33 protein-coding genes (2 of these 33 cut by a window edge) are annotated in these 57,671 nt (G+C 44.2%); 19 read left to right on the top strand and 14 right to left on the bottom strand.

The window, feature by feature from the left end; genetic code table 11:
• Nucleotides 1-983, bottom strand: partial view of a SusC/RagA family TonB-linked outer membrane protein gene (locus HMPREF1212_RS14155; protein WP_046149795.1) — the 5' end (the start) only. It extends 2,380 nt beyond the left edge of the window; the window shows 983 of its 3,363 coding nt (coding positions 1-983); it begins with the start codon at nucleotides 981-983; the stop codon falls past the left edge of the window.
• 695 nt (nucleotides 984-1,678) lie between these two features.
• Here HMPREF1212_RS14155 and HMPREF1212_RS14150 point away from each other — a divergent pair.
• Entirely contained in the window at nucleotides 1,679-5,119 is a 3,441-nt protein-coding gene (locus HMPREF1212_RS14150) for a SusC/RagA family TonB-linked outer membrane protein (RefSeq protein WP_046149794.1), read from the top strand.
• A gap of 30 nt (nucleotides 5,120-5,149) precedes the next feature.
• A complete protein-coding gene (locus tag HMPREF1212_RS14145; RefSeq protein WP_046149793.1) occupies nucleotides 5,150-7,018 on the top strand; it encodes a SusD/RagB family nutrient-binding outer membrane lipoprotein in 1,869 nt (622 codons plus the stop codon).
• Between the two features lie 238 nt (nucleotides 7,019-7,256).
• On the opposite strand, the gene HMPREF1212_RS14140 is transcribed toward HMPREF1212_RS14145, so the two are convergent.
• Nucleotides 7,257-7,904, bottom strand: a complete 648-nt coding sequence (locus HMPREF1212_RS14140) for an HU family DNA-binding protein (protein WP_046149792.1) — start codon at nucleotides 7,902-7,904, stop codon at nucleotides 7,257-7,259.
• 320 nt (nucleotides 7,905-8,224) lie between these two features.
• Here HMPREF1212_RS14140 and HMPREF1212_RS14135 point away from each other — a divergent pair, with 320 nt between their 5' ends.
• The 12 genes from HMPREF1212_RS14135 (at nucleotide 8,225) to HMPREF1212_RS14080 (ending at nucleotide 32,821) form a co-directional block, all read left to right on the top strand.
• Entirely contained in the window at nucleotides 8,225-10,297 is a 2,073-nt protein-coding gene (locus HMPREF1212_RS14135) for a VapE domain-containing protein (RefSeq protein ID WP_046149791.1), read from the top strand.
• A gap of 445 nt (nucleotides 10,298-10,742) precedes the next feature.
• Nucleotides 10,743-14,168, top strand: coding sequence for a SusC/RagA family TonB-linked outer membrane protein (locus tag HMPREF1212_RS14130; RefSeq protein WP_046149790.1), 3,426 nt, complete (start codon nucleotides 10,743-10,745; stop codon nucleotides 14,166-14,168).
• Between the two features lie 32 nt (nucleotides 14,169-14,200).
• Complete coding sequence (locus HMPREF1212_RS14125) at nucleotides 14,201-16,102, top strand: SusD/RagB family nutrient-binding outer membrane lipoprotein (protein ID WP_046149789.1); 1,902 nt, start codon at nucleotides 14,201-14,203, stop codon at nucleotides 16,100-16,102.
• Nucleotides 16,103-16,171: 69 nt separating this feature from the next.
• Entirely contained in the window at nucleotides 16,172-16,810 is a 639-nt protein-coding gene (locus HMPREF1212_RS14120) for a hypothetical protein (RefSeq protein ID WP_028726849.1), read from the top strand.
• 533 nt (nucleotides 16,811-17,343) lie between these two features.
• A complete protein-coding gene (locus tag HMPREF1212_RS14115) occupies nucleotides 17,344-20,772 on the top strand; it encodes a SusC/RagA family TonB-linked outer membrane protein (protein ID WP_046149788.1) in 3,429 nt (1,142 codons plus the stop codon).
• Nucleotides 20,773-20,812: 40 nt separating this feature from the next.
• Nucleotides 20,813-22,684 (top strand): SusD/RagB family nutrient-binding outer membrane lipoprotein, encoded by a 1,872-nt coding sequence (locus tag HMPREF1212_RS14110; RefSeq protein WP_028726847.1) that lies wholly within the window; start codon nucleotides 20,813-20,815, stop codon nucleotides 22,682-22,684.
• Nucleotides 22,685-22,781: 97 nt separating this feature from the next.
• Nucleotides 22,782-23,168, top strand: a complete 387-nt coding sequence (locus tag HMPREF1212_RS14105; protein ID WP_028726846.1) for a hypothetical protein — start codon at nucleotides 22,782-22,784, stop codon at nucleotides 23,166-23,168.
• A 482-nt stretch (nucleotides 23,169-23,650) separates the two neighbouring features.
• Nucleotides 23,651-26,818, top strand: a complete 3,168-nt coding sequence (locus tag HMPREF1212_RS14100; RefSeq protein ID WP_046149787.1) for a SusC/RagA family TonB-linked outer membrane protein — start codon at nucleotides 23,651-23,653, stop codon at nucleotides 26,816-26,818.
• 26 nt (nucleotides 26,819-26,844) lie between these two features.
• Nucleotides 26,845-28,764 (top strand): SusD/RagB family nutrient-binding outer membrane lipoprotein, encoded by a 1,920-nt coding sequence (locus HMPREF1212_RS14095; protein WP_046149786.1) that lies wholly within the window; start codon nucleotides 26,845-26,847, stop codon nucleotides 28,762-28,764.
• 121 nt (nucleotides 28,765-28,885) lie between these two features.
• Nucleotides 28,886-30,463 (top strand): carboxylase, encoded by a 1,578-nt coding sequence (locus tag HMPREF1212_RS14090; protein ID WP_046149785.1) that lies wholly within the window; start codon nucleotides 28,886-28,888, stop codon nucleotides 30,461-30,463.
• Between the two features lie 622 nt (nucleotides 30,464-31,085).
• Complete coding sequence (locus HMPREF1212_RS14085) at nucleotides 31,086-31,841, top strand: DUF4469 domain-containing protein (protein WP_028726842.1); 756 nt, start codon at nucleotides 31,086-31,088, stop codon at nucleotides 31,839-31,841.
• A gap of 236 nt (nucleotides 31,842-32,077) precedes the next feature.
• Nucleotides 32,078-32,821, top strand: a complete 744-nt coding sequence (locus HMPREF1212_RS14080; RefSeq protein ID WP_046149784.1) for a sulfotransferase family 2 domain-containing protein — start codon at nucleotides 32,078-32,080, stop codon at nucleotides 32,819-32,821.
• 110 nt (nucleotides 32,822-32,931) lie between these two features.
• On the opposite strand, the gene HMPREF1212_RS14075 is transcribed toward HMPREF1212_RS14080, so the two are convergent.
• The 10 genes from HMPREF1212_RS14075 to HMPREF1212_RS14030 all read right to left on the bottom strand — a co-directional run bounded on the left by HMPREF1212_RS14075 (nucleotide 32,932) and on the right by HMPREF1212_RS14030 (nucleotide 45,743).
• A complete protein-coding gene (locus HMPREF1212_RS14075) occupies nucleotides 32,932-34,611 on the bottom strand; it encodes a sodium:solute symporter (protein ID WP_046149783.1) in 1,680 nt (559 codons plus the stop codon).
• Nucleotides 34,612-34,642: 31 nt separating this feature from the next.
• The gene (rpiB, locus tag HMPREF1212_RS14070; protein WP_028726839.1) at nucleotides 34,643-35,074 is read right to left on the bottom strand and encodes a ribose 5-phosphate isomerase B; all 432 of its coding nucleotides are present in this window, start codon (nucleotides 35,072-35,074) and stop codon (nucleotides 34,643-34,645) included.
• Between the two features lie 101 nt (nucleotides 35,075-35,175).
• Nucleotides 35,176-37,203: a transketolase family protein gene (locus HMPREF1212_RS14065; RefSeq protein WP_046149782.1), complete on the bottom strand. Its 2,028-nt coding sequence runs from the start codon at nucleotides 37,201-37,203 to the stop codon at nucleotides 35,176-35,178.
• 61 nt (nucleotides 37,204-37,264) lie between these two features.
• Nucleotides 37,265-38,941, bottom strand: a complete 1,677-nt coding sequence (locus tag HMPREF1212_RS14060; protein WP_046149781.1) for a ribulokinase — start codon at nucleotides 38,939-38,941, stop codon at nucleotides 37,265-37,267.
• A gap of 3 nt (nucleotides 38,942-38,944) precedes the next feature.
• Nucleotides 38,945-40,453, bottom strand: coding sequence for an L-arabinose isomerase (gene araA / locus HMPREF1212_RS14055; RefSeq protein WP_046149780.1), 1,509 nt, complete (start codon nucleotides 40,451-40,453; stop codon nucleotides 38,945-38,947).
• A gap of 35 nt (nucleotides 40,454-40,488) precedes the next feature.
• Nucleotides 40,489-41,172 carry an L-ribulose-5-phosphate 4-epimerase gene (gene araD / locus HMPREF1212_RS14050; protein WP_046149779.1) on the bottom strand — a complete coding sequence of 228 codons (684 nt, stop codon included), beginning with the start codon at nucleotides 41,170-41,172 and terminating at the stop codon, nucleotides 40,489-40,491.
• Between the two features lie 208 nt (nucleotides 41,173-41,380).
• Nucleotides 41,381-42,073 (bottom strand): NUDIX hydrolase, encoded by a 693-nt coding sequence (locus HMPREF1212_RS14045; protein ID WP_028726834.1) that lies wholly within the window; start codon nucleotides 42,071-42,073, stop codon nucleotides 41,381-41,383.
• A gap of 26 nt (nucleotides 42,074-42,099) precedes the next feature.
• Nucleotides 42,100-43,245, bottom strand: coding sequence for a galactokinase (galK, locus tag HMPREF1212_RS14040; protein ID WP_046150402.1), 1,146 nt, complete (start codon nucleotides 43,243-43,245; stop codon nucleotides 42,100-42,102).
• 99 nt (nucleotides 43,246-43,344) lie between these two features.
• Entirely contained in the window at nucleotides 43,345-44,628 is a 1,284-nt protein-coding gene (locus tag HMPREF1212_RS14035) for an MFS transporter (RefSeq protein WP_046149778.1), read from the bottom strand.
• A gap of 38 nt (nucleotides 44,629-44,666) precedes the next feature.
• A complete protein-coding gene (locus tag HMPREF1212_RS14030; RefSeq protein WP_028726831.1) occupies nucleotides 44,667-45,743 on the bottom strand; it encodes an aldose epimerase family protein in 1,077 nt (358 codons plus the stop codon).
• A gap of 190 nt (nucleotides 45,744-45,933) precedes the next feature.
• On the opposite strand from HMPREF1212_RS14030, the gene HMPREF1212_RS14025 reads away from it, so the two are divergent.
• The gene (locus tag HMPREF1212_RS14025) at nucleotides 45,934-47,886 is read left to right on the top strand and encodes an alpha-L-arabinofuranosidase C-terminal domain-containing protein (RefSeq protein WP_046149777.1); all 1,953 of its coding nucleotides are present in this window, start codon (nucleotides 45,934-45,936) and stop codon (nucleotides 47,884-47,886) included.
• Between the two features lie 236 nt (nucleotides 47,887-48,122).
• Here HMPREF1212_RS14025 and HMPREF1212_RS14020 read toward each other — a convergent pair whose 3' ends face one another.
• Both HMPREF1212_RS14020 and HMPREF1212_RS14015 read right to left on the bottom strand, forming a co-directional pair.
• The gene (locus HMPREF1212_RS14020; RefSeq protein ID WP_046149776.1) at nucleotides 48,123-49,889 is read right to left on the bottom strand and encodes an ABC transporter ATP-binding protein; all 1,767 of its coding nucleotides are present in this window, start codon (nucleotides 49,887-49,889) and stop codon (nucleotides 48,123-48,125) included.
• A gap of 3 nt (nucleotides 49,890-49,892) precedes the next feature.
• A complete protein-coding gene (locus HMPREF1212_RS14015) occupies nucleotides 49,893-51,617 on the bottom strand; it encodes an ABC transporter ATP-binding protein (RefSeq protein WP_046149775.1) in 1,725 nt (574 codons plus the stop codon).
• A 164-nt stretch (nucleotides 51,618-51,781) separates the two neighbouring features.
• Between HMPREF1212_RS14015 and dinD the strand changes: the two genes are divergently transcribed.
• The 4 genes from dinD to HMPREF1212_RS13995 form a co-directional block, all read left to right on the top strand.
• A complete protein-coding gene (dinD, locus tag HMPREF1212_RS14010; protein ID WP_046149774.1) occupies nucleotides 51,782-52,645 on the top strand; it encodes a DNA damage-inducible protein D in 864 nt (287 codons plus the stop codon).
• A gap of 105 nt (nucleotides 52,646-52,750) precedes the next feature.
• A complete protein-coding gene (locus HMPREF1212_RS14005; protein WP_082099886.1) occupies nucleotides 52,751-54,304 on the top strand; it encodes an alpha-N-arabinofuranosidase in 1,554 nt (517 codons plus the stop codon).
• A gap of 18 nt (nucleotides 54,305-54,322) precedes the next feature.
• Entirely contained in the window at nucleotides 54,323-55,819 is a 1,497-nt protein-coding gene (locus tag HMPREF1212_RS14000; protein WP_082099885.1) for an arabinan endo-1,5-alpha-L-arabinosidase, read from the top strand.
• A gap of 123 nt (nucleotides 55,820-55,942) precedes the next feature.
• A protein-coding gene (locus HMPREF1212_RS13995; RefSeq protein ID WP_046149773.1) for a SusC/RagA family TonB-linked outer membrane protein crosses the window boundary here: on the top strand, nucleotides 55,943-57,671 show its 5' portion. Its footprint extends 1,439 nt past the window's final position; the window shows 1,729 of its 3,168 coding nt (coding positions 1-1,729); the start codon lies at nucleotides 55,943-55,945; its stop codon lies beyond the right edge, outside the window.

Raw genomic sequence — 57,671 nt, 5'->3', positions numbered from 1 at the left:
GACTCAACTGGCTGTCCTGTATTCGGGTCAGTCATAGTATAGAAACCGTCTTTAGAGATTTCTTTCAAAGCAGCAGTACCAGCACTCGAACCAGTACCGAATTCATTCTGCAACTCAGGTAAGTATGCAGCTACATTCCAGGAATGGTTGATCCCGAAATCAATGCCTAAGCCTTTTTTACCACCGGTTTTAGTTGTAATCAACATAACACCGTTAGCACCTTCCGAACCGTATAGTACGGCAGCTTTAGCACCTTTTAGAATTTCGATGGAAGCAATATCTTCCGGATTGATGTCATTTAGACCTGTACCATGGTCACCACCGGTACGGCTATTACCAGACTGTCCGGTATTTTCATCATGAATAGGAATTCCATCCACAACAATCAACGGACGGGTAGAAGAGTCTTCGGTCAAAGAAATAGCATTACGAACCTTAATGTTCATACCACCGGAAGGACCTGAAGCAGTAGATTGCAACTGTAAACCAGATGTTTTACCATACAGAGCCTGCATAGCATTCATCGGCGTACCGGCTTCTGTTAGCTCTTCACCTTTTACACTACTTACAGAATAACCTAACGCTTTCTTTTCGCGTTTAATACCCAAAGCTGTTACAACGACCTCATCCAATTTTTGAGCGTCTTCAGCCATTTTTACTTTTAAATTCGGTTGACCTGTATATTTGATTTCTTGGGTGGAATACCCGATAAAAGAAATTTGAATAACGTCACCGCTTTTTACTCCTTCCAATGTGAAATTACCGTCCATGTCGGTAATCGATCCATTAGTTGTTCCTTTCACTACAACAGATGCTCCGGCTACAGGACCGAATTCATCTTCTACTGTTCCCGTCACTTTCCCGTTTTGCTGGGAAATGCTAGTACTTGGCATTGCAATAGCCGTATCCGCAAACACATACCCAGGGAATCCCAAAGTACCGGCTAATAGCAATAAGCCTACAGGCTTAAAGTTTTTCAACATAATTGATGGTTTTTATTGAACATAAAATAGACATTGCTTTGGCGAAACAATGGTCTTTCCTAATTCTCTTTGGATATAATTTTCAGCAATTATTTAGTACTAGGCATTTTTTTAGTTGGCGTTTAGCCATAGTTCTAAAAGAACTCTGTACATTTTATATCCGCGACAAATATATGAAATAATTATTACTCAGTGTTATTTTTTGTCAAAAAAATATCAGGCGATTTCGTTTTTAACACATTGGCTAACAATAATCAATCGATATTAAGTTAAATCAACGTTTGAATCTTAAAGGATATGTTAAATTGCCTTACATTATTTATTGTGTTTATTTTACTTCTACTTTTTTATTAACATCTCTAAAGCTTCTACTTTTAACTAGAATAACGCCCAAAAAGTACTTATCTCAATTCACTCGCTTTATTTGTTAAATACTATTTCATCAGCCGTTTAGATTTGGCATAAACGGCTAGTAATAAGTAGCATATGTATTTTTACACGATGGCGAATTAGCGTTTATAAACATAATATTTACTTAGAAAAATCCACCTTAGTTCTTTTAGAACTAAAAGCTATTAAAAACGCCATTTCACGTAGGCTTTAATCCTAAAGGGCTCTAAATTTAGTATCAAAATGAATTTAGAAGTGCTTATAACGCCAAAAATAACACTTCTTCAATTTTAAAACCATCAATTATGTTGAAAAACTTTAAACCAGTTAGCTTTATTTTGCTTGTTGGCGCATTGTGTTTACCGAAAGGCATGTATGCAGAATTAGTACCAGCCAAGCAAAGTACAAGTGTTTCCCAGCAAAACGGGAAGGTCACAGGTACAGTTGAAGATGATTTCGGCCCTGTTGCCGGAGCATCTGTCGTAGTGAAAGGAACAACCAATGGTAATATTACCGACATGGACGGTAATTTCACATTGGAAGGTGTAAAGAGCGGAGATATCATACAGATATCTTTTATCGGTTACACTACTCAAGAGATTAAGTACACAGGACAGCCTGCTATTCAGGTTAAACTAACAGAAGACACACAAAAGCTGGATGAAGTAGTTGTAACAGCTTTAGGTATGAAGCGTGAATCGAAAGCTTTAGGTTATGCTGTGACAGAATTAAAGGGGGATGACATTAAAGTAGCTAATACTATTAGTCCGGTAGCCTCTCTGCAAGGAAAAGTAGCCGGTGTTGAAATTTCCAATTCAGATGGTGGTATGTTTGGTTCTACTAAAATCCAAATTCGTGGTGCCTCTACATTGAGCGGAAACAACCAGCCAATCTATGTTGTTGACGGAATTATTCTTGATAACAATGTCAGTAACGGAGAAGAAGCCGGTAATAGTGGGGACGAAGGGATTATTAAAGACTATGGAAATGAATTGAAAAACTTGAACCCGGATGATTTTGAATCTATCTCCGTGTTGAAGGGTGCAGCTGCAACAGCCTTATATGGTTCTCGAGGATTGAATGGTGCGGTGGTTATCACAACTAAAAGTGGTAAAGCCGGTAAAGGGCTGGGTATTAATTTTTCTCAGACTCTCGGCATAGACTACGTTTATAAACAACCGGATTTACAGAATATATATGGTGACGGTGCGCCTGCCGGCTATGTAACTTATGGTGATAAAGATGCAAACGGTAACTATTATCAGTTTGATACCATGAATCAATTTTACAGGAATGCGAATGGGGGACATGCTTTCTTGCAACCTGGAAACTGGGCTGGTAATGCCTGGGGACCTCGTTTCGACGGTAGCCCTATTGAAGGCTATGATCATGAAATGACAACATACAGTCCTGTTAAAAATAATTATAAAGATGCATATAACTTAGGCTTCAATACCAATACCAATGTATCTATATCAGGAGGAAATGAAAAGACAACATTCTATACTTCTTTATCTTATAAATATGCAGATGGTACATTGCCGAATAACTCATTCCAGCGTCTGTCTGCTTTAGCAAAAGCCAGTCATAAGATCACGGATAAAATAACAGTTGAAGCATCTATGAGTTTCGCTAACTCAATGCCGAAGAACTCCCCTTATGCGATCGGCCAATATTTCACCTCTAATATTTATTCATTCGATGATGGCTTCGGACGTTCATACGATTCAGACTATTATCGTCATAAATATAAAGGAGATCATGGTGGTTCGGCCAGCAATTCTTATGGAGACAAATATGGTTCAACACCGGCTCATAATTTATGGTTTAAGCTTTATGAAAACAATTATACTCAGAAAGAGACAAGTGTGCGTCCGACATTGAACGTTAGTGTGGATTTGTTGGACTGGTTGAAGTTTAAAGCTGAAGGTAATATGAACTATTACTATAAACGGGCAGAAAACAAAGAACTGGGTACCGGCTACGCTAATGAGGGCGGTAAATATGCTATGGACCAGTACACTAAAGAGCAGACAAACCTGAATGCCACATTTACTGGTGATAAGACTTTCGGTGATTTCAATGTACATGGATTCTTGCGTGGTGAATATTATAACACAATGGAGCAAAGTATGTCTGAAAATACGGAGGGCGGACTGACCGTTCCCGGACAGTTCTTTATCGGAAATAGTAAGAACCTGGCCAATTTCAGTGGAGAGCTAAAAGGTACCAAAAGAATGATGTCTGTCGCATTTCAAATAGGCGGTAGCTGGAAAAACCAACTCTTCCTGGACATAACCGGACGTAACGACTGGTCTTCGGCTTTGGTTTACACGAACAAAACAGGTAATTACTCTTATTTCTATCCGTCAATTTCAGGTTCATGGCTACTTAATGAAACATTCCGTGATAAGTTACCGGAGTGGATCACATTTGCCAAGATCCGCGGATCTTGGGCACAGGTAGGTAATGATACAAGTCCTTATTACATCAACCAGGGCTATACATTAAATAAGTGGCAGTTCTCTAATAGTTATATTTATGGTTTGGGTATCCCAAATAAAGCGTTGGAGTTGAACTTAAAACCGGAACGCAAAAATGCATGGGAAATTGGTATCGATTGGCGCTTTCTGGATAGCCGTATCGGAATTGATGCAACCTATTATAAAGAAAATACTAAAAACCAGATCATGGAGATTGCCGTACCGTCTGTATCCGGTATCAATAGTGAGCTGATCAATGCCGGTAATATTGAAAATAAGGGTGTTGAAGTAGCGTTGAATACTATTCCTTTCAAAAACAAGGACTGGGAATGGAGTTTGAATTTTACCTATACTAAAAACAGTAATAAAATCCTAGAATTACATCCGGATGTCGCTGATTATATTACATTGACTAATGGTGGCGGTGACTATGCTAATATCAAATCGGTAGCTAAAGTAGGAAAAGAATATGGAACATTGGTTTCAAGTCAACTCCCTAAGATTGATGAAGCTACCGGCAAAGAAGTGTTGGCTTACGACAAAACAAGACGTTATGCTTATGCTTTACGTGACGGAGAAGAAAAGGAAATAGGTTCTATCGTTCCTAACTTCCTCGGATCGGTATCAACCGGTGTTACCTGGAAAAATCTTTCGATAAATATATCGATGGATATGCGTTTCGGTGGATATATTGCTTCTTACGGTAGCCGTTATGGTGATGCTGTGGGTACAACTAAAAATTCCTTGAATTATCGTGATGCTGAACATGGCGGTATTACATGGACAAGCAAATTCGACGGATTAACTTATACGGATGGTTATGTTCCGGATGGTATATTCCCTTCAGGAACAGCGATCGAACAGGCAGATGGTTCTGTTTATACAGTAGGAGGTAGTGGAGAAACTTACCAATCATTATATGAAAAAGGACTTATCGAGCCGACTCATGCTTCAACATGGACATTACAAAGAAATGGCTGGGGAAAAGGTGTAGTAAATGACAGCTGGGTTAAAAAACTGAACTATATCGCATTGCGTGAAGTAAGCATCTTCTACCGTATGCCTTCTAATATAGCAAGTAAGATCGGAGCAAAATCTCTTAGCCTCGGACTTACCGGACGTAACCTGGGATATTTGTTGAACACAATGCCTAACCATGAAAATCCGGAATCTGTACGTGGTACAAAGACTACAGAATTCCGTTGCCCGTCTTTCTCGGCATTCACAGCTAATTATATGTTCAATATAAATGCAAGTTTCTAATGCTGTCACATTAATTTAATAACAAGAAATATGAAATATACATCATTACTAACTGCAACATTGATCGGTGCAACATTGTTTACAACAAGTTGCATAGACGACTTTGCAGATATAAACACCAATCCAAGTACAGTGAGTAAAGGGGAACTTTCCTATTTGTTTGCTCAGGGAGTACACGATTTTGAACCGGCCGATTATACATTCTGGTTTTATAACGGTAAATACTATGCACAATTTATACAGGCATTCGTTCCCACAGGTGGTAATACGGAATTGTACAACCGTATGGATCAGACAGGAGGACAAGGAAGTCAGAATTATAGCGTGTTGAAGATTGCTCGCGAAATGGACAAGGTAATGAACGACTTAGGCCCGGAGGAAGCTGCAAAATATCAATACGTACGTACATTGCTGGATCCGTTGATCGTTTATCTGGGGATGTTCGATACGGATGGCTATGGAGATATGCCGTTCTCGGAAGCTTGTATGGCCCCCTACACAAGTCCGATGTTGTTAACACCGAAGTACGATACAGTACAAGAGATGTATACGAATTGGTTGGAGATGTTGAACAATACAATCAATATTTTGACAACAACTCCTACTGTGGCACAAACATTCCCCGGCAGTCAGGATATGGTGTATGCCGGAGATATCGCCAAGTGGGCTAAACTGGCTAACTCTTTGAAACTGAAAATTGCAGTTCGCCTGCTTTCACAGGATAAAGCCAAGGCGATAGCTATTGCTGAAGAGGTTGCCAAAAGTCCGGCTGGTGTATTAAGCGGAACAGATGATGACTTTATTTTTAACAAAGGAATCACAGACTATCATTTCAATTCGGGTAATACAGTGAGTTTTGGAGCTCCTAAAAAAGAGGTAGCAGACTTCCTTATTAAGAACGAAGACCCTCGCGTACGTTTCTTCTATACCAAGAATCACTTCAACTCAAAAGTAGTACAAGCTTTCTATGATGCAGGAAAAGATGTTCCGGCTTACATCGAAGCAAATGTAAACTCTGAAATGGAGAATGGAAAGAAAGTGTTTAAAAGCTGGAAAGGCGCAGGTGAACCTTGGGTACGTTATTATGGTATACCTGCCGACATAGGTGCTGCTAACCAGACTGCTAAGTATGGTGACTATTTCGATGAGAACCGCTATAAACTGGTTGGTGCTTCTGCAGAAAAAACATTTACCCCTTATTCCATCTTCCAACAGGAAAACTGCCATGGAAACGTAACATATACTGTTCCTGTTGTTCCTGACGGTCCGGTTATCCAGGATAAGGAAAATCATGCATGGTATGGTTTCTATATGACTTCCGGTGAGGTTTATCTGTATTTGGCTGAGTTCAAATTGTTGGGTGCAAACCTGCCGTCCTCGGCGCAAGACTATTTCTCTAAAGGTGTTGAATATTCTGTAAAATCTTACGACCGTTGGGCCGGATTAAATCAGATCCCATATTATGGTACGACTTATGGATATGATCCTAATGAAGTCTCTATCGAGTTGAAAGATGGTGAAATAGAAACGATGCTGGCCAATCCGGACTATCAATTAACAGGCTCTAGGGAAGAACAGTTGGAGAAGGTTTATATACAGGAGTATATACATTTCATGTATCAGCCATCTGACCAGTTTGTTGCTGTACGCCGTTCGGGTATTCCTAAAGTCAGCAGTACATTAATCCCCTGGCAACTGCTGGGACCGAACACCGAAGTGCCCCGTCGATTGGAAATAGGTATACCAAGTAAAACAGATAAAATGTATGAGATCAAGATTGCGTCTCTGAAGTCTCAGAACTTTACAGGTGGAACCAGTCTTGAACCTTCTATCCTGAATCGTGAAAGAGTATGGCAGGATGCCGGTGCCCCTAATTATGGTGAAGGACCGAATTATTAATTGTAATCTGATTAAAAATCATTATAGCTTAAAAAAGCCATCTGGACATTGTTTCAGGTGGCTTTTGTGTAGATAGCGGCCAACTGTAGCGAATGGCAACAATGTCTATTGCGAGTTAAAACTACTCTATCTCGCGTCACCCCATCATCAAAGCATGGCAATCCGTTAACAATCAATGCACAACCCGATGACGCTACCGGGCTGAAACAGCGTCACCCACCCCGGTTTACCATATACTTTACATATCTCCAACATTCGAATCAACCACAAAATTATCCGGCAATTCTATCGGCTCCGGCCGCTTCGTATAGATACATAATCTCTTCGTTCCATCTTCTATTAAAATACCTTCCGCCACAAACTGTTTCAACTCCTTACGGGCCATATACTGCGTACAACCATTCAGCCCCTGATACCCCATCGTGGTAATATAAGCATGACGTTCTAGATACCATAACAGACGCCTTTCTTTTTCTTCCTGTGAAAAATCAGTCTTTTTAGGCTCTTTGTAACGCTCCAGAGGAATATTTTTCAGGGCCTTCTTCAGCTTGGCACAACAACGGAAGTTGACATTTTTGAAATGAACCGACTCACTACGCAACTCTTTTTTGTCTTCCACCGGACGCGAACGTAGTGAGACACTGAAATAACCGATCCCGTCCAAATAAACATTATAACCATCCTCCAGTTTTTCCGTCAGCATATCCGCAATCAGACGGACAGCACCCTTCAGATCGCCTCTGCTGTAAGTGGAGCATTTGGAGCCCTCTTCTATCAACGCTTCGGTGTTCAGCGTACCCCAGGGAATAATACGGGGATGCAATACTATTTTTTTACCCGAACCCTTTTTCGGCGGATTCTTCTCCATTTTGTAAACTGCTGTCATACTAGTGTGCTTTTATTGTTCTCCCTATATGCTTTTAATGCAAAAGAAAGGACTCATTAAATAGTTGACCAATGTCAACTATATATTCTACCTTGGTAAAACTTTAATTAGACCTTGGTCAACTATATATTTTACCATGATAGAAATATTTAGAATATAGGACCAAAGGTACAAAAATCCGGTAGAAATACAATAGCTCCCGCTTATCTTTTTAATAGAAGAATTAACCATTATCATCCTGATAAAGATCGACTTCCAAGTGTACCAAACCAGTATTTCGGTAGCTATCTTTGAGCAAAATAATTAAAAAGAAAAGTGATATGAAAGCAACATTATTCAGTGCAAATTTAAAAACACCCAGAGCGATCAGCCTGGAAAGTCTGGCTGAATTAATAAAAGACAGTAGCAAAGCAAAACATATTATTGCTTTGCAGGACGAATTGTGCTATACAATGCCCGGAATAACCGTCAAACAGGCTAAGCGGATACCTGTTATCCATTTTTGCTCCCTCTTAAAAAAGCAAGATGGAAATTTGAAAAGAAACCAATACAACGGACTGGTCCTGCTTAAGGTAAATAATCTGATCAACCTGGATGAAGCAAAGCGTATACGCAATCAGGCCAGCAGTTCGCTTCAGACCCTTATGACGTTTATCGGATCGTGCGGAAAAAGCGTGAAGATCGTTGTCCCTTTTACTTTACCCGACGGAAGTGTGCCGCAGAATGAAGCTCTGGTCCGCTTTTTTCATGCCGAAGCACAAAATCGGGCAAAGGCTTATTACAGCGAACAGCTGCAATGCCCGATCGTATCCGAAGCAAACGACCTCGAAGCTGCCTGCCGCCTTTCCTACGATCCCGATCTTTATTACAATCCGGAAGCTTTACCAATCCGCATCGAACAACCCTGGAAAATGCCGGACAAACAACTTCCCGTTAGACAGGAAACAACTACAGCCGATGCCCTGCAACGCCTGGTTCCCGGCTATGAACGAAGCCGTATTGTTTCACTACTTTTTGAAAATGCTTTGCATAGCACATTGAACACCAGTGGTTTCAGTAATAACGACAAAGATATCAAACCTTTTCTGACCAGTCTGGCAGAAAGCTGTTTCCGCAGTGGTATACCCGAAGAAGATGTAATCAAGTGGCTACCCGTACATTTTCATTTCCGACCTTTTGAAGCGGAGATAAGGACTACTGTACGTAACGTCTACCGGCTTTCATCCGGTTTCGGCATGAAACCTTGTATCCGGCCGGAGCAGTCACTGATTTTCCAGGTAGATGAGTTTATGAAACGGCGATATGAGTTCCGGTATAATGTCCTGAAAGAAGATGTGGAATTCCGGGAAAGAAGATCTTATCATTACAACTTTTTCCCGATCAGCGAACAGGCGCTCAACAGTATCAGTCTGAATGCACAGGAAGAAGGCATTCCGATATGGGATCGGGATGTGAAACGATATGTTTATTCAGACCGCATCCTGCGTTATTCCCCGATCGAACAATATATGCAGCAACTACCGGTTTGGGACGGGACGGATCATATTCGTTCTCTGGCTGATACCTTGCCATGTAACAACCCGGAATGGCGCAATCAATTCTATATATGGTTCCTGAGTATGGTGGCTCATTGGACCGGGTTGGATGAAATGCACGCAAACAGTGCTTCCCCGCTACTGGTCGGTAAACAGGGATGTGGCAAATCCACCTGGTGCCGCAATCTGCTTCCTGCCGAGCTACGGGAATATTATACCGACAGTATTGATTTCAGCAATAAACGTGAAGCGGAACTGTTGCTGAATCGTTTTGCCCTGATCAACATCGACGAGTTCGATTCGGTCAGCCCGTCGCATCAGGCGTTTCTGAAACATATCCTGCAAAAGCCCGTCATCAATGCCCGGCAACCATACAAACGCAGCATTCATCCGCTGAAACGATACGCCTCGTTTATCGCAACTTCCAACAATTCGGACCTTTTAAGCGATCCGACCGGAAGCCGCCGTTTTATCTGTATTGAAATAACCGGCAATATAAACCATAATATATCAGTCAATCACCAGCAATTATATGCACAGGCGGCGATGGCATTACGTAACAACGAACGGTATTGGTTTACCTCCGAAGAAGAAACCGGAATAATCCGGAATAATCATCAATTCCAGCAAACGCCGGTGGAAGAACAACTCTTTTTTCAATATTTCCGTTTACCGGAACCCGGAGAGGAAGGTGAACTACTTCCTGCTGCTGAAATATTGAGACGCATCGAGCAACGGAGTAAAATAAAATCCGGTATTCGCAACATGGCTATGTTCGGTAGAATTTTACTCAAAAATAATGTAGTAAAGAAACATACTAAAACCGGAAATTACTACCACGTAATCGAACTTCCGTAAAACAAAGGGTGACGCTATTTTAACACTCCGGCGTCACCCTATACATCCCTATCCATCAATCAATTAAACAACCAATCACGACTGATGACTCGGCTTTTACTAAAATTTACATAATTAAGGCAAAATCGCTCCAGCTACAAATCTCTCCCAATCAGTTAATAAATATTTACTAACAAAATAGCCTCAAAAATCGTAATAAAGTACATGTATGACTGTTTTCATGACTGTTAATATATGTATCCAATAAAACATAATGCATTGATATTCAGTGTTGTTTATCCTTAAAATCACCTTAGTTCTTTTAGAACTAGGGAGACAAAAAAAGAGTAATAAACACAATTTCACACAGACGTTAAATTACAAGACTTATACATTATATATCATTTTAAACAAAGAAGTGCTTATTCGCCAAAATAACACTTCGGTAATCTAAAAACTATCAATTATGTTGAAAAACTTAAAGCCTGTTAGCTTAGTTCTGATCGCAGGAGCACTCAGTTTCTCCGGAAATGTGTACGCCGATCTGACGCCAAGTAAGCAAAGTACCGGGATTTCCCAGCAAAGCGGGAGACTCACCGGGGTAGTAGAGGATGACTTCGGTCCCGTTGCCGGAGCCTCTATCGTAGTGAAAGGAACCACAAATGGTACAATTACCGACATGGAAGGTAATTTTACTTTGGAAGGTGTACAAAACGGAACAACCATCCAAATTTCATTTATTGGGTATGCCACACAGGAGATCAGGTATACCGGTCAGTCTTCTCTTCGTATAAAGTTGAAAGAAGATTCACAAGCTCTCGACGAAGTGGTTGTTACCGCTTTAGGTATGAAACGCGAAACGAAAGCATTGGGATATGCCGTTACCGAATTAAAAGGTGAAGAACTGCTGAACAACGCGATCAACCCGGTTTCTGCTTTACAAGGTAAAGTGGCAGGGGTTGAAATTGCAGGTTCCGACGGTGGTATGTTCGGTGCCACCAAGATCCAGATTCGTGGTGCTTCTACTCTAGGTAAGAACAACCAGCCTATCTATGTAGTGGATGGCGTTATCTTGGACAATGCCATCAGAGATGGTGATGCAGACTGGACAGCCCACAACTACGACTACGGTAACGAGTTGAAGAACCTGAACCCGGATGATTTTGAAACGGTATCTGTACTGAAAGGTGCGGCCGCTACTGCTCTTTACGGTTCACGTGGTTTGAATGGTGCAGTCGTTATCACTACTAAATCTGGTAAAGGCAAACAAGGTATCGGTGTCAATGTTTCGCAGACTTTCGGTATCGACCACATGTTCAAACAACCTAAATTGCAAAACAAGTATGGTCGCGGACAGTACACCGGTAATGTCGGTTATGGAGAAACCGATGCAAACGGGAATTACTATCTGTATGACAACATCGGACAGTTCAATCTGAACTCTGCAGGAGATCCAACGCTTCGTGATGGAACAGGTCGTCACTGGGGGCCGGCATTCGACGGACGCAATATCGAAAATTATGATTATTCGACTATTGCATACAGCCCGGTTGAGAACAACTTTAAGGATGCGTACAACTTAGGTTTCAACAGCAATACGAATGTTTCAGTAAGTGGTAGTAGCGAGAAAACATCTTTCTACACCTCTCTGTCTTATAAGTATGCCAGCGGTACATTGCCTAACAACAGTTTCGACCGTACGTCATTCCTGGCTAAAGCATCTCATAAGATAACCGACAAAGTAGAAGTAGAAGCATCTATTTCTTTCGCTAACTCGAACCCTAAAAATGCCCAGCCTAATATTGGTGAGTTATTTGTAGACGGAACGTGGGGACGTACTTATGATACGAATTACTTCCGCAAACGTTATAAAGGGTCTCACGGAGGATTGGCCAGTTCTAACTACAGTGACGAGTATGGTAGTAACCCGGGAAGGGATACTTGGTGGAACATCTATGAAAATGATTATTCACAGAAAGAGACATCCGTTCGTCCGACATTAGTGTTGAACGTGGAACTAACCGACTGGATGAAATTTCGCGCCGAAGGTAACTATAACTATTACTACAGACGTTACGAAAGTAAACAACCCGGTACCGGTTATGCGAACACTAATAGCGGATATTATGGAATGGGATTATATTCTAAGGAACAAACCAACCTGAATGCCGCATTCACTTTCAACAAAAGTGTAGGCGATTTTACATTCGGCGGTTTTATCCGTGGTGAATATTTCAATAATATTCAACAGACAATGGCTGAAAATACGAATGGCGGTCTGGTTGTACCTAACCAGTATTTTATAGCTAACTCCATCAATACACCTTCTTACAGTGGTGCAATTGAAGGAGAAAAGAGAATGTTATCATTATCCTTCCAGGCTAGTGCCAGCTGGAAAGATCAGTTATTCCTGGATGTAACCGGACGTAACGACTGGTCTTCTGCTCTGGTTTATTCTGATGCTCATGGTAACTACTCCTATTTCTATCCGTCTGTTTCCGCATCCTGGCTGGCTCACGAAACGTTCCGTGATCAACTTCCTGAATGGATATCTTTTGCCAAACTACGTGGTTCATGGGCACAGGTTGGTAATGATACGGATGCCTATACAATCAACTCGGCTTATTCATTGTTGACTGCCCAATTGCAAGGTGGAACTAATGTGTATGCATTAAGTATTCCGACTACGGCCTATTCAACAAACCTGAAACCGGAACGTAAGAACGCTTGGGAAATCGGTTTGGACTGGCGATTCCTTTCAAACAGAATCGGCATCGATGCTACTTATTATAAGGAAAATACAAAAAACCAGATTATGTCTATCAGTGTTCCAAGTATTTCAGGTATCAGCAGCCAGTATATCAATGCCGGTAATATCGAGAACAAGGGTCTTGAAATAGCATTGAATACAATTCCGTTCAAAAACAAAGATTGGGAATGGGGGTTGAACTTTACCTACACCAAAAACAACAACAAGATCATAGAGTTGCATCCTAACGTAGCCGATTATATCACTTTGAGTGGTGAGGTTGCTTATGGTAACTACCGCGTTGGTTCGGTTGCCAAAGTTGGAGAATCTTATGGTGTATTGATGAGTGACTCTAAACCCAGAATCGATGAAAAAACAGGTCTGCCTGTATTGAATGCGACATCTTATTACGGTGGTGATAGAGGTATGCATGCCATGTATTACCAGCGTAGCGGTGAAGCGGAAGTGATCGGCTCGATGGTTCCTGACTTCCTGGGTTCTGTAAGTACTTCGCTTACTTATAAGAACTGGAGCCTGCGTGCTTTGTTAGATATGCGCTTCGGAGGTTATGTAGCTTCTTACGCAAACCGTTACGGTTTGGCATACGGTTTCACTGAAAGTTCTTTGAAATGGCGTGATTCTGAAAATGGTGGTATGACTTATACCTCTATCTGGGATGGTCAGACTTACCATGATGGTTTAATCCCTGTCGGATTAATCGAAGGCGGAACGTCTATTCCTCTACCGAACGGAACTTCTTATATCGTAGCCGATGGCGGCGAAACGTATCAGGCTTTACATGATAAAGGACTTGTTGACCCGCAACACGCTTCCGCATGGCATTACTGGAATAATGCATGGAGTACGGGTACTGTAAATGACGACTGGGTGAAAAAGTTGAATTATATCGCTTTACGTGAAATCACCGTATCATACAGAATGCCGAACAAGATTGCACACAAACTGGGAGCCCAGCACTTGAATTTATCAGTATCCGGACGTAACCTGGGTTATCTGCTGAATACAATGCCGAATAAGATCAACCCGGAGTCTGTCCGCGGTACATCTGCTTCCGAGTTCCGTATCCGTTCTTTCAACGGTCTGACTGCTAATTACACATTTACTATTAATGTTGGATTCTAAACCTGAAAAAGAAACTTTTAATTAATTAAGACATGAACAATTATCATAATATATTAATGGGATTCGGATTGGGTGTAGCCTTGCTTTGCACCACCGGATGCCGTGACGATTTCGCGGATATCAACTCCAGCCCTTCGCAGGTAACGAAGGCCGAGCCATCCTATTTGTTTGCAAAAGCTGTTATGGATTTCGATCCTTTCGATTATACATTTTGGTTCTACGATGCCCCTATGTTAACGGCATGGAGCCAGATGGCTGTACCTACCGGTAGTTTTGTTGAAAGTACCGCACTGACAACTGTTACAGGTGGTGTAAACTATGTGAATACATTAAAACTGGCACACGAAATTACCTATCTGCGCTCGAACATGAGTGAAGAAGAATCAGCTAAACATGCTGCAACTGCTGCTTGTGTGGATGTTCTCACAGCTTATCTTGCTATTTCAAGCAGCGATATCAATGGTGATATCCAGTTTACGGAAGCCGGTAATGCTCTGCATGGTGGTACGTTGACTCCGGCTTACGACAGAATTGCCGATTTGTATGACCTGTGGTTAAGTCAGTTGAATGCAGCTATCACGACATTTACAACGGCTACGGATCAGATTTTCACAAGCAATCAGGATATCGTTTACAGAGGCGATCTGGCAAAGTGGGCTAAAATGGCTAACTCTTTGAAACTAAGAATTGCCGCCCGCCTGATACATCAAGATAAAGCGAAAGCGCTGACAATCGCTTCGGAAGTAGCAAATGCCTCCTGTGGCTATATCGATTCACTGGAAGATGCCATGTTGTTTAATAAAAGTGTTGTAAACTCAAGCAGTGATGATTATATCTATCACTGGAGCAATGGCTTTATGGATGGAAGAGCATCCAGCCAGCGTGTAGTAGACTTCATGCTTAAAAACAAGGACCCGCGCGTTCGTTTCTGTTACCGGAAAAACGATTGGAACTCGACAATCATTCAGGAATTCTACAATCAGGGGAAAGCTATCCCTTCTTATATTGAAGAAAACGTTGAATACACTACAGATGCCAGCGGAAAGAAAACATTTGTAAGATGGAAAGGATTAGGCGAACCTTGGGTACGTTATGAAGGTCTTCCGGTTGAATATAATGCTGCCAATAATTCGGCTGTCTACGGTGAATGGTTTGATTATAGTAACCGTTATCAAATTACCGATGCAAACGGTCAAAGTGCAAAATCATATCGTCCATACTCTTTGTATCAACATATGATGGTGATCGGACGTTATTACACCTTTACCCTGCCGACAGTTCCGGGAGGTCCGGTAATCACCAGAACAGAAAACCGTCCCTGGTACGGAATGTATCTGGGTGGTAGTGAAGTAAACCTGTATCTGGCAGAGTTCAAGTTGTTAGGAGCTAATTTACCTGGTACAGCAGAAGATTATTTCAAAAAAGGTATCAGACTGTCTGTTCAGGAATATGACAAAACAGCCGGACTAAATCAGATACCTTATTACGGAACAACTTACGATTATGATCCGAACGAAGTTTCTATCGAACTGAAAGACGGTGAAATCGACGCCATGTTGGCTTCTCCCGATTACAACCTGACCGGTTCTACCAGCGACCAATTGGAAAAAGTCTATTTACAGCAAATGATACATTTCATCATGTATCCTTACGATCAGTTTGTAACTGCCCGTCGTTCCGGTTTACCTAAATTCAACTCACAATTGATCAGCCGTGAGAATTACAGTGCTATTCCTGTTACCAACTTCCCGCGTCGTTTCCAGACAGGTGTACCTAATGAAACGAGCCAGTTGTATCAGATTCAAAGGGATGCTTATGCAGCACAAGGTTATACCATTACCGGTGCCGGAGATGCAAATACATCTATTTTGAACACTGAACGCACATGGCAGGATCAGGGAGCTCCACAATGGGGAGAAGGTCCGAAAAATTAATTTGATTTATTAATAACCACAAAGAGTAGTTGCTTAAGAAGCAACTACTCTTTCACACATTCTACCACAATGAGAACATACCTGCTAATCACCATCCTGTGCTGTATAGCAACTGTAGGCAGTGCTAATGCACAAAAGAAACGTCAGATGCTTTTCGAAGACTATTCGAAAGGTGTGGTGTTAATGAAGAACAACTCCAAGACTCCTGCAGAGCTCAATTATGATGCCGGCAATCAGAAGATGATGTTCAAAAACGGTTCGGAAGAAATGCTCCTGACCAACATTGCCCAGATTGATACGGTTTATATTGGAAATTCCAAATTCATTCCGACCGGATCGAGTTATTATGAGATTATACAGATCCCGAATGGTCTTATCGGTGTAAACTGGTTGTTGAAGAATGCTTCCCAGGGATATAAAAATGCTTTCGGCGTAACTCAGCAGGCTAAAGTGGAAAGTTTAAACACTAACCAGTTGAATTACGGGGTTTACGAAAATCAATATACAGAAGTAAACAAACTCGCCAATCAAAATGAATATTGTATATTTCGTGATGGTACCCCTCTCAAATTTAAGAATAAAAAATCGTTACTAAAGCTCTTTCCCGGCAAAGAGAACCTCATCGAAACTTATATCAAAGAAAAGAAGACAGACATGAAGAATCCGAAAGATGTCATCACATTAGTCAATTATTGCCTGGGATTATAAATGAGAAGGTGGTGTGTCAAAAATAAGTCTACAATATTTTGCGTATTCTGCATCATCGGCATTCAGTAATAAGATTTGGCACACCACTTTTTCTCTAAATATTTCTTCTTTACCAACCTAACTCTATATATAAGTAAATCAAGTCGGCAACATTCCTTCCCTTTTAAGTCGGCTAATCAATAGTAGTATGTGTTTACTTAAATTCACATAAATGGAATTAAATCACTCAATTCTTCAATAAAATCGAAGCCATTAATTAATATTTCCTAATAATTTGACTGATTGAATCGTCATATAATGCCTTTTCTTGCCTGATAAAATAGTTAATTATCGTATTGCAAAAACTGTAATAATCAATATATCAGCATATTGCATTTGTTAAATGTACAGAGTTCTTTTAGAACTAAGTAATAACGCCAACTGAAAATACGCCAAGTTCTAAATAATTCTTATGAATTATATCCAAAGCTAGTATTAAAGACTCTTGTTTCGCCAAAACAGTGTCTATTTATGTTCTAATAAAACCATCAATTATGTTGAAAAACTTTAAGCCTGTAAGCTTAGTTCTGATCGCTGGTGCATTAAGTTTCCCTATGGGTGTTTATGCAGACCTGCTACCAGCTAGGCCTGGTACCGCTATTTCCCAACAAGACGGGAAAGTCACAGGTACAGTTGAAGATGATTTCGGCCCTGTAGCTGGAGCATCAGTAGTTGTTAAAGGAACAACCAATGGTAATATTACCGATATGGACGGTAATTTTACATTGGAAGGTGTAAAGAACGGAGATGTTATTCAAATTTCTTTTATTGGTTACACTACTCAGGAAATTAAGTACACCGGTCAAGCTTCTCTCTCTGTTAAATTATCGGAAGATACTCAAAAGCTGGACGAGGTAGTTGTAACGGCTTTGGGTATGAAACGTTCGGAAAAGTCCCTGGGGTATGCGATGAAAGAGATGAAAGGGGATGAATTGAATGCCAATCTGATTAATCCTGTAGCTGCTTTGCAGGGTAAGGTTGCTGGTGTTGAAATCTCTGGGTCAGACGGTGGAATGTTTGGTTCTACAAAGATTTTGATTCGTGGTGTGTCTACATTAGGTAAGAACAATCAGCCTATCTATGTTGTAGACGGTGTTATTATGGATAACTCTATTAAAGAAGGTAATCCGGACTGGGATGGAAATAGTAATGACTATGGTAATGAACTGAAGAATTTGAATCCTGATGATTTCGAATCTGTTTCTGTGTTGAAAGGTGCAGCAGCAACAGCTTTGTATGGTTCTCGGGGGTTAAATGGTGCCGTTGTTATAACTACGAAATCCGGGAAATCCGGGAAAGGTTTGGGAATAGAAGTCTCTCAGACATTTGGTGTTGATGCGGTAACTTCTACTCCTAATCTTCAGAATGAATTCGGTAACGGTACAATTTCCGGTTTTGTGGGTTATGGAGATAAAGATGCTAACGGCAACTATTATATTTATGATAACCATAATCAGTTCCCAACAAATAACGGAATCCATAGTTTGATTCCTGATGAGGGGATGAGTTTCGGGCCGGCTTTTGATGGAAGTGATATTGAATATTACGATGGATCTATCCGTCCTTACAGTCCGGTAAAGAATAATTTTAAAAAGGCTTATAAGAAAGGTTTCAATTCAAATACGAATGTGGCTATTAGCGGTGGAAACGATAAAACGACATTCTATACATCTCTTTCTTATAAATATGCAGACGGTACTGTACCTAATAATAGTTTCCAACGTATATCCTTTTTGGGAAAAGCATCTCATAAAATTACTGAGAAAATAAAGTTAGATGCCAGCATGGCGTTTGCTAATTCCACTCCGAAGAATAGCCCGATCAATATCGGTGAAAATTTCGTGAACGGAACATGGGGAAGAATGTATGATCCTACAACTGCAAAAGATAAATATAAAGGATCTCATGGTGGACAAGCTGATTCTAAATATGGTGATCCTTACGGTGTTTATCCTGGTTTAGGAACTTGGTGGAATATTTACGAAAATGATTATACTAAGAAAGAAACATCAGTTCGTCCGACTATCAAATTGAATATCGATATTCTTGACTGGTTAAAGTTTAATACGGAAGCAAATTATAATTATTACTACACTCGTTTTGAAAATAAACAACCAGGTGCCGGGTATGCAAATGAAGGTGGTAAGTATGAAATGGGCTTATACACAAAAGAACAGACAAATCTTAATGCCAATTTTTTAGTTAACAAAACAGTAGGCGATTGGTCTTTCAATGGTTTTTTACGTGGTGAGTATTACCATAATTTTGTTCAGGAACAAACAATGAATACAGAGGGTGGTTTGATTGTTCCTAACCAATTCTTTATTGCAAATTCAAAACAAACTCCGAATTATACAGCAAAAATATCAGGGACAAAGACCATGTTATCAGTTGCTTTTCAAGCTGGTGTTAGTTGGAGAGATCAGGTCTTTTTGGATGTAACCGGGCGTAATGACTGGTCTTCTGCTCTGGTTTACAGCGATACTCACGGGACATATTCTTATTTTTACCCTTCTGTAAATGGTTCATGGTTGATCAGTTCGACTTATAGAGATCAGTTACCAGATTGGGTTTCATTTGCAAAAATCCGTGGTTCATGGGCGCAAGTAGGTAACGATACGAGTCCTTATACTATTAATACTGCTTATTCATTGAATACTTCAACTACTGCAAATGGTAATTATTATGGATTATCTGTTCCTTCTTCTACTTATGATCAGAATTTGAAACCTGAACGTAAGAATGCTTGGGAAATCGGTATTGATTGGCGTTTTATAGATAATCGGATTGGAATCGATGCTACTTATTATAAAGAAAATACAAAGAACCAGATCATGAGTATTGCTGTACCTTCTGTATCAGGTATCAGTAATCAATTGATCAATGCAGGTAACATTCAGAACCAAGGTATTGAATTAGCATTAAATACAGTACCTTTTAGAAACAAAGACTGGGAGTGGACTTTGGATTTCACTTGGACAAAGAATATGAACAAGATCATTTCTTTACATGAAAATGTTGCAGACTATATTTCATTAAATGGAGATATAGGCTATGGTAATTATCGTGTAGGTTCTGTGGCAAAAGTAGGTTCTGCTTATGGTTTGTTGCTTACTGATAGTGGATTAAAGTATGATGAAGAATCTGGTTTACCGGTATTGGCTTGGAGAGATTCAAATAGAGGTTCTCACTACTTACGTAATGAGGCTGAAATACAAGAAGTAGGGTCTATGTTGCCGGACTTTTTAGGTTCTGTATCAACAGGTTTGAAATATAAGAATTGGGCCTTGAGTGTGTCTTTGGATATGCGTTTCGGTGGTTATGTAGCTTCTTATAATTCACGCTATGGTACTGCATATGGTTTTACTGAAAATTCTTTGAAAAATGCTCCGGGGCATGGTGGTGTTACATGGACTTCTAAATTTGATGGTAAAACGTATCATGATGGTATAATTCCCGAAGGTATTCTTCCTTCAGGAACAGCAATTACACAACCTGATGGTAGCGTTTATACTGTTGGAGGCAGTGGCCTTTCTTCTGCAGGTGAATCTTATCAGGACCTGGTTAATAAAGGAGTTATCGAACCAACTCACGCTTCAGCCTGGTTATATAGAAATAATGCCTGGACAATGGCTGGACGTAACTATGGCGTAGTTAACGACGACTGGATAAAGAAATTGAATTATATTGCATTACGTGATATCTCTTTAAGCTATCGTATGCCCTCAAATATCTGTGATAAACTTAAAGCTAAACATGTGAATTTGATTCTAAGTGGCCATAACTTGGGGTATTTACTGAACACAATGCCTAGTGGTGAGAATCCGGAATCTATATCTGGTACAGCAGCAGCAGAGTTTCGCGTACGTTCATATACAGGTGTAACCTCCAGCTTTACATTTACTGTAAATGTAGGTTTCTAAGTATAAATATAAGTAATAACTATTTTTAATTGATTACAACATGAAAAAATATAAAGCATTATTAGCTGCAACATTAGCGGGTATCTCTTTGCTATGTACAAGTTGTAGGGATGATTTTGCAGATGTAAATCAAGATCCCTCTTCCATTACAGAAGGTAATCCTGGCTATTTGTTTGCACAAGGAGTTCTGGATTTTGAACCCTCGGATTATACTTATTGGTTCTACAATGCCTCTGAAATTTATCAGTGGATACAAACTGCTGTTTCTACAGGTGGGGTTACATCTAGTATTGCAGATGGAGCCTCTTTCCAGGGTTTCAAAAGTATTAAGGTTTTGAAATATGTAAATGAGGTGAAATATGTTCGTTCAACAATGAGTCCTGAAGAAAGTGCTCAGTATGAACAATACGCTGCAGCATTGGATGTGTTATGTATCTATATGGGCATTTACGACTCAGACTTTATTGGAAATATACCTTATACGGAAGCCGCACAAGCTGCACACGGTGGTACATTGACTCCTAAATATGACTCCATTCAGGAACTGTATGATCTTTGGTTGACAACATTAGACAATGCTATAAAAAGTTTTACAACTTCATCTGATCAAATTTTTGTCTCATCACAAGATGTGGTTTACAATGGAAAGATGGATAAATGGGCGAAGCTCGCAAACTCAGTGAAGTTAAAAATAGCAGCTCGACTGATCTCTAAAGATAAGACGAGAGCATTAAAAATAGCAGAAGAGGTGGTAAATGCTTCTTGTGGCGTTCTTGATGGAGCTGAAGATGATTTCTTATTCAATAAGGCTACTCATAACAGTTCCAGCAATGATTATGCGTATCACTGGAGTAATGGTGTATTGCAGTCGGTGGGTGCTTCTCAATCTGTTATTGATTTCATGATTGATAATCGTGATCCTCGTGTTCGTTTTGTTTTCACGAAGAACTCATGGAATTCAAAAGTCGTTCAGTTGTTCTTTGATGCTAAACGAGAAAAAGATGTTCCTAAATATATTATGGATAATGTTGATTATGAAGTAGGAACAGATGGCATTTACAAATTTAAAGCATGGAAAGGTGCCGGTGAACCTTGGGTACGTTATTATGGTTTGCCGTTGGCATTTAATGCAGGGCAGCAAGCCGGAACTTATGGAGATTGGTTCAATTATGATATTAATTGTAAATATGATGAAACTCATACTTACAGACCATATTCAATGTATAATCAGGAAATGATCTATGGCCGTGTTGATTTTACATATCCTACTTGTCCGAATGATCCGGTTATTCAGGATGTCGAAGACCAGCCTTGGTATGGTATGTATATGACAACAGCTGAAGTTAATTTATATTTGGCAGAATTTAAACTGTTAGGTGCTGCGCTACCTCAGGAAGCTAATCATTATTTCTCTAAGGCTGTTCGTGCTTCTGTTGAAGAATATGATTATTTAGCAAGTAAGAATAAAATTCCTTATTATGGAACAACTTATGGTTATGACTCAAATGAAAAAACTATCGATTTGAAAGATGGTGAAATTGACACAATGATGTCAAAAGATGCATGTAAGTTGACTGGAGATAAAGCAACGGATTTGGAGAAAGTTTATATTCAGCAGATTCTGCACTTCTTTATGTCACCGATCGATCAGTATACAACCGCCCGTCGTTCTGGTGTTCCTAAAATTGGGTCTAATATATTCAATCGTGTAGATTATAGTCAGGTTCCTGTATCCTCCATTCCTCGTCGTATGGCTTTGAGTGCTCCATCACCCACAGATTTGATGTATGATGTTCTGATACAGTCATATAAAGACCAGGGATATACTGTAGGTTCTGGTACTATTTTGAATTCTGAACGTGTATGGCAAGATCAAGGAGCTCCTCAGTGGGGTGCTGGTCCAGCTCTTTAATAGCTAACTAAATAAGAAAAAGGATAGGATCATGAGTTTTTCGACAATGGTCTTGTCCTTTTTTCTATATTAATATTGTCTTTTAATAACTCGCAACATGAAAAATATATTTTTATTAGTAGTCTTTTTATTCAGCTCTTCTTGTTTTGATGTGAATTCAGTATCGGCTGAAAATGATTTTTCGCCTATTGCGGTAGAAGTAGTTAGTGGTGGTTACGTCAATTTAGGTGTATTGACAACTGTTTATGCGGATGCAAAGATTAATTCATTTACTGTAACTGTTCCAAAACCCAATGAACAAGTGTTGTCCTGTGCTCCTAATTTCGCTTGGACAGATTTAGGTAGCACATTAGTAATTACGGGTAATTTGGATGATATTGGTCTATTAAACAGGCCCTCAGGTACGGTTGTTCATTTTGAAATAGGTGTAAGAATGAATAATGGACAAATAGGCGTTTACCAAGTAAAGGTAATAGCTCGATAATCTTTTCTAAGAAACTTATAAAGAAAATGTGTCAAAAAGTCATTACGGATGTCGATGACGCAGAAAATTTTGAATTATTATATCATAATCAAGATAGTCTGCGTTTTCTAAAATGGGTTTTGACACATTTATATTAATACAGATGATTATATATTCGATGAATAAGTTATAATGGAATCTAATCGATTTTCGTCTGAATAACTTTTTCTAGTTGTTCTGCTTTACCTTTTCTATTTTATAATATGTGACTAAAAAGAAAAAAAAGTTATTATCGGATTATGATGAATCCTAAATTGCTATCACTGATCTTTTATGATTTACTGGGAATGTCTGCTTTTCAAGTGTTATTTTGTTATGCCTAATTTCTTGTTTCATTAATGTTAATCTTGCAACAACTCCTGTTTTTTTCTGTTTCAATTACCAAATGACGTTGGTTTGCGCCAAACACATTTAGTCTAATAAATTAAACAAAAAACATCAGTATGTTGAAAAGATTCAAATCTGTCAGCATGATTCTCCTGGCGGGCGCGTTGGGCTTTACCGGAAACGCTTATGCCGATCCGAATACCGGGAATCCTGCTATTGACATTTCCCAACAGGATACGAAAGTTACGGGAGTAGTTGAAGATGAGTTCGGACCCGTTGCAGGGGCTTCTGTTGTAATAAAAGGAACCACTAACGGTACGATGACCGATATGGACGGTCACTTCACACTAGAAGGCGTAAAGAAAGGAGACATTATCCAAATCTCTTTCATGGGTTTTGCCACACAAGATATTCCTTACACCGGACAGACCACCCTGAATGTAAAAATGCAGGAAGATACGCAGAAACTCGATGAAGTCGTTGTTACGGCATTGGGTATGAAGCGTGACAAGAAAGCATTAGGTTACGCTATGCAGGAGTTGAAAGGGGATGAATTGCTGTCCTCCCGTGAACCTAACCTTGCCAACTCCTTATCAGGTAAGGTTTCCGGTTTGCAGATCGTCCGTTCCAGTAACGGGGTAGGGGGATCGTCGAAGATCGTACTCCGTGGTAACAGTTCGCTGACCGGTAGCAATCAGCCGTTGATTGTGGTCGATGGGACGCCGATGGATAACTTCACCGGTGGGGTAGATGATGTATGGGGTAACTCCGGTGCCGATATGGGTAACGGGCTTTCGGATATCAACCCCGAAGATATCGAGTCGATGACGGTATTGAAAGGAGCTTCGGCGGCCGCTCTGTACGGGTCACGTGCCGGTAACGGGGTGATACTTATCACGACCAAGTCGGGAAAGAAGAACGAGGGGATAGGGATTACGGTGAATGCCGGCATCACTACCGAGTCGATCTTCCTGAAACCGGATATGCAGAACAGCTTCGGACAAGGTTCGGTCGGCGCTTATGACAACCAGTCGCGCCTGAGCTGGGGGCCGAAAGCCGAAGGACAAATGGTTACCGACTGGCTGGGCCGTCAGGTGCCTTTGCAGACATACGATAATATCGATGCTTTCTTCCGTACTGGGACTTCTTTCAATGAAGGAGTCAGTTTCCAGCAGAATATAAAGGGTACCTCTGTGTTTACCTCTATCAACCGTTCGGACGATGCTGGGATTACGCCAGAGTCGAAGCTGAACAAGACGAATATCACTTTGCGTGCCACTACTTTCCTGGATGAAGCGGAGAAGTGGAAGATCGACGCTAAAGTGAACTATATCAATATGAATGCCCACAACCGTCCGATCCAGGGTGTCAACCCTTCGAATGCATTCAACACTATTTATAACTTGCCACGTTCGCTGAATGTGAAGGAGTTTAAGAACAGTGTCGACGAAGAGGGCAACATGATCTGGTGGGACGCTTCCAAGAATCCGCAGGAGAACCCCTACTGGGTAACCAAGTACCGTCAGAATAACGATACCCGTAACCGTCTGTTAGGTAACGTCGCTTTGAAATATGCGCCCACCAACTGGTTCGACATCGAACTGAGAGGCGGTACCGACTATTATACAACTACCAAAAACGAAAAAGTATACGCCGGCGGTAACACATCGCCCCGAGGCCTATACAACGAAGGTTCGGAAACATTCTACGAAAATAACTACAGCTTCCTGGCCACAGCCCGTAAAGATAACCTGATCGACCGTCTGGGTGGTTTCGTTACTTTCGGGGGTAACCTGATGATGCAGAAAAGAACCAAGATGAACGCTTCGGCAGGCGAATTGCTGGTGCCGAACCTTTTCTCCCTGAACAACGGAGTTAACAAACCGACCGTCACTTCCGAACTGATCCGCCGTAAGATGAATTCACTCTACGGATCCTTGCAGTTGAACTGGGACGGCTATCTCTTCCTGGATGTTACGGCACGTAATGACTGGTCGTCCACCATGTCGAAAGCAAACCGTTCTTATTTCTATCCTTCCGTTAGTTTATCCGCAGTAATCTCCGATATGCTTCCGAAGATTGGCGGTTCAATGCCCGAATGGTTCACCTTTGCCAAGGTAAGAGCTTCTTTTGCAGAGGTTGGTAACGACCTCGACCCTTATCAACTGTACAATAACTTTACGGTGGGCAAGGATGAGAATGGCAACACGACCGCCGCACCGGGCAATGTCCTTTTCGACTCGACTGTACGCAGTGAGCTGATCAAATCATGGGAAGCCGGTTTCGACGTCCGCTTCTTCAACAACCGCTTGGGATTGGATGCGGCCTGGTATAAAACCAACGCTACCCGCCAGTTGCTGAACCTGCCGATGGATCCCTTCTCCGGCTATAGTTCGCGCAAGGTGAATGCCGGTAATATCCAGAACGAAGGGGTTGAAGTCTCCCTGAACGGTGCGATCCTCGACAACCCGAAAGGCTTGAATTGGAACGCCACGGCACAGTTCTCCCTGAACCGCAACAAGATCATCGACCTCTATCCGGGTGTCACCCTCTATGATATCAAGACCCTCGATGCGATCCAGATCGTAGCCGTGCAGGGCAGTTACTATGGCGACATCTACGGCCAGACTTTCCAAAGGGTAGAGGATAAGAACAGTCCTTATTACGGACAGCAGATCGTTGGCGAGGACGGGCTTCCGCTCATCACGACCAATAAGTCGAAAGTAGGTAACCAGAGTCCCGACTGGATGCTGGGTCTTACCAACAACTTCGCTTACAAAGGTTTCAACCTGAGCTTCCTGATCGACTTCCGCATCGGCGGTGATCTTTATTCGGCCACTGCTTCCAATCTTTATTCACGCGGTAATGCCGCAGGAACGGTGGTAAACGGCGGACGCGAAAGCTTTGTCGTTCCGAACTCTGTCGTGCAGACTCCCGACGGGTATAAGGAAAACACCGTTGCCGTGACTCCGCAGAACTACTGGGAACGTATCGGTTCGACCGGTAATTACGGTCTGCCGGAAATGTACACCTACGACGCCACGAATATCCGTTTGCGTAACATCACTCTCGGTTACGATTTCAACCGGGCGATGCTGAAAAAGACACCATTCCAGCGTTTGCGTCTGTCTGCAACCTGTAATAATGTTTGGATGATCCATTACAACCTGCCGGGTATCGACCCTGAATCGGTTTCGGCAACGAATACGAATGCGACAGGGTTCGAGAATGGAGCTGCACCGACCAGCCGTTCATTTACATTTAATGTAACGGTAGGTTTCTAATTATCAACAACTAAGAACAAATAAAGATGAATACAAAGAATATATTACTGGCAGGCTTGTTCTCATTAACTGCTTTGTTTTCCTCCTGTAACGATTTTACGGAGATAAATGAAGACCCTAACCAGGTGGGCGAAAGCAAAGTGAAGCCTGAATGGTTCCTCAATGGCTCCATCATCGGGGCACAGATGAACCCGGAGATTGCCGAACGTATCTTCATTGCCGAATGGAACCGTGCCGCCCGCTTCAACCGGGGTAGTGGTTTCACCATCGGAACGGACAACAATGACTACATCACCCTCTATCTCAGTAACTCTTATGCGGTAGGTTGGCTCAACAAGGCCACCAAAGCCATCGAGCTCGGAGAAAAGAAGGTGGCCGAAGGGGAAGCCGAACAATATCCTTATTATAAGAATGTGATACAGATGGCCCGTATCTGGCGTGCTTACCTGAATGCAGAGGTCAGCGACGGTTTCGGCCCGATCCCGGCTCTGTCCGCCTTCACCGGTGTTCCGGCCGAATACGACAGTGTCGAAGCGATCTACGGATTTATACTTAGTGAACTGAAAGAAGCCGAAGCGGCTCTCGACCCCTCGATCGATATGTCGGACATGACCGGAGAAGATGCATTCTATGCCGGAAATATCAATGCCTGGAAGAAATATGCCAACTCCCTGCGTATGCGTTATGCCATGCGTATCTCCGACGTCTCGCCCGCACTGGCAAAGACCGAGTTTGAAGATGCAGCCGGCAAGACCTTTATTGCTACCCTGGACGATATGGCTGCCGTACAGGAAAAAGACGGGTGGGGCGACCTGACCGGCGTTATGTCGCGTACCTGGAATGCACAGCCGATGTCGGTGACGTTCAAGAACCTCGTTGTCGGTCTGGGAAGTACGGAATTTCCCGTGCCCGACTCCCTGAAGAGCCATCTGAAGAATCCGCACGATTATATGGGATTGTATCTCTCGAAACATTTCCCGCTGAATACGAATGATCCGTGTGCCGGATTCTATTTCGACGGTATTCCCCAGTATGTCGATCCGCGTGCACCGAAACTGTTCAGTGTAGTAGGCTGGAACGACGGTATTGTCTATCCCGATTATATCGGTTCGGCCAGCAGCGTAACGACTGTCAACCTGATGGATCCTTCCGATAATTCGAAACCGATGCTTTCCATCGACCCTAAATATACCTGGGGAACATGGGTGGCCGGTGAATGGAATGACCTGGCCGGTCTGGTCAGCGAACTGACCGGGAAGAACTACAACTATCCTTCCATCGCCAAGCAATATCGTATGAATACGATGAAACGCGTATTCTTCGGCCCCTGGGAAAGCTACTTCCTGATGGCGGAAGCCGCTGTCAAAGGATGGACTGTACCGGGTACGGCCAAGTCGAATTATGAGAACGGTATCACCGTTAGCTTCCAGTATCATGGTGTGGAAAGTGAAGTCGCCCAATATCTGGCTTCAACGGATTACAACCGGGTAGGTACTTCCGTCAGCTTCGATCATACAACGGAAGCCCAACCCTATACTGTCAATTATGTAGATCCTTACACGAAGGAGAATAAGACGATGACATATACCTATCCGAAGAATTCAATCTACCGGGGTGGTTCTTACAACAACGATGCATTGACAAAGATCATCACCCAGAAATACATCGCACAGGTACCCTGGTTACCCGAAGAAGCATGGAGCGACCACCGTCGTCTCGGCTTGCCTTTCTTTGAAAACCAGGCAGTAGAGAAAGACTACAACCCATTGAACCAGGTTCCGCTGACAATGGCAACCGCCAAGGAATGCCGTCTCGAGTTCTATCCGAAACGCTACCGCTATCCGGCCAATATCCAGACCAATAACCTGGAAGGCTACCAGAAAGCATTAGAGCTTTTGGGCGGAGCCGACCTGACGACTACACCTTTATGGTGGAATTTGAAATAAGAACGCCTTCTGAAAGGGCGGTACACAGCCGCCCTTTCTTATATCCCCTCCCTTATAAACCAAATCTTAAACGCCTCTGTTTTATATATAAAGTATGACAACCAACTAAACAAAAAGAAGTATGGCACATAAACTATCTATCCGCGACGTCACCCTTCGTGACGGTCAGCAATCCTCTTTTGCAACACGAATGTCTCAGCAACAGATCGACCGGGTTCTCCCTTTCTATCGGAACGTTGGTTTCTATGCAATGGAAGTATGGGGTGGAGCTGTTCCCGATATCTCCATGCGGTATCTGAATGAAGATCCCTGGATGCGTCTCGAGAAGATCAGGGCTGCGATAGGCAACGACACCAAACTTGCCGCCCTCTGCCGGGGACGCGACCTGTTCGGTTACAATCCTTATCCCGATGCCGTTGTAAAAAGTCTTTGCCGTAATACGATCGAGTCGGGTATCAATATCATGCGCATTTTCGATGCCATGAACGATGTCGATAATATGAAGTCAGCTATTAAATATACGGATCGTTATGGTGCTATGGTGGACTGTGCCGTCTGTTATGCCATCGATCCCCATCATTCTGCACTGGAACGTATCGAAGCTGCTTTGCACGGTCACTCCCTGCATAAACCGGTCTTTACCAACGACTATTTCCTGACGAAAGCACAGCAGATGGAGCATATCACTGCCGATATCATCACCCTCGAAGATGCCAACGGACTGATCACACCGAAGCGTACAGCCGAGCTCGTCCGCCTCTTCAAGAAGGAGCTGAAGGCACCGATCGACTTCCACACCCGCTGTACGGCCGGTTACGGTCTGGCTTCCATGCTTTCCGCCATCGTCAACGGGGTAGATATTGTAGACACCAACATCTGGTATTTCGCCGGCGGTTGTTCCGCTCCCGCCATCGAACTGATTTATGTATTCTGTAAGAAGATGGGCATCGAACTGGAGATCGATATGGAAGCCGTCGCCCGCATCAACGCCGAGCTATTCAAGATCCGCAAGGAACTGAAAGGCTACGACTCCGCCACCTGCCTTCCCAACCCCTTCGACCCGTTGACCGATAAACTGCCTACCGAGATCGACCGCTTCTTCAACGATGCTATCGAAGCCGCCCGCAAGGACAAGGAAGAAGACCTGCTCCTCTTTTGCCATGCCATCGAAGAATATTTCAACTTCCCCGATCCCAACGAACTGGTACAGAAATCGCAGATCCCGCTGGGAATGTACAACCAAATCGTATCGCAGTTGAAGCAGCAAGGCCATCCCGAGCTTCTGGAGAAAGCCATGCTCCTGATCCCCCGGATACGTATGGATGCCGGCCTACCGCCATTGGTTACTCCGATAAGCAAGGTGATCGCTTCACAGGTAGTTGCCAGTGCCTTGAGTGAAATGAACGGAGAGCCGTTATACCGGAAGCCTGTCTATCCATTTGTCTCCTTGGTCAGGGGTGAATATGGAAAGACACCTTTGCCCATCGACCCGGAGTTCCGTCTTCAGATAACCGGCGACCGGGAAGAGTGTTTCTACGATCCCACCGATTACGAGATGGAAGAGAACCCGATGATCGAGGAATTAGGTGTCCTGGTTGCCGAAAATGAGAAGGAAGTATTGTTGCTCGAATTGTTCCCGATGGTAGCCCGCAACTTCCTGACGAAACGTAAGAAAGAAAAGCATCAGGCTATGATGTAAAGATAAAACAAAAGCCCCGCAGATGATGAATGTTATCTGCGGGGCTTTTGTTTGTAGTGGATTTGAGCTGCTTTTATAGACATAGTCCATGAAGAACTATGTTATTGTGGATGCAAATATAGTAATTATGAGCAGATTCCAACTGTTGACATGATTAATTATCAGGGGTTCTGTGTATATTTTTGCTTCACAGAGCCCTTTTGTGTTCTTTTGTGTGTTCTCCTGTGATACCAATACGGGATTCCGGGTTCTTGCCTTATAGTCGTTTTAGAGGAAAAAACATATATATAACAACACTTTTTTCGGCTTAATACCCTGAATAAACAAGGGATAGACATAGTTCTTCATGGACTAATCAATAATAGAATAATATGCGAAACATAATACTGGTAACATCTGCTATTGCAGGCATCGTTATAACAGAAAGGCTGAAACATATAATGCAGAAGCAACAAACGACATCAAGGCAGATTCATTATCGAATATCTCTCCCCCTACCGTTACAGCGGTGTACCATATTGAATTCAAGAAAAAAACAGCCAATTAGCTACTCTTTTTCTACTAAATGAACAACAGGATTATCTCCGTCTAACCAGCGGACTAAACTTTTAAATATAATATCATGGCAGAAAAAACTATTCTAACCGTTGACCTGTACGATAACGTACTGACAGAAAAAGCCGGCGATTACTCCGGCAAGGTATCCATCACTGGAACTGTTCGTAACGCCGATATTGCCAGACGCATCATTAAGGAGCGTACTGAATATCGCTTTGAAACTATTCTTAATATCCTTGAACTGGCCGATCAGAAAAAGATTGAAGCTATCGCGGAAGGTAAAAGTCTGATTGATGGTGTAGGGCAATTCCTACTCAACATTATCGGCTCGTTTGAAGAAGCGGCAGTATTTAATGCCGATAAGAATAAATTCGGTATCACTTTTACCCCTGGTAAGGCTCTGCTGGATGCCCTCAAATTATTGGTACCCAATTTTAGAATTGCTAAAACCGGCCCGGTTATCAATAATATCACCGACTCGACTACACAGTCTGTCAGCCAGACGCTTACACCGAATGCTCCGGCTATTATTTCTGGTTCTGGCTTATTGCTGAAAGGTGATGACTCTTCGGTAGGTGTTTATTTTACTCCTGATGGAGATAACCAAACACCTGTCAAGGCCAGTTTGATCGTATCGAATACCACTTCGCAGATCATTATCCAGATCCCGGCATTGGCCGACGGACAATATCTGTTGAGTATCACTACCCAGGCTGGTGCGGGCTATTCTGTGGTGAAGGAACCGCGTACTTATCAGCTGCCTATCTTGCTGACCGTAGGAAGTGATCCGGGTGACGACGACCGTCCGGTTATTGAGTAACCTGTTATTGAGTAGGATGGGAAAACCGTTGTTGAGACTATGCCCGGCACCGGTATTCCCACTTGCCTCAACACCCTTGTTGGCACTAGTCTCAACACCGTTGTTCCCACCCTACTCAACAGTGGTGTCGACATCGACCTCAACACCGTTGTTGATATACCCCTTATAAATAAATGTTAAATAGAGCCGATCCGTGGACGACTTATAATTTGCTAATCCTATAAAGTTGAAAATAGATGATAATAGATAAGAGCCGCAAGGTAATTTACTTGCACAACCCGAAATGCGGGGGTACTTTTTTGAGAGATATCTATCAGGAGAAATATGGTGACACAGAGGCGATACGATGGTGGAAACTTTATTCGCGTGAATATGGTACCGATCTTGGGCATATCTCTTATGACGATTTACCACGTTTCGTACCAGACTTTGAAGAATATCGTTTGCTGATGATGGTACGTAACCCTTATAACCGTTTTATTTCCGGCTATAAAGAAACAAAAAGCCAGTTTAGTACACCTGTCAGGCTTGGGGGATTGATTAACTATCCCTGGAAATATTACGGAAGTGGAGAGGAATATAATAGGTTGAGCAAAGTAGAGAAAGTTTATGAACAAATGAAATCCGCCTTGCCTTTTACATTCTTACATGAGTTACGGAAAATACAACTTCTCTCTGCTCCGGATTTTTGTAAATGGCTTGGTTCTTCTAATAGAAAGAGACAAGACTTATTCCTGCGTAATAAACGGATACCTTGGCTAAATCCCCAAAGTGATTTCATCGGTTCGGGTGTTACTGTTCTGCACTATGAGTCGGTATCAGACTGGTCTGTTTTGTTTGAAGCCTTTGGTTTGATGGAATACTCCGGTCGTTTGTCTATCGCGAAGGATTATACTATGGATGAATCCTTTTACCGGATACTCGAAAGACTCTATCCCGACGATAAACAGTTATTTGATTGGTACAAGAAGATTACCTGACTTTATAGCTTAATATTCCTCTTGCCAGGACGCTAAAAACAAACATACCAATAAGTTCTCGTTTCAGACTTGAACCTATTGGTATGTGCTATTGAAGTTTTTGCTATCTCTTACCAGAAATAAATATAGAACGCAGCCGTAATCATCAGGATGATGCAGGAATGTATCACATCCCATTTATTCCAGCTTGCACGGGTGGCAGCCCGCTGTTCCGGGGTAGAGGAGCCGAATGTAAGCCCTTGTATCTGTTCTGCCGGAGCTGCCGGGGTGAACTTACTGATGATGGCAATCGCAGCCAAACAGAATACCAGCATGCCACCGCAGAAGAACAACCAGTTCGTATCGAAGAACAGCCCTTTAAACCAGCTGTCGCCGGCATCTACACCTGCTGTCGTATAATAAACCTTCGCGCCGAGACGGGTGATACCGATAATGAAACCGATGATCAACCCCCACATACCTCCCAGTGGAGTAGTCCGTTTGGAGAGGATACCCAGCAGGAACGCTGCGGCGATACCCGGAGCCAGTACAGACTGAACATCCTGCAGGTAGTTATACAATACCGAGCCAACGCTCTTCATTACCGGAATCCAGAGGATACCCAGTACCACAACGACCACAGTAGCCAAACGTCCGACATAAAGCAGTGTCTTTTCACTCGCTTCCGGTTTGTATTTCTTATAGAAGTCTATCGTAAACAACATCGCCGACGAGTTGAACAGGGAAGCCAGCGAGCTCATCAATGCCGCCAGGATACCGCAAACAACCAATCCCTTGAATCCGGCAGGTAGCAATTGCGCAACCAGTGACGGGAAAGCGGCATCGGCCGTACTCATGGTGAAAGGAACGCCATTGATCATCACCCCGTTCTTCTGCATCGCAAAAGCAATCATACCCGGGATCAGGAACAGGAATACAGGAGTCAGCTTCAGGTAAGCACCGAAGATGGTACCGCGACGAGCCTGTTGCTCATTCTTTCCTGACAATACACGCTGTACGATGAACTGGTCGGTACACCAGTACCAGAAACCGATGATGGAAGAACCGATCAGGGCACCCAGCCAGGGAAAGTCTGGATCGCGGTTGTCGCGGATCAGGTTCACCATTGTATCTCCGTATTCGTTGGCCGGAGTCAGGCTACAGGCAGCCAGTACCTGATCCCATCCGCCTACGGCTTTCAATCCCAGTACCAGGATCACCAGCGAACCCAGGAGTAGGATAGGGGTTTGCAGCACAGAAGTGTAAAGCACTGATTTCATACCGCCTACCACCGTATAAAGGGCAGTCAGTACCACCAGTCCGATGGCCGCGATCCAGAAGAAGTCGATCCCCCAGAGTTCCTGGATGCCGAACACTTCCTTAAATACCAGACCTCCGGCATATACCGTAACGGCCACTTTGGTCAATACATAGCTGACCAGTGAGATAAGCGAGAGGATGGTGCGTGATTCTTTGTTATAACGTTTCTCAAGGAATTCGGGCATGGTCAGTACCATGCTTCGTTCGTAGAAAGGTACGAATACCCAACCGAGGATAAGGATCATCCATCCCTGGATTTCCCAGTGTGCCATTGCCATACCGCTGGAAGCTCCTGCTCCGGCAAGGCCGATAAGGTGTTCTGAACCGATGTTTGATGCGAAAATGGAAGCTCCGATTGCCAGCCAAGTGGCATCACGGCCTGCAAGGAAGTAGTCGCCGGAGCTGTCTTGTTTTTGTTTAAATACCCATACAATAATCCCAATTAGAGCTATAGCGAATAGCCCTATTACAATATAATCTAATGTTGCCATAATAGTGTCTTACATGATATACCCGTTGTCTTTACAACGGGATTTTGTCAATTCGTCGTATATGCCGACCGCCTTCGAACGGGGTGTTCAGAAAGGCCTCGACAGTGCGAGTGGCTTCCTCTTGACTGATAAATCGACCGGGCATGACGAGTATGTTGGCATCGTTATGTGCACGTGCTAATTGTGCAATATCTTCCTGCCAGCACAGTGCGGCCCTTATTCCCTGGTGTTTGTTCAGAGTCATTGCAATACCGTTTCCGGATCCGCAGATAGCTATCCCGGGATATACTTCCCCGGCTTCTACCGCATGGGCCAATGGATGGGCGAAATCGGGATAATCGCAGCTCTCTGTCGAGCAGGTGCCGAAATCCTTATAGGCTAATCCTTTGGAGTCCAGTATTTGTTTTACATACTCTTTTAACTCGTAACCTGCGTGGTCACAACATAAACCTAGTGTTTTCATCTTTATCTGTTAGAGGCAGACTGGTAGCCCTGTTGTTACGATCGTCGTAACCGAGGTGTTGCGGGTATCGTAACAACAGGGCTTCCTTTGTCTTATGTTTCTTATGCTAATAATTCTTTTACCTGATTGTATACATTCTTTCCTGTGAAGCCCAGTTTTTCGTCCAGCACCTTGTAAGGAGCGGAGAACCCGAACGATTCCAGCCCCCAAACCTTACCGTTTGCTCCGACCAATCCTTCCAGATTGACAGGCAGACCGGCGGTCAGACCAAATACTTTACTTCCGGTAGGAATAACAGATTCCTGGTATTCCTTGCTCTGGCTGCGGAACAACCCTTCGGAAGGAACGGATACGACACGAACCTTTACGCCATCGGCACGAAGCAAAGCTGCTCCTTCTTCCAGGGTAGATACTTCCGATCCGGAAGCTACCAGGATAACGTCTGGGTTTACGTCGCTTTCTACAATATAGGCACCCTTTTCAGCCTGCAAAGCTTCGTCGTAACGATTGCCTTTGCTGGGCAGGTCAGTGATGTTCTGACGGGAGAGAATCAAAGCAGTAGGAGTGGCGGTATTTTCCATGGCCATCTTCCATGCAACTGTTGTTTCGATGACATCGGCCGGACGGAGAACCAGCATAGAGTTGTGTCCCTTATGGTTCTTCAGTTTCTCCATCAGACGGATCTGTGCTTCCTGTTCAACGGGTTCGTGGGTAGGCCCGTCTTCACCGACGCGGAAGGCGTCGTGCGACCAGATGAACTTAACCGGTTGCTCCATCAATGCAGCCATACGGATGGCAGGCTTCATATAATCGGAGAACACGAAGAAGGTACCGCAAGCTACGATCACACCACCGTGCAGCGACATACCGATACAAACACATGCCATTGTCAACTCGGAAACACCGGCCTGGAAGAAAGCACCGCTGAAGTCGCCTTTCCGTAATGAATGTGTTTTCTTCAGGAAACCGTCTGTCTTGTCCGAGTTGGAAAGGTCGGCAGATGAACAGATCATGTTTTCAACCTTTGTGGCCAATATGCCCAATACAGTAGCGGATGCGGCGCGGGTTGCCTGGTTTGCTTTCTGTTCGATAGCTGCCCAATCCAACTGGGGAGCCTGGCCGGAGAACCAGAATGTCATCTTTTCAGCCAGTTCCGGGTTTGCTTTCGCCCATGCGTCTTTAGCGGCATAACGTTCGGCTACGATAGCTTCCAGTTCTTTGACACGCTTTGCATATAGTTCGGCAACATCGGGGAATACGCTGAAGGGATGTTGAGGATCACCTCCGAGGTTCTTGATTGTTTCTTCGATAGATGCACCGGCAGCAGACAGGGGTTGACCGTGAGTAGATACTTTGTTTTCGTAGCAGCTCTGGTCGGCTCCCCGGGCTCCTTTACCCATGATGGTATTACCGATGATCAGGGTAGGACGGTTGGCTTCGGCTTTCGCTTCGTCCAATGCCTTGCGGATCTCATTTACGTCGTTTCCGTTGATGGTGATTACCTTCCAGCCCCATGCTTCGTATTTCATGGCAACGTTTTCAGACGTTACTTCTTCTACGGTTGTAGAGAGCTGGATGTTGTTGGCATCGTAGAACATGATCAGGTTGTCGAGTCCCAGTGTTCCGGCAACGCGTCCGGCACCTTGTGAGATCTCTTCCTGGATACCACCATCGGATATATATGCGTAAATAGTTTGATTCATTACGTCTCCCAGACGGGCTTTCAGGAACTTGGCAGCGATAGCGGCACCCACAGCGTAGGTGTGGCCTTGTCCCAGCGGGCCTGAGGTGTTTTCGATACCCCGCTTGATGTCTACTTCAGGATGACCCGGAGTAGGGCTTCCCCACTGGCGGAACTGTGACAGTTCTTCCATCGTGAATTTGCCTGTCAGGGCGAGGGCTGAATAAAGCATGGGCGACATGTGTCCCGGATCCTGGAAGTAGCGATCCCTGCCTTCCCATTCCGGGTTCTTAGGATCATAGACCAAATACTCAGAGAATAGTACATTGATAAAATCTGCACCACCCATTGCACCACCCGGATGACCGGAGTTAGCCTTTTCTACCATTGACGCTGCCAGGACGCGGATATTGTCCGCTGCTCTGTTCATTACTTTAATATCGTTCATTTTGATGAATTAGTTTAATTTTTGTACAAAGATAGGGAATCTCTTCATATAGACCGCCATATCATACAAACAATTCATTTTCGGTAAAGTTTCCTAATTTGCGATATTTCTCATATAGAGCCAGATAGGCTTGGTGACTCTCGTGATTCGGATAGTATTCTTTCGCGAATCCTTGTCCCATAGCTTGCTGGGCTTCTTCCACTTTAGTGTATACACCGGCAGCTACTGCTGCGAACATAGATGCACCGAAGGCACAGGCTTGTTCTGCTTTGGCTACTTTGATCGGCATATTGAGTACGTCAGCCAAGGTCTGCATGACGAACGGTGATTTCAGGGAGATACCGCCGATACCGATCACGCTTTCTATCTTGATACCGTTTTCGAGGAAGCGGTCTACGATGGCTTTCGATCCGAAAGCGGTCGCTTCGACCAGTGCACGGAAGATAAGCGGGGCGGAGCTTGCCAGGTTCAGCCCGGTGATCGTTCCTTTTACCAGCTGGCTGGCATCCGGTGTGCGGCGTCCGTTCATCCAGTCTACTGCCAGGATGGTGCTTTCGCTTACCGGTACTTTGGCTGCTTCTTCGGAAAGGGCGGGGATGATCTTGCCGGCCGTTTCTTCAATCAGCTTCGCTTTGGTCTCCGCATCGATCAGGTTGCTCTTGGACAGGATGTTTTCGAGCGGCCAGGCCAATACGTTCTTGAACCAGGCGTAGATGTCGCCGAATCCGGATTGTCCGGCCTCCAGTCCGACCATGCCGGGGATAACGGAGCCGTCTACCTGTCCGCAGATACCCGGTACCAGTTTTTCGCCCATCTCTTCGTAAGAGGAAACCATGATATCGCAGGTGGAAGTACCGATCACGCGGACAAATGTACGCGGGGTGATCTCTGCACCGACGGCACCCATGTGGCAGTCGAAGGCTCCTACGGCAACGGCAACGTTGGTTGTCAGCCCCAGGCGTTCAGCCCATTCTTCTGTCAGGTTGCCTACTTGTGTGTCGCTGGTATATGTCTTTTCAAACAGGTGGCTGCGGAAGCCGGCCAATAACGGTTCGAGCGTGGTCAGGAACTCCTCTGAAGGAAGTCCGTCCCATTTCTCCAGCCACATGGCTTTGTGTCCGGCCGCACAACGGCTGCGGTACACTTCTTCCGGTTTGCTCTTTCCTGTGATCAGGGCGGGCAACCAGTCGCAATGCTCGATCCAGGCATAGGCTGCTTGGCGGATGCTTTCGTCTTCACGGAGCACGTGTACCATCTTGGCCCATACCCACTCGGAAGAGTAGATGCCACCTTCGTAGGCTGTGTAGTCGATTCCCCAGCGTTTAGCCAGTTCGTTGATCTCGGCAGCTTCTTTGATGGCTGTATGGTCTTTCCAAAGTACGAACATGGCGTTCGGGTTCTCGGCAAACTCAGGCAGCAGGGCGAGGGGAGTGCCTTCTTTGTCTGTCAGGACGGGGGTACTGCCGGTTGTATCGAAAGCGATGCCGACTACCTTTTCAGCAGTCCCTGCCGGACATTTGGCTAAGGATTCCTTTATTGTCGTTTCCAGTCCTTCGATATAATCCAACGGATGCTGGCGGTAGCGATTCTTTAGCGGATCGCAGTATTTACCTTCCATCCAGCGTGGATAATATTTAACGGCGGAAGCCAGTTCTTCCCCTGTCTCTGCGTTTACGATTACGGCGCGGCAAGAGTCGCTACCGTAATCCAAACCTATTACATATTTTTCGTTAGCCATAGTTTAAGACTGTAATGCACGGTTTAACATATAATACAGGTCGTTGTACTGTAATTCCTTCTTGAAGGAAGAAATTGTTGTATCCTTGTCGATAACCACCATTTCGATACCGGCAATGTCGGCATAATCTTCCAGGTATTCTACTGTCAGGTCGTACGAGAAGCTGGTGTGGTGTGTTCCTCCGGCCAGTATCCAGGCAGCGGCACCGATTTCGAGATTGGGTTGCGGAATCCATAGGGCGCTGGCAACAGGTAGTTTAGGAAGCGGCTTGCTCTTGATGCAGTCCACTTTGTTTACGATGAGACGGAAACGGTTACCCATGTCGACGATAGTGGCGGCAACCCCTTCACCCGGTTTGCTGGTGAAGACCAGGCGCGCTGTTTCGCTGTCGATACCGATGCTCAGGCGGTGTACTTCCAGTTTGGGCTTCTGTTCGGCGATAAGCGGACAGATTTCCAGCATGTGGGCTTGTAGGATGGCGCTTTGTTCGCCGTCGAAGTTCAAGGTGTAATCTTCGAGGAAAGAGCAGCCTTTCGGCATTCCCTGGCTCATGTACCACATGGTGCGGAACAATGCGGCGGTTTTCCAGTCGCCTTCTGCTCCGAAACCATACCCTTCTGCCATCAGGCGTTGTGAAGCCAGTCCGGGAATCTGGTCGAAGTTACCCAGGTCGTTGAAGTTGGTGGTGAAAGCTTTGGCTCCTTTTTCTTTCAGGATACGACGGATAGCGATTTCTGCTTTAGCCGAGTTCCATACTTTTGTGTAGGCTTCTGTTTTCTCGTCTTCCAGCTCGGGAGCGTGGTCGTAGTCTGCAAAATATTGCTGAACAAGGGCGCGTGTGTCTTTGTCGTCGACAGCGTTGTAATATGCCATTACATCGTTTATCGGGCAATAGTCTACGTGATAACCTAACTTCAGTTCGGCTTCCACCTTGTCGCCATCTGTTACGGCCACATTGTTCATCTGGTCGCCAAAACGGATGATCAGCATATCCTGTGAATCAGCCCAGGCAGCGGCAACGCGCATCCATACGGCGATACGGGCTTGTGCTTTTTCATCCTGCCAGTGGCCGACCACTACTTTGCGGTTCTTGCGCATACGGCTTACCATGTGGCCGAATTCGCGGTCGCCATGTGCTGACTGGTTCAGGTTCATGAAATCCATATCCATTGTTTCCCAGGGGATTTCTTTGTTGAACTGGGTGTGGAAATGCAGTAACGGTTTCTTCAATTCCTGCAATCCGTGTATCCACATTTTGGCAGGAGAGAAAGTATGCATCCAAGTGATAACACCGACACACTTTTCATCATTGTTAGCTGCTTTGAAAGCTGCGGTAACTTCTTTGGCAGAGTTAACAGTTCCTTTGTAGACAACCTTAATAGGTAGATTTCCTGATTCATTGAGACCTTTTACCATCTCGTTGGAATGTGCATCTACTTGTACGACTGCGTCGCCTCCGTACAGAAGCTGGGCTCCTGTAACGAACCATACTTCTAAGTCTTTAAAATTCATGGCTTGTTGATTTAATAGTTATAATGATTGTTTTATTATTGTCCGTAGTAAGCATTGGGGCCGTGTTTGCGGTAAAAATGCTTAGTTATCAGATGTTTGTTCATTGTCAGCTGTGGGTTGATACCATAAGAGATATAAGCCATTTTGGCAACTTGCTCCATTACGACTGCGTTATGTACGGCATCGTCGGCATTTTTACCCCATGAAAACGGCCCGTGATTCTCTACCAGTACGCCGGGTATATGAACCGGATTCAGGTTCTTGAATCTTTCAACGATCACGTTTCCTGTTTCTTTCTCGTATTCACCTTCGATCTCTTGCCGGGTCATTTGGCGGGTACAGGGAATCGCGTCGCTGAAGTAGTCAGCATGCGTTGTCCCTATATTGGGTATATCCCGTCCGGCCTGTGCCCAGGATGTTGCGTAGGTGGAATGTGTATGTACGATGCCGCCGATTTCCGGAAAAGCATTATATAGTACCAGATGAGTAGGAGTGTCAGACGATGGCTTCAATGTTCCCTCCTGGATATTTCCCTGTAAATCGAGAACAACCATATCGCTGGCTTTCATTGTTTCGTAAGAAACTCCGGATGGCTTGATCACAACCAAACCTTTTTCGCGGTCAATTGCGCTTACGTTTCCCCAGGTAAAAATGACTAATCCATGTTTTACCAGATCTAAGTTGGCTTTGAAAACCTTTTCTTTTAATTCTTCAACCATTACCGTATTGTTTTGTGGCTTGTTATATACTTAATATATAGTTTTATATATGATAATAAGTATAATATAGTACACTTATTATTTGATGGTGTAAAAGTAACACCATATTCGCATAATGGTACAAAAAAAGCTATGTTTTAAAACATAGCTTGTAACTTTTTAAGAGTATTGATGACAAGTAATAGGAGAAGTAGTCCTATGTCTTTTATTATAAGGAGAAATAGAATCCCTGATCGAGCAATCTGTCATACTTTTCTTTGTTGAACATATAATAGAACGCACCTCTTTTAGAACTCTTTTTATCCTTCTCGTCAAGCTTTTCAAGGATGTCCATCGAATTGAGTTTCTTGCGGAAATTACGTTTGTCCAGTGGAGTCTGGTAAATTGCTTCGTACAGACTTTGAAGCTGGGGAAGGGTGAATTTCTCCGGGAGAAGATTGAAGCCGACAGGACGGGTTGCTGCTTTTCTCTTCAAACGAGCTAACGTATCCGTGATCATTTGATTATGGTCGAAGATCAGGTCGGGCACTTCGCTTAGTTTAGTCCATTCGGCGTTATGCTCTTTCAGTAATTCCGGATTGAAGTCATTCATATTGACCAATGAATAGTATGCTACGGAGATAACCCGTTCCCCTAAGTCGCGGGTAACATCTCCGTAAGCACCTACCTGTTCCATAAAAAGATTATCGATACCGGAGCATTCGGTAAGTACGCGTGAAGCCGCTTCGCCGATGCTTTCGCCGGATTTGATAAAACCGCCCATCAGAGACCACTGTCCTTGTAGTGGCTCAAAATTCCGTTTGTAAAGTAAAACATTGAGTTCACTGTTGTTAAACCCCAGGATGATACAATCTACTGAAACAAAAAATTTGACTTCGTTCTGATAAAATGCGGCTGTCATGATTTTATGGATATTGAATTAATTTATTAAGCGAGTTTGCGTGCGCCGTCGCTGATGACTACTTCGTATACTTTAGGTTCGTGTCCGAATTTCTTTGTATAAGAATCGAATGCTTCCTTGATGAATGCATCATGCAGTTCGTCTTTTACAAGGTTGATTGTGCAACCACCGAAACCGCCACCCATTACACGTGAACCGGTTACGCCACATTTCTTGGCTACATCGTTCAGGAAGTCCAGTTCTTCGCAACTTACTTCGTATAGTTTGCTCATGCCGTGGTGCGTTTCGTACATTTTCTGTCCTACGGTTTCGTAGTCGCCTTTTTCCAAAGCTTCGCAAACGTCGAGTACGCGTTGTACTTCTTCGATCACGTATTCGGCACGCATATAGTCTTCAGCGCTGATATCGCCTTTTACTTCATTTAGCATCTCCATAGTGGCATCACGCAGGAATTCTACTTCCGGATGATTGCGACGGATGGCTGCAGCTGCGTTTTCGCAAGACTGACGGCGTTTGTTATAAGCGGAAGAAGCCAGTTCGTGTTTAACCACAGAATCCAGCAAAACCAGTTTATAACCTACCGGGTTGAACGGGAAATATTTATATTCCAAAGAACGACAATCCAAGCGGATCAGGCTTCCTTCTTTACCGAATACAGAAGCGAACTGATCCATGATACCACAGTTAACACCACAATAATTATGTTCTGTTGACTGACCGATCTTTGCTAATTCGAATTTGTCGATACCCAGAGAGAAGAGGTCATTCAATGCAAATGCATAAGTACTTTCCAAAGCGGCAGATGAAGACATACCGGCACCCAGAGGTACATCACCGGCAAATACAGTATCAAATCCCTGGATCTGGCCACCACGTTTGATGATCTCACGGCATACACCGAAAATATATCTTGCCCAGCTAGCTTTTGGTGCATCTTCTTCATTCAAACCGAATTCTGCGTAATCGTTCAGGTCGATAGAGAAAGCACGAACTTTGCCTGTGCCGTTCGGTTTGATCTCAGCGATCATCCCTTTATCGATAGCACCCGGAAATACGAAACCACCGTTGTAGTCTGTATGTTCGCCGATCAGGTTGATACGGCCTGGAGAAGCATATACACTACCTTCTGTATTGAATAACTCTTGAAATTTATTTCTGATTTTTTTCTGCATGATATTATTACTTTTAAAGGTTATATAAAAGATGAAGAAATTATCCGACCACAAATATAGTTAGATAATTTCTTCAATCATCAATTTTACACTTATTTTTTATTTAACAGGAATATCTGTATTAACATTCTTACATCCGATCAGAGCGTAGAACAACAGGTAAGCCAAAGCGATAATGATTACGACGAAGCTAGCCATAAATCCAACAGAGTCGGAAACGGCACCCTGAAGTAATGGCAACAGACCACCACCGCAAACTAATACCATAAACAAACCGGAAGCAGCTTCTGTGTATTTACCCAGACCTTCAACAGCCAGGTTGAAAATACCACCCCACATGATAGAAGTACAAAGTCCGCAAAGCGCAAAGAACATGATGCTAATGGGCACCTGTGCCATACCGAATGAGATATCGCTCATAAATACCGGCATACTTACATGAGTAGTGATCGGGCAAACAAATGCCAAGGCGATAAAGATAAGTCCTAAAGTAGAAGCAAAAGTAAGCATCTGTTTACTTGAGAACTTAGCACCCAGTGATGCACCCACCAAACGGCCGATCAACATCAGGAACCAGTAAGTACCGACTACTGATCCGGCAATTGTAGAGTCGATAGCCAGACCGCCACCAGCTTCCGGAGTCATCATAAACAGACCTGCGAAGTGAGGAATACCAACTTCAATACCAACGTATACGAAGATAGCCAATGCACCCAGTTTGAAGTGACGGAATGACAATGGGCTGTGAGTGTCTTTTACATCTTTCTTAGCTACTGACAAGTTCGGTTCCGGGATGTTCATGATAAACAGTACCAGGAATGCAATAGCGAAGATAGCCATAGCGATATACAATGCCGGCAATGCTTTTGCGATAGTACGTTCTTCAACAACTGTCCCCATCAGGTAACCAACCAATACAGGAACGATTGTAGCAGACAAAGAGTTCAGAGAACCACCTGTTTGGATTAACTGGTTACCTTTCTTACCACCGCCACCTAATGTGTTCAACATCGGGTTAACTACTGTATTCAACATACACATAGAGAAACCTGATACGAAAGCACCGGTTACATAAACGGCAAATCCCATTGTTGAGGAAAGAGCCTGAATACCTACACCAACAAAACCGACAACGATTGCGATCAATGCTGTTTTCTTATAACCGATCTTCTGCAATAACAGGCCGGAAGGGATACCCATAAAGGCGTAAGCGATAAAGTTAGCAGCAAAACCTAAAGTTGCCTGCAGGTTAGTTGCCCCGAATTCGCTCTGCACAATAGCACCGAAAGGCGCCGGCAGACCGGTAACGAAAGAGATCATTGCGAATAATGCGAACATCATCGCAATGGGTAGCGCGTAATTCTTCTTTTTAGTAGATTCCATTTCTTTTGATTATTTAGATTATTAATGAATCGAGTTTGTTATTCGGCAGAGAATTTATAAATAGTCTTGCTCTCGAAAACTTCTCCCGGACGAAGTACGGTCGACGGATATTCCGGTTTGTTCGGACTGTCGGGGAAATGTTGTGTTTCCAGGCATAAAGCAGCTCTTGCCGGATAGCGTTGGCCGTTCTTTCCTTCGAAATTACCGGTCATCCAGTTACCTGTATATAATTGTACACCCGGTTCAGTAGTATATGTTTCCATGATAATACCGGTTTTGGGGGATTGGCAACGGGCACAGAAACCCAGTTCTCCCTGTTCCTTATTTAATATATAGGTATGGTCGTAACCTCTTGCCCAGGTTAACTGGTCAGTCGGTTCGTCGATACGGGCACCTACCAGATAAGGAGTGCGGAAATCCATCGGCGTACCTTCCACTTTTTCAGGGGCACCGTAAGGAATAGCCGTCTCGTCCGTAGGAAGATATTGATCGGCATTGATTGTCAATGTATGGTCTGCAACTGACGGATCACCGGCTCCCGACAGGTTGAAGTAGGAGTGGTTGGTCAGATTTAATACGGTAGGTTTGTCTGTTACGGCATGATACATGATCACGACTTCGTTGTCGTCGGTCAGATGATATGTAACGGTTGTTTGTAATGTGCCGGGGAAACCTTCTTCGCCATCGGCTGAAGTATATTTCAATTCTACGGTCTGGTCATCCGTCTGGTTTGCATCCCAGACTACAGAATTGAAACCTTTAAGTCCCCCGTGAAGGCTATTTGGGCCGTTGTTGATTGCCAGCTTATCGTATTTGACACCATCCAGTGTAAATGATCCTTTGGCAATGCGGTTGCCGTAACGGCCGCAGATGGCTCCGAAGTAAGGTTCTTCAGAAACCAGATAATCGTCAAGGGAATTATGTCCGGTAACTACATCGGTTAACTTGCCGGACCGATCCGGTACCATAAGCGATACAATTTTTGCACCGTAGTTGGTAATGGTAAGTTCTGCACCTTTTTTATTGGTCAGGATACATAGCATCGTCTCCTTCCCGTCTATTTGCTTACTGAAGTTTGCTACAGTCAAGCCAGACAGTGTATTCTTGTTCTTCATGTATGTAATGTTATCAAAATTGCGTGTAAAATTAGCCTACTTCTTTGTAAGTAGGATGCACGAAAAGATGTTATAGAGCATAAAGTGGCTTTTTGTCTACCAAAAGAGTGCATTTGTCCACCTAATGAAAGCTGTATTAGTGTACATTTGCAACTAAATAAATCTTTTATTTCACAGAAAAACACTTGATATGAGAAGAAGCATGAAAAAAGCTATCTCCCTGTTCCTCTTAAGTATGGGGGTAAGCGGCCTGATGGCACAGACCAATGAGTTTAAAATAGACGTGCAGCAAACGGGTGCACCTATTCAGTCCACCATGTACGGTATCTTTTTTGAAGATATAAATTTCGGTGCGGATGGCGGACTGTATGCGGAACTGATCAAAAACCGCTCGTTCGAGTTTGAGAATCCTTTCGGAGGCTGGACTCCTTTCGGTAATGTGACCATACAGACAAAGTCGCCCTGTTTTGATAAGAATCCTCATTATGCCCGCCTTTCCTTTAATAAGGAATTGACAGGAACCGGACTGGATAATGAAGGTTTTAAGGGCATAGGTATTAAGGCTGGAGAGAAGTACGATCTGTCCTTCTATGCCCGTACGGTAACTAACGGCCCTATTAAATTCCGTATCAACCTCGTCAATGATAAGCATGATATATATGAAACCAAAGAGGTTGAGATAAACGGTAAAGACTGGAAAAAGTATTCCGTTGTCCTCACCCCTGAAGCAACAGAAGCCCATTCCCGCTTACGCATTACGATGCTGACCCAGGGAACAGCCGACCTGGAACATATTTCTTTATTCCCGCAGAATACATTCAATAACCGTCCGAACGGTATGCGTGCCGACCTGGCACAGGCTTTGAAAGACCTGAAACCCGGTGTGTTCCGTTTCCCCGGTGGTTGTATCGTGGAAGGAACCAATCTGGCAACCCGCTATCAGTGGAAGAACACAGTCGGCCCGGTGGAAAACCGTCCGATCAATATCAACCGTTGGAATTATACTTTCCCTCATAAGAAATTCCCGGATTACTATCAATCCTATGGTTTAGGCTTCTTCGAATACTTCCAGTTGAGTGAAGATATAGGAGCAGAGCCCCTTCCTGTTTTGAACTGCGGTCTTTCCTGCCAGTATGAAAACGATGATCCGAATGAAAACTGTCCGGTCGATAAGTTGCAGCCGTATATCGACGATGCACTCGACCTGATTGAATTTGCTAACGGCCCTGTCACTTCCAAATGGGGTAAATTGCGTGCCGATATGGGACATCCGGCTTCTTTCAACCTGAAATATCTGGCTATCGGTAACGAACAATGGGGATCGCTGTATCCCGAACGTCTGGAGCCGTTTGTAAAACAGATCCGTGCCAAATACCCGGAAATCCAGGTGATCGGTAGCTCCGGCCCGCAGGCAGAAGGGGAAGACTTCGATTATCTATGGCCGGAAATGAAACGTATCAATGTCGATTTGGTAGACGAGCATTATTACCGTTCTCCGGAATGGTTCCTGAATGGAGCCAAACGGTATGACTCATACGACCGTAACGGCCCTAAAGTATTTGCCGGCGAATATGCCTGTCACCCGAACAACCGCGAAAACAGTTTCCTGACGGCCCTTGCCGAAGCAGCCTTTATGACTGGTTTTGAACGGAATGCCGATGTGGTTCATATCTGTACTTATGCACCGTTGTTCGCCCATGTCGATGCCTGGCAATGGCGTCCCGACCTGATCTGGTTCGACAACCTTTCACTGGTAAAGACTCCTAATTATTATGTACAGCAACTTTACGGCCATAATGCAGGTACGAATGTTATTCCGTTGAGCATGCAGAATGAACCGGTTACCGGACAAAACGATTTGTATGCAACGGCAGCAGTCGATAAGAAAACAAACGAACTGATTATTAAAATAGCCAACACCGGCATTCAGCACAGAAAGATAAAACTCGACCTGAACGGCCTTTCCGGTGGAAAGCATAAAGGAACAGTAACCGTATTGCACGCATCCGACCTGGAAGCAAAGAATACAATCTGCAAACCCGACCAGGTTGTCCCCGTTGTATCGGATGTAGAATTGGAAGCTCCGGCAGCAGAAGTAATACTTCGCCCGTTAAGTTTCTCTGTTTATCGCATAGCATTGTAAGTTTATAGATTTAGTATTTGAATTGTGGAATCCTCCCGGTCGCCTTGTCGTCGGGGGGATTTTCTGCTTACAAGCAGGGGATAGCTTAGTGGATGGTTGTAGAGTAGATTATAGTATTCTTGTCGTTTCATGCCTATGGCACAGTTGTGCACTACTTGTGGCACAGTTGTGCATTGCCTATGGCATTTTTGTGCACTGCCTATGGCACAAAAGTGAAGCTTATTACTTTTACATTGTTACTCGAACTGCTCCTGGTTCAGAGAGTAGTACTTCCCTTTCAAAGCCAGCAGCTCCTGATGGCTACCCCGTTCAATGATCCGGCCGTGTTCCAGAACGATGATAAGGTCGGCGTTCCTTACAGTCGAGAGACGGTGGGCGATGATCAGGCTGGTGCGTCCCTGCATCAGTTGGTCGAGACCCTTCTGGATAAGGATTTCGCTACGGGTGTCGATGTTGCTGGTCGCTTCATCCAGTAACAGGATAGGCGGGTCGGCGATGGCGGCACGGGCGATGTTGAGCAACTGCCGTTGTCCCTGGCTCAGGTTGGCACCGTCGTTTTCCAATAAGGTGTCGTATCCTTGCGGGAGACGTTTGATAAAGGAATGGGCGGCCGTGAGTCTGGCGGCTGCAATGACCTCCTCGTCGGTGGCCTCGAGACGGCCGAAGCGGATATTTTCGCGTACGGTACCTGTGAACAGGTGTGTGTCCTGTAATACGATAGCCATCGATTGACGTAAACTGTCCCGTTTGATCTGTTGGATAGAATGGCCGTCGATCGTGATCTCGCCCGACTGGATATCGAAGAATCGGGGGAGCATATTCAAGATAGTGGTCTTTCCGGCACCAGTGGCACCGACAAGGGCTATTTTGCATCCGGCGGAAGCATGCAGGGAGATCCCTTTCAGGATCGTTTTCTCCGGCTTGTAACCGAAATAAACATCTTTCATGGCTACATCACCCTGTACATTCTGTAAAGTGATGGCATCCGGCGTATCCGGTGCTTCGGGTGCTTCATCTATGACTTCGAAGATACGTTCGGCTCCGGCAATGGCCGCTTGTATGCTGTTATACAGGCTGGCAAGCTCGTTGATCGGGCGTCCGAACTGGCGGGAATATTGCAGGAAAGCAGCCAGTCCGCCGACATCAAATCCACGGAAGATGGCGAGCAGGGCACCGACTATCGTAATGAATACATAATTCAACGTATTCAGGTTCTGCATAACGGGCATCATCATACCGGAATAGAACTGGGCTTTCTGCGATTTGCCTTTCAGGTCGTCGTTGAGCACGTTGAAGTCGGTTTCTACTTTCTTTTCGTGGCCGAATACCTTAACAACCTTCTGTCCGCTGATCATTTCTTCGATATATCCGTTCAGTGTGCCGATCGACTCCTGTTGTGCCTTGAAGTATTTGCGGCTTCGTCCGACAATCCCTTTGGCAAAAAGGAACATAAGCGGCACGGTGACCAGTGTTACCAGCGTAAGGATCGGACTGATATAGAGCATCAGACAAAAGATACCGATCAGGGTGAGGGCGCTCGAAAGCATGTCCGACAGGCTGTCGGTCAGCGCATCGCTGATACGGTCGATGTCGTTGGTGTAGCGGCTCATCAGGTCGCCGTGCTGGTGTGTATCGAAATATTTAACCGGCAGGTGCTCCATCTTCCTGAAAAGGTCGGAACGCATACGGGTGACGGTGCGCTGCCCGATCTTGTTCAGCAGGATATACTGGATATAGACTGCTGCAACCCCTGTAAGATAAACCCCTGCAAGGATAAGCAGTATGCGGATCAGTCCGTGAAAATCTCCGGGAATGATATAGTCGTTGATGATGGGACGCAGCATATAAGAACCCAGCAGGTTGGCAACAATGCTGACTATTATCAGGAATCCGATAACGAACAGCAGGCGTTTGTCGCACGACAGGTACGATACCAGCCGGAAGAAGGTTTTCTTTCCCTCTTTGGCCTTCGCGTTATATTTCAGGTGATCTCCGTGTGCCATAGCTTAAAAGAGTACTTGCTGTGAATGATAAATGTCCTGGTAAACGTCCGAGCTCTTCATCAGTTCATCGGGTGTTCCTATTGCGTTGACTTCCCCGTCTTCAAGCACGATTACCCGGTCGGCCGACTGCATGGTGTTGATCCGTTGAGTAATGATGAATACAGTCGTGTCGTGTAGCAAGGCACTCAGGTTGTTCCTTATTTTCAACTCTGTTTCGGTGTCTACGGCACTTGTGCTGTCGTCGAGAATAAGGATCTTCGGCTTACGGAGCAGGGCGCGGGCAATGCAGATACGTTGTTTTTGTCCGCCTGACAGGTTGATGCCGCCACGTCCGAGCAAGGTATCGTAACCATCGGTAAACGATTGGATAAAATCGTGCGCTTCGGCAGCCCGGGTCGCTTCTTCGATCTCAGCAATGGAAGCGTCAGGCTTTCCCCATCTCAGGTTGTCGATGATCGTACCGGTGAACAGCTCGTTCTTTTGCAGTACCATTCCGATACGGGCATGCAACTCGTCCAGATTGTAATCCTTTACCGGAATATCGTCGATCCGTATTTCGCCGGAAGTAGCATCATATAACCGCGGGATTAACTGCACCAGCGAGCTCTTGGCCGAACCGGTAGCACCGACCAATGCGATCGTTTCGCCCGGATGAGCCTGAAAGCTGATATGCTGCAAAACGTTATTCTCACCACCGATATACCGGAAGCTGACATTATCGAAAGTCACTTTCCCTTTCTCTATCTTATGCTTGTCTTGTAGCCCTTCTTTCGTATTTACCAGGGATGCTTCAGTATCGAGCACTTCCAGGATACGTTTGGAGGAGGCGGATGCGCGGGCGTACGACATGATGATCATGGAGAGCATCATCAACGACATCAATACCTGTGCCAGATAGTTCACAAATGAGATCAGTTCACCCACTTTCAGTTCCCCGTGAATCACTTTTTGTCCACCCAGCCATAGGATAGCGAGAGTGGATAAATTCATAACGAGCTGCATGACAGGGAATATGGATACAACGATGTTGGAGGCACTGATTACCATATCACGCAGTTCTTCACTGCTCTTATCAAACTTCTTTGTCTCGAAATCCTCTCTGACAAACGATTTCACTACACGTATATTGATCAGGTTCTCCCTGACGACGCTGTTGAGCTGGTCTACTTTCTGCTGTACTTTCAGGAAAAAGGGAAATCCCTTGCTGAGTATCAGATAAACGCTTCCCCCTAGTATCGGGATGGCGATTATCAGCACCATTGCCAGTTCCCTGTTTATTCTGATAACAAAGAACACGGCCATAGCCAGCATCAGCGGTGAACGTAATAAGAGCCGGAGTGACATCAGGACAATCTGTTGTATACGGGAGATATCGCTTGTCAGCCGGGTAATAAGAGAAGCCGAACTGAATTTATCTATATCGAAGAAGGATAGTTGTTGGATTTTTCCGAAGAGGGTTTCCCGTAGGTCAGTGCCAAACCCGATACCGATGCGGGAAGATATATATACATTTATAATATTGACCACTAATCCGGCAATCGAAACAAGTATCATATACGTTCCGATATGAGTAATAACCGACAGGTCGCGATTCATTACCCCATTATCAATGATTTCAGCCATAAACATCGGCTGAACTGTTTCGCACAGCACGGTGATTAGTACCAGAAGCGGACTGATTAACAATCCCCCTTTATATCGTTTAAGTATTTGCCAGTATTTTCCCATATCCTACCTACAAAGATAGAACATAATTGCGAAATGATATGTTTTCGCAACCTGATCTCGATTATTTAGTGCAATCGCTTTTTATTCAGAATAATTCCGTTACTTTTGCATATTGATTTAACAAATGCCTATGGGCAATAGTAAATACTTAAAATCTTATAACTATGGATAAACAACGTATCCTTCAGTACAAGTCATCATTCGATGCAATTGCTCATCATTTAAATGGTGAAAATAACCAAGAACAAGTGGAAATCTGGTTTGCCCGTGAGCTGCAACCTATATTGGGTTATGCTCGTTGGGAGAATTTTCTTGTGGCTATCAACAGAGCGGTAGATTCATGTAGGGCCCAGAATATCAACGTGGATGACCATTTTCGTGAGGTCACGAAAATGGTCGGATTAGGGAGTGGTGCCAAGCGTGAAGTAACGGACTATATGCTTACCCGTTATGCCTGTTATCTGATTGCTCAAAACGGCGATCCGAAGAAAGAGGAAATCGCTTTCGCTCAGAGTTATTTTGCTGTTCAAACCCGTAAAGCCGAATTAATAGAAGAACGGCTTAATCTTTTGTCACGTCTGGAAACAAGAGATAAATTGCGAATCTCAGAAAAACAACTTTCTCAAAACATTTACGAACGGGGAGTAGATGATAAGGGATTCGGTCGTATCCGTTCCAAGGGAGATACGGCTTTGTTCGGAGGATATACGACTGAAGATATGAAGAAGCGGTTGGGTGTAAAATCAAACAGACCATTAGCCGATTTCTTACCGACATTGACCATTGCAGCAAAAAATCTGGCTACTGAAATGACAAATTATAACGTAGGAAATAAGGATTTGCTTGGAGAAGAACCCATAACAAAGGAACATATTCAGAATAATGTGAGTGTTCGCAATATGTTGGGTGAACGTGGCATTAAACCAGAAGAACTACCTGTTGCCGAAGATGTTAAAAAGCTGGAGCGTAGGGTTGTAAATGACGAGAGAAAAATAGAGCAATCCACACAGAAACTCCCGAAAAAGTAAAATATACACTTTTATCCACCACAAAAAGCAATATATCCACCCTGCTGTAAAGTGTTCATCCTACATTTGCTTTCGTTAAACACGATAATCACAAATTTAATAGACATGAATACACAACGGAATTTGTTAGCCGGATTATTGCTTTTTGTGGCAATACCATTTATATCCGCGCAAGAGAAAGCCCAGATGGTTGTTAATGCCGATTTGGGTATAGAAACGATCAACCGACACATTTACGGACAGTTTTCCGAGCATTTGGGAAGATGTATCTATGATGGTCTTTGGGTAGGGGAAGACTCTAAAATCCCTAATACGAATGGCGTGAGAAACGATATTATCGCCGCCCTTAAACATATTAATATACCCAACCTGCGTTGGCCGGGTGGTTGCTTTGCCGACGAATACCACTGGCGTGACGGTATCGGGCCACGCGATCAGCGCCCGAAAATGGTCAACACTCACTGGGGAGGCGTTACGGAAGATAACAGCTTCGGTACACACGAATTCCTGAACCTTTGTGAGGAACTGGGAACCGAACCTTATATATGTGGAAACATGGGTAGCGGTTCTGTAGAAGAAATGTCGAAGTGGGTGGAATATATCACTTTTGACGGTGAGAGCCCGATGGCAAAATTACGTAAGCAGAATGGCCGTGAGAAACCCTGGAAAGTTCAGTTCTGGGGCGTTGGTAACGAAAACTGGGGCTGCGGTGGAAATATGTCCCCCGAAGGTTATGCCGAAAACTATCGTCGTTATGCAACTTACTGCCGCAACTATGGTACGAACCACCTGTTTAAAATTGCCGGTGGCCCGAATGTGGATGACTATAACTGGACAAGCACTTTGATGAAGAATATCCCCGGCCACATGATGAACGGCATCTCCCTGCATTATTATACGTTTGCCGACAGTTGGACAAATAAAGGAAATGCAACCGGCTTTGATGATAATGAATACTTCCGTACCATCGAAAATGCCGCACATATCGAAGAACTGATCGAACGTCATACCGCAATTATGGATCAGTACGATCCGGAAAAACGCCTGGGATTGATCATCGACGAATGGGGTGCCTGGTATAATGTAGAACCGGGAACAAATCCGGGTTTCCTTTACCAGCAAAATACGTTGCGTGATGCTTTGCTGGCCGGTGTTTCCCTGAATATTTTCCACAAACATTGCGACCGTGTGAAAATGGCCAACATTGCACAGATGGTCAACGTATTGCAGGCCATGATCCTGACCGAAGGCGAAAAAATGATCCTGACACCGACCTATCACGTATTCGATATGTATAAAGTTCATCAGGATGCCACCCTGCTTCCGATTGAAGTGAAATGCAGTAACTATGAACGTCTGGGACGCAGCCTTCCGGCGGTTAGCGCTTCTGCATCGAAAGATAAGAACGGGGCGATACATATCTCACTCGTCAATATTGATCCGGCAAACGATATCGAGATATCCTGTGCCGTACGCGGAACGAATGCCGCCAATGTAAGTAATGCGCAGATCATTACCGGAGAGAATGTACGTGCATGTAATACATTTGATAAACCTGAAAACGTGCGTTTGGCAAACTTCAAGGGAGCAAAGTATAAAAACGGGGAACTGACCGTGAAGATCCCGGCCAAATCACTGGTAACGATCGAGTTGAAATAATTTAAACACGTATCATTTATGTGTAAGACAATCATTAAGGCAGCCATTTTGATGGCTGCTACCACCCTTGTTGTCTCCAGATGCAGCTTAGGCAGGCAGCCGGTAACACCGGAAAAGAACCCTAATCCGTGGAAAGACGATTATACATCTGTCTCCGCCATGAAGGATTATCGTTCGTGGGGAACTTATAATGTACACGATCCGGCCTGCCGGAAGATAGGGGATACGTTCTATCTCTATTCAACCGATGCCATCTTCCGCGAAAATAAAGAGGAAGCTAAGGAAGCAGGCGTTCCGATGGGATACATCCAGGTGCGTAAGTCGAAAGACTTGGTGAACTGGGAGTTTGCCGGTTGGGCATTCCCTGAAATTCCCGCAGAAGCCGTAGAACATGTCAGGAGCCATGCCGATGGGGAAGGGGCTACCAATATTTGGGCGCCTTACCTGGTACAGTATAAGGATAAATACCGCCTGTATTATTGTGTTTCGGCTTTTGCCAAATCAATCTCTTATCTGGGGATGGCAGAGTCCGACTCACCGGAAGGGCCGTGGGAGTTGAAAGGCTGTGTGGTAAAAACAGACTCTACTTCCGTCATGAATGCGATCGATCCGAGCGTTGTGATCACGGAGAACGGGGAACATTGGATGGTCTACGGCTCTTATTTCGGTGGCCTGTATGAAATGCAGCTGGATCCTGAAACCGGGCTGGCTATGCGTAGCGGCGACCAGGGACATTGTATCGCCCGCCGCGCCGATGGAAAGAAAGATAATATCGAAGCCCCGGAGATCGTTTACAACCCGGAATTGAAGAAATATTACCTGTTCGTCTCTTACGATCCTCTGATGACTACCTACAATATACGTGTCGGTCGTTCGGAAAAGCCGGAGGGCCCTTTCTACGACCTGTTCGGTAAAGACATGAGCGAGGAAACCAACAACTACCCGGTGCTGACACATCCTTACCGTTTCGACAATCATCCGGGATGGGCGGGTACGGCTCACTGTGGTGTGGTAAACGATAACGGACGTTATTTCCTGATGCACCAGGGACGACTCAGTCCGGCTAACCAGCTGATGGATCTGCATGTCCGTGAAATATTCTGGACGAAAGACGGATGGCCTGTTGTTTCGCCGGAAAGATATGCCGCCATTCCGCAACAGGAATTTATAAAGGATGATTTCGTGGGCGAGTGGGAAATGATCCTCATCCGCGACAGTAAATACGAGCGTCAGCTTTGGGCCGGACAGATCTTGTGGGGTGAAGGAGAATTGCATGATAATGAGGTGAATGTCTCAATTCATTATACCTTTACACCAGATGGAAAGATCACTGGTGAACAGGAAGGACGCTGGGCGTACTCTCCGGAAAAAGGATTGGCTATCCGTATAGGAGAAGAAGAAATGCAAGGACTCATTCCACATATGGGACAAGACTGGGAGAATGAAATGAAGACAATCCTGTTTACGGGATTAGACTCCCACGGCTTCTCTGTCTGGGGTAAACGGGTCAAATGAACACAAAATATTCTTACAAATTAATTTAATGCCGTATGAGAAAAAGTATAGAACAAAACACAGCCACCATCTTTCAGCAAGAAAGTAACGAGTATGAATTAAGTAACCTTAAAACAGTTTATTATGAGTTATCAATTTATTAAGAGTAAACAGCTACTGAAGTTACCGGTAGTCCTCTTGTTTTTATTAGTCAGCAGCCTGCAACTTATGGCGCAGACAAATGTCGTGACAGGAACTGTAACCGATCCCCTGGGCGATCCCCTGATCGGTGTGAATGTAGTCCTGAAAGACAACCCGACCGTTGGAACCATTACCGATATGGATGGTAAATTCTCATTGGAAACAGGGAATAGTAAAGTCTTTGTATTCTCATATATCGGTTATGCCCCGCAGGAAGTTTCCATTGTCGGAAAGAACAATATCCAGGTGCAGCTGAAAGAAGACAGCGAAACACTGGAAGAAGTGGTAGTAGTAGGTTATGGTACCCAGAAAAAAGGATCGTTGACCGGTGCTATCAGCAGTGTGAAATCGGAAGAACTGACACGTACGACTACGCCGACAACAGCCGGTGCCCTGGTTGGTAAGACTCCGGGTATCTCAGCCCGTCAGGCCGACGGTCGCCCGGGTGCAAGTGCCGCTATCCAGATCCGTAATATGGGTACTCCGTTATATGTAATCGACGGCATACAGTGTGAAGAAGGACAGTTCAATAATATCGACGTGAATGATGTCGAAAGTATCACTATCCTGAAGGATGCCTCTGCTGCTATTTACGGTTTACGTGCAGCCAACGGGGTTGTACTGGTAACGACCAAATCCGGTAAACGCGGTGAGAAGAACCAGATATCAGCCAATGCCTATTACGGTATCCAGAACTTCATGCGTTATCCGGAGGTTGCCAACGCTTCCCAGTTCTACGAAGGACGTATGCAGGCCGATCTGAATACCTACGGTTCAACAGCCCGTACGATGGAAGAGTTGAATTTGTGGCGTCAGGGCCAGGGAGAATATTCCAGCTTCGACTGGCAGAAGTTCATCACCAACAAGAATGCTCCTATCTGGTACGGTAACGTCAGTGCTACCGGAGGTTCGGAAAGAATTAACTACCACTTCGGTGTTTCCCATCTCGACCAGAAGGCCATGATCAACGGATTTAACTTTGCCCGTACAAACCTGCAAAGCAATATTGAAGCCAATATCACTAAATCATTGAAGATCGGAGCCCGTTTGAGCGGTCGTATCGAAGAACGCCATAACGTAGGTGTTCCGGGTCTGGATGACTACTGGCAACCTTATTATGCCATGTTCCAGAACTGGCCGACCCAGCACGCCTATGCCAACGATAATCCAAACTACGTAAATGCCACCCGCAACAACGCGACCGGTGCCGCTATTTTCGACCGGGATATTACAGGTTATACCGATGATATCTGGAAATCGGCAACAGCCAACGTATATGCGGAATGGCAAAGCCCGATCGAAGGCCTGAAAGCCAGAGTGGCTTATAACTACTGGATTGCTCGTAACGACCAGGAACAGTTCGAGTACACCTATAAAGTATATACCTACGACAAAGCGAATGACAGTTACAACGAACAGTGGGGAAACCAGAACCCGTGGCGCCGTCGTCTTAAAGATGAAAAGGTGGAACAGACTTTCCAGGCGCAGTTGAACTACGATCATACCTTCAACCAGAAACATCATGTGTCAGGTGTATTAGGTATAGAAACTTTTGAAAAGACAAGAGACTGGTTGCAATACAATACCTTGCCGACCAATAACTATATCCCTCTGACAAACGGTATAGCCGATATGCAGTCGATGGAAACAAAGATGACTACCGCCCGCCGTG

This window comes from Parabacteroides sp. HGS0025 (genome assembly GCF_000969845.1).
In the GTDB taxonomy this organism is placed as follows: Bacteria; Bacteroidota; Bacteroidia; order Bacteroidales; family Tannerellaceae; genus Parabacteroides; species Parabacteroides gordonii.
Note: the sequence above shows the minus strand (reverse complement) of the source record. Positions and strands in the feature narration are given on the sequence as shown.

Bases quoted from the DNA above. Each gene is read 5' to 3' on its own strand.
- HMPREF1212_RS14115 (WP_046149788.1), top strand. From the start codon at position 17,344: ATGTTGAAAAACTTTAAGCCTGTAAGCTTAGTTCTGATCGCTGGTGCA.
- HMPREF1212_RS14110 (WP_028726847.1), top strand. From the start codon at position 20,813: ATGAAAAAATATAAAGCATTATTAGCTGCAACATTAGCGGGTATCTCT.
- HMPREF1212_RS14085 (WP_028726842.1), top strand. From the start codon at position 31,086: ATGGCAGAAAAAACTATTCTAACCGTTGACCTGTACGATAACGTACTG.
- HMPREF1212_RS14150 (WP_046149794.1), top strand. From the start codon at position 1,679: ATGTTGAAAAACTTTAAACCAGTTAGCTTTATTTTGCTTGTTGGCGCA.
- HMPREF1212_RS14130 (WP_046149790.1), top strand. From the start codon at position 10,743: ATGTTGAAAAACTTAAAGCCTGTTAGCTTAGTTCTGATCGCAGGAGCA.
- HMPREF1212_RS14105 (WP_028726846.1), top strand. From the start codon at position 22,782: ATGAAAAATATATTTTTATTAGTAGTCTTTTTATTCAGCTCTTCTTGT.
- HMPREF1212_RS14080 (WP_046149784.1), top strand. From the start codon at position 32,078: ATGATAATAGATAAGAGCCGCAAGGTAATTTACTTGCACAACCCGAAA.
- araA (WP_046149780.1), bottom strand. From the start codon at position 40,453: ATGAATTTTAAAGACTTAGAAGTATGGTTCGTTACAGGAGCCCAGCTT.
- HMPREF1212_RS14035 (WP_046149778.1), bottom strand. From the start codon at position 44,628: ATGGAATCTACTAAAAAGAAGAATTACGCGCTACCCATTGCGATGATG.
- dinD (WP_046149774.1), top strand. From the start codon at position 51,782: ATGGATAAACAACGTATCCTTCAGTACAAGTCATCATTCGATGCAATT.
- HMPREF1212_RS14095 (WP_046149786.1), top strand. From the start codon at position 26,845: ATGAATACAAAGAATATATTACTGGCAGGCTTGTTCTCATTAACTGCT.
- HMPREF1212_RS14065 (WP_046149782.1), bottom strand. From the start codon at position 37,203: ATGAACGATATTAAAGTAATGAACAGAGCAGCGGACAATATCCGCGTC.
- rpiB (WP_028726839.1), bottom strand. From the start codon at position 35,074: ATGAAAACACTAGGTTTATGTTGTGACCACGCAGGTTACGAGTTAAAA.
- HMPREF1212_RS14145 (WP_046149793.1), top strand. From the start codon at position 5,150: ATGAAATATACATCATTACTAACTGCAACATTGATCGGTGCAACATTG.
- HMPREF1212_RS14000 (WP_082099885.1), top strand. From the start codon at position 54,323: ATGTGTAAGACAATCATTAAGGCAGCCATTTTGATGGCTGCTACCACC.
- HMPREF1212_RS14060 (WP_046149781.1), bottom strand. From the start codon at position 38,941: ATGGCTAACGAAAAATATGTAATAGGTTTGGATTACGGTAGCGACTCT.
- HMPREF1212_RS14025 (WP_046149777.1), top strand. From the start codon at position 45,934: ATGAGAAGAAGCATGAAAAAAGCTATCTCCCTGTTCCTCTTAAGTATG.
- HMPREF1212_RS14140 (WP_046149792.1), bottom strand. From the start codon at position 7,904: ATGACAGCAGTTTACAAAATGGAGAAGAATCCGCCGAAAAAGGGTTCG.
- HMPREF1212_RS14030 (WP_028726831.1), bottom strand. From the start codon at position 45,743: ATGAAGAACAAGAATACACTGTCTGGCTTGACTGTAGCAAACTTCAGT.
- HMPREF1212_RS14135 (WP_046149791.1), top strand. From the start codon at position 8,225: ATGAAAGCAACATTATTCAGTGCAAATTTAAAAACACCCAGAGCGATC.
- araD (WP_046149779.1), bottom strand. From the start codon at position 41,172: ATGGTTGAAGAATTAAAAGAAAAGGTTTTCAAAGCCAACTTAGATCTG.
- HMPREF1212_RS14020 (WP_046149776.1), bottom strand. From the start codon at position 49,889: ATGGCACACGGAGATCACCTGAAATATAACGCGAAGGCCAAAGAGGGA.
- HMPREF1212_RS14100 (WP_046149787.1), top strand. From the start codon at position 23,651: ATGTTGAAAAGATTCAAATCTGTCAGCATGATTCTCCTGGCGGGCGCG.
- HMPREF1212_RS14005 (WP_082099886.1), top strand. From the start codon at position 52,751: ATGAATACACAACGGAATTTGTTAGCCGGATTATTGCTTTTTGTGGCA.
- HMPREF1212_RS14120 (WP_028726849.1), top strand. From the start codon at position 16,172: ATGAGAACATACCTGCTAATCACCATCCTGTGCTGTATAGCAACTGTA.
- HMPREF1212_RS14015 (WP_046149775.1), bottom strand. From the start codon at position 51,617: ATGGGAAAATACTGGCAAATACTTAAACGATATAAAGGGGGATTGTTA.
- HMPREF1212_RS14125 (WP_046149789.1), top strand. From the start codon at position 14,201: ATGAACAATTATCATAATATATTAATGGGATTCGGATTGGGTGTAGCC.
- HMPREF1212_RS14090 (WP_046149785.1), top strand. From the start codon at position 28,886: ATGGCACATAAACTATCTATCCGCGACGTCACCCTTCGTGACGGTCAG.
- HMPREF1212_RS14045 (WP_028726834.1), bottom strand. From the start codon at position 42,073: ATGACAGCCGCATTTTATCAGAACGAAGTCAAATTTTTTGTTTCAGTA.
- HMPREF1212_RS14075 (WP_046149783.1), bottom strand. From the start codon at position 34,611: ATGGCAACATTAGATTATATTGTAATAGGGCTATTCGCTATAGCTCTA.
- galK (WP_046150402.1), bottom strand. From the start codon at position 43,245: ATGCAGAAAAAAATCAGAAATAAATTTCAAGAGTTATTCAATACAGAA.